The sequence below is a fragment of the Rhodococcus sp. P3_B8 genome (assembly GCF_056402775.1).
Map to the genome: position 1 here is coordinate 1 of NZ_JBFUGT010000006.1, position 54,699 is coordinate 54,699.

A 54,699-nucleotide genomic window follows, 5' to 3' on the forward strand; every position below is an offset into this window, starting at 1 on the left:
GTAGACCGGCGAATCATCTCTGGTGACGGCGACGGGGCGACCGGGCGAGGTCACGCTGACAAGACTGCGGTGCGGTGCGAGCCATCTTCGCTCGCACCGCACCGTTGTCACCTGAGGGCTACTGGCAGCCGCATCCGTCGCCGGCCGTCGCCGTCGGACCGCAGCACGTCGACTTCTCGCTGAGGTCGCAGCAGGTGGCTTGTCGTTCGGTGCTGCAACACGTGGGTGCCGCAGTCCGTGGGTTTGCGTCCGTCCGATCCGTCGTCGGGTTTTCGAACTTGTCGGCGTTGGTCATGGTGACTCCTTGATCCGTGGGGATGGGTACCAGATCAGACGGAGGAGACCGAAAATGGACGCACTGGCCCGTCGCGAAGGATGAGGTGCGCCCGTGCCTGGCCGCGCCCCCACGGAGATACGTGGCGTGTCGAAACTTGTGTGCGAAACCGTCGGCGACCAGCACGGATGAATCCTGCGGAGGACAATGGGACGATGCGATCCGAGCCGAACCTTGACGACGCCGGAACGGCGGGCGCGGGTGAGGAGCCCTGGTATGAGCTGGTGGCCGCTCTGCTGGGCCAGTTCGCTGGATCGCAGACCGGGCACCGGGTGTCCTTGGCCCAACGGTGGGGTATTGGGTGGCGTGGGCGATACCGCCGCCGCTCACGGTGTTGCTGGGCTTCACCGGTCTCTGCCTGATGTTCGCACCGCTGTGGATCTCGATCGATGTCGGCGGGTTCTCCCCGAGCTAGATCGCTCTCGTCGGCACGCCGCCTGCAATAACTTCAAGCTGAGAGTCGAAGGGGCCTTGCACATACAACCAATCGGTTGTATGTTTCGGGTGTGTCAGAAACAGATGAGGACCGGGCCGATGCCCTGTTCCACGCGCTGTCCGACCGAACGAGGCGCGACATCATGCGTCGCGTGCTGGCCGGCGAGCATTCCGTCTCGGCACTGGCAGCGAAGTACGACATGAGTTTCGCTGCGGTACAGAAGCACGTCGCCGTTCTCCAGAAGTCCGGCCTACTCGTCAAACGACGCAGCGGCCGTGAACAACTCGCCACGGGCGATGTGGACGCAGTTCGCGCGGTGTCGTCCATGCTCGCGGAGCTGGAACACGTCTGGCGTGGGCGAATCGCGCGCATCGACGAACTGATCGCGACAGAACCCCAACGGAAGGAATGAACGATGCCTGTCACCAATGTCAGCCACGACATCGACGCACTGACCCTGACCATCACCGCCGAGTTCGCCGCGCCCCGCGCGCGGATCTGGCAGATCTATGCCGATCCTCGCCAGCTCGAGAAGATCTGGGGTCCGCCGACGTACCCGGCGACGGTGGTCGACCACGAGTTCACTCCCGGCGGTCGGGTCACCTACTACATGACCGGACCCGAGGGTGACAAGCATGCGGGCTACTGGAACATCGTCTCCGTCGATGAGCCGACCGGCTTCACCTTCACCGACGGATTCGCCGATGCGGATTTCACCCCGATCGAATCGATGCCGGTGTCCACCAACGAGTTCTCCTTCGAGGAGAAGGACGGCAGCACCATCGCGACCTACGTCAGTACCTACGCAACCGCCGAAGGTCTCCAGCAGGTGCTCGACATGGGTGTGGTCGAGGGTGCCTCGCAGGCGATCGGCCAGATCGACGACCTCATCAAGGGCTGAGCCTGACGGTTCACCGCACAGACCGATCTCGCCGCCTCGCCCGCCACGTGCGAGGCGGCGAGCCGGAACGAAGGACGCGACACTCTTGTTGCGACCACAGTCGCCCACTCCGACGGCGATGAGTTTCGCAGTGGTTCCCAGTCTGTACCTACACCGATCACAACCACACTCGAGGAGAACGACATGACCGCGACCTACACCTTCGACGTCTTTTCCAGCCTCGACGGCTTCGGCGGAATCAGCGGCGGCGACTGGGGCGGCTACTGGGGCAAGCAAGGCCCCGAGTTGCTCGACCACCGCCTTGCCTTGTACGGCGCGGAGCAGCGGATGATATTCGGGGCCAACACGTATCGGGCGTTCGCGCAGATGCTGGCCTCGAGCACCGAGGAGTCCGAAGTGCGTGACCCATGGGTCACCCGGATGAGGAGCCTGCCGGCGACGGTGGTGTCGACGACGCTGGAAGGGCCTCTCGACTGGCCGGACGCGACCGTCGTGAGCGGTGACGCCGTCGACGTCGTCGCCCGGCTCAAGGAGGAGTCCGAGGTGCCGTTGCGCTCGCACGGCAGCCTGTCGATGAATCGGGCGCTGATGGCCGCCGGCCTCGTCGACCGCCTGCAGGTGACGCTCTTCCCTGTGATCACCGGTCAGACCGGTGATGACCCGATCTTCCAGGGTGGGGCCGACTTCGACCTGGAACTGCTCGAGAACCGGACGCTGGACGGTCACATCCAAGAGCTCATCTACCGACCCACACTCCATTGACCTGTAGGAATACCAGGCGCGGCCCATCGGCGATCGGCCCTCGCGTACAGGAAATAGGTTGGACGGGATTCGGTTCAGGTTGATAGCGTGCGCGAGACCGTGACATCACGCGAGGAGGTGAGACCCATGAACGCAGTAACCATGTGGGTGCTCCCGCTCGTGTTCACGGTTCGGCGATTGACATAGGTGTCGCCGGGAGCGCCTCGACAACAAGGCAATCCCGAAAGGCAACACCATGCATTTCACGTCTGAGACATCGTCGAACGGTGTCATCGAACGTACATTCACTCTGGATGAGATCACCGGCGTGCTCTGGTCGCCCACATCCGGAACCGTCGGCGCACCGCTGCTGCTGTCGGGGCACTCCGGCGGCATGCACAAGAAGGCGCCGGGGCTGGTCGCCGGTGCACTCCACTGCGTGACCACCTATGGGTACACCGTCGCCGCCATCGACGCGCCCGGACACGGCGACCGGCCGCGAAACCTTCAGGATCAACGGTGGGCCGAGGCGATCCATCGGGCCCGGGCGGCGGGCGAGCCGATCGCCCCGATCGTGATCGATTACAACATGTCGCTGGCGGAGCGTGCGGTGCCGGAATGGCAAGCGACTCTGGACGCCCTGCAGGCGCTGCCCGAGATCGGCGTCGAAGCGCCGATCGGCTACGGCGGCATGACGTTGGGTGTCGTGACCGGGCTGATGTTGACGGCGGTCGAATCCCGGATCGCTGCCGTGAGCTTCGGTGGGGTTTTCGTGTGCGACGCTCTGATCGAGGCGGCAAGAAAGATCACCGTCCCGGTCGAGTACCGGATTCCGTGGGACGACGAGGAATTCGACCGCACCTCCGGGGTCGCGTTGTTCGACGCCTTCGCCGCGAAGGAGAAGACATTGCACGCCTACTCGGGCAGGCACTACCCGGTACCCGAATACGAACGCGACAGCTCGGCCCGGTTCTTCGCCCGCCACCTCGGCCGGGCCGCCGACACGGCTTCGGACTGACGTGAACGGTATCGGCGTCCGGCCCCGCGCCGGACGCCGATACCGCCAGTGCCGCGCTCCCGCCGGCCTGGATCAGGGCAGGTATTCGGCGCCGGTGTCGTCGGGAGCGGTGTCCTCGCAGGGGTGCGGGCCGGCATCGAACCTCATCGCTTTTCTGGCGTCGTCGTAGGTGGGCCAGCCGGGATCTCCGTGGGTGGCGAAGTCGAGCCAGGCTTGGTGCATCGCCTGGGTGAGGGCGCCGGGTGCGTCGTCGCCGATGAGGCCGCGGCATGCCTGTGTGGTGTCGAAGACGAAGGGGACGTCGAGGCCGTGTGCGGCGCCGTGCAGTGGTGATCGCCATGCGAATTCGCAGACGTAGGTGGGGCCTGGGTGGCGGCGGGCGGTGCGGCGGCTCGGTGATCGGAACATCAGGTCGGTGTAGGCGGCTGTGAGGGCATGTGCGGGGGTGACGGCCGGGTCGTGGAGACCGTGTCGTTCGAGGAGCGCTTCGGCATCGGGGTAGGTGGCGGCCAGCTCGGCTACGGCGTCATGCGCGTCGAAGGCGGCGAACTGGTCGGCACCGAAACCGAGGTTGGCCTCCTCGAGTGTTGTGCCGATCAGCAGGTCGACGCCGCGCGAATGGGTGCTCGGGACTCCGACCGGGTCGGGGAGGACGTCGTCACCCGTGGTGGGGAGGAACAGTGCGCGACGGTGGCCGGGGTCGACACCGTTGCCGTCGCGCAGGTCTGGGTGGGGTTCGTTTCTGAGCAGAGCTGCCTGCGCGCGCACCAGGTCGGGGGCAGAGAATGCGCGGAATGCGTCTGTGGTCGGGGAGGTTCCGAGCCGGGCGGCGAGTGCCTTCGTGAGTTCTTCGGTGACCTCGAGCGGGCGGGCCATCTCGTCGTGTCCGCTCTGGACGATCGCGCGCCGGAACAGTCCGGCGGCCAGCGGGGAGTGCAGCAGGAACGCGACCGAGGAGCCGCCGGCCGATTCGCCGAAGACGGTGACGTTGTCCGGGTTTCCACCGAACCCGGCGATGTTGTCGCGAACCCAGCGCAGGGCGGCGATCTGATCGCGCAATCCGATGTTCGTGTTCGCGACCGCACCGGACGGTGCGAGGAAGCCCTCCGCCCCGAGTCGGTAGTTGACGGTGACCAGGACGACGCCGTCGCGCGCGAACGAGGTGCCGTCGAAGGCGGGGGCGGCGCCCGAGCCGATCATGAACCCGCCGCCGTGGACGTAGACCATCACTGGAAGCCCACCCGTGCCGGGGTCGGGTGTCCAGACGTTGAGATTGAGGTAGTCGCCGTCTCCGGCGACCCATCCGGGCCCGATCAGCGGCGTTAGATTCGCGTGAGCGGGGTGCAATGCCGGCTGGGGTGCGGTAGCGCCGTAACCGGTGGCGTTCCTGGTCCCTGCCCATCGTTCGGCAGGACCAGGGGGTGCGAATCGGCGTTCGCCCGCTGGAGCTGCTGCGTAGGGGATTCCCAGGAATCGGGCGACCCCGTCGGTGTGGTCACCGGAGAGTCGCCCTGCCTCAGTGTTCACGGTACGGACGGTCATCGGCGACGTCCCCTTTCATCTGTGCGCCTCACCTCGGATGGTCGGGCCGAGGGTGGCCGTGTGAATCAGCACCCCACCTCGTCCAAGCCTGCCATGGGCTCGGTGTCCGGCCTGAGATAGTCGCCGCCAGGTCGTAGTGGGTCGTGGTAGACCTCACCGACGACGGTCCGGCTCCGTTCCAGGAAGACCAGTGGCCGCGAGGGGCCGCGCGACGAAGTAGGAGAACCAGCATGACGATTCAACGGAGGGAGCAGCTCAACTGACAGAGTCGATCGAAACATCGCGGGCGCGCCGGTAGCGCCGTCCGGCTACACCCCCCGGTGCTGCGCGCCATGGGGATGAAGAACAAGCTCTCACTCGGATCCTGGATCAACCCCGGATTCCGGACCCTGCACCGCATGCGCAAGATCCGCGGCACCAAGCTCGATGTGTTCGGCTACCACCACATCCGGAAGATGGAACGCGAGCTGATCACCGAATACCGCGAAACCATCGAGCAACTCCTCCACCCACTCAACCCGCACAGCCTGACCGCCGCGGTGGAGATCGCCGAACTGCCCGACCTCATCCGTGGGTACGAACAGATCAAGGTCGCCAACGTGGAGTCGTACCACCAGGAACTGGACAATCTCGTCGAGGCGTACCCGCTGACCGCCCGAGCCGAGAAGCAGGTCGTGTAGGGCCCGGCTCGAGTCGCAGCCGACCTGATCAGCGGGATCCTTCGACGTACGATGCCAGGTTCGCCAGCGAGGAGGTGATCCCGGCCTCGTGTGCCGCTTGGTCTATGCCGGGTGGCACGTCCGTGGCGGTGACGGTCACCTCGGTCCCGTCACCGGCGGCAGCGAGGTGCCAGGTCATCGTCATGGTGCCCGCGTACGACGGGTCGTCAGCTTCGAACACCGCCAGCTGCACCACGCGTTCCGGTGGCACCAGGTCTGCGAATCCGACATCGACGACATCCGTCGTATCCGAAGTCTTGCCGGGACTGTCGGCAGGGTCGAGGTAGGTGAGGACCATCCGAAATCCACCACCGGGCCGAGGATCCCACCGTTCGACCCGCCCGCGCATGCCGTGCGGCGGCAACCAGGCCTCGAGAGACTCCCGGTCGAGGAGGGCACCGTAGACAGTCGCCGGTGATGCCGCGATCACCCGGCTGGCGCGGTCGGTTCTGTCCATCGCTCGATTCTAGGGCCGAGGAGCACCAGGAGATCTCTGTTCGCCGAGTGCCACTCGTTCGTTCTCACACGCCACTCGACTTGTGTGCGGCGGTTCACGACATCTGCATCCGATGAAATGCGGAGCACGCTACCGGTAGCCGCTGTACTACCACAGCGGTAGTCGGACCACCGGGGGAGTGCCTGGCGGGCGGGCCGGCGGGGCAGGCCGAATCGTTCAGGCCGCACTCCCACCTGACGCGGCTGTAGTTCACATCCGTGTAGTCGCCGTCACACAGAGGTCGAGGGTTCCGCGCTCGGATCGGCGGGTCATCCGCGTGCCTCGACCAAGTTAAGTATCTTGAGCTAGGTCACTATATTTACACGAAGGGACAGGCCCACATGACCCGCACCATCGCAGTGGTCAACCATAAAGGTGGTTCCACCAAAACCACGAGCGCGGTCAACCTCGCCCAAGCCCTCGTCGAAGCCGGCTACACCGTCCGCGTCGTCGACCTCGACCCACAATGCAACGCCACCACCTGGCTCGGCGCCACGCCCGAAGCCGTCGACAACGATGTCCTGTCGGTACTCATGCTGGTGGCGAGCATCGAAGATGCCACCACCATCACCGCGTCCGGGATCCACCTCGTTCCCGCCACCAAGGAACTCGATTCCGTCGGGCCCTATTTCCTCAAGAAGCCCGGTGCACACGGCGTCCTGCGCAAAGCCCTCGCCGGCGCCCCCGACGTCGACTTCAACCTCCTCGACTGCCCCGGAGACTTCGACCACCTGACCATCAGCGCACTCGTCGCCTGCACCGAAGTGCTTGCCGCTGTCATGACGGGAGCCATGGAACTCGAAGCGCTCATGCGGATCGAGAACTACATCACCGAGCAGGTCGAGTTGCTCAATCCCACTGCACGGCTCAATCACATTCTGTGCGGCCGCGTCGAACTCGGCCAGGTCATCGACCAGCAGGTCCTCGCCGCGCTCCGCGAAACCTACCCCGATCAGACGATGCACACCATCATCCCGAAGTCCGTCCGCGTCAGCGAAAGTTACAGCGCCGAAGAACCCGTCGTCAGGTGGGCACCGTCCTCCTCCGCAGCGCGCGCCTACCGCGACGCCGCCCAAGAACTCGTCGAAAGGGACCCCCGATGAGCGTGACACGTAAGCCGGGACTCGCTAACAACCCCCTCGCACGCCGCCCCCAGCCCCGCACAGGCGCCCACCAGGACGGGACGTACTCGACAACCGGTCACAAGGACCTCCTGACGAGCGTGACACGTAAACCCGGACTCGCCAACAACCCCCTCGAACGCCGCAAGCCACGACTGCCGAACCTCGTCGAACAGGGCGTGGACGTCGCAGGACTTGCAAGCAACCCCTTCGAACGCCGCAAGCGACGACTGCCGAACCTCGTCGAACAGGGCGTGGACGTCGCACAAGAAGCAGCCACCATCGCCGAACCGGTGGCCCTCGGCGAGGAAAAGAAGACCACCAGACGGGTCCCCGCAGACAAGAAGCAGGAATCCGTCCTCATCAACCGCGCCAAGGTCGAAAACGGCAAGAATGCCGTCGCCGCCATCGGCCACATCGCCGGCGCCCCCAACAGCTGGTCCAGCCTCGTCGACGAAGCCCTCGCCCACTACCTCACCGTCCTCGAACGCGAATACAACAATGGCGAACCCTTCCCGCCGCGCAACGCCGAACGCGTCCGGAGGCCACGCATCAACTAGCCGGCTCGTCGGCGGATCGTGGCGGGCTGTCGGTAGGTGCGGTCGCTACGCATCGACGACACCTCTGACGTTCTGTGCGCGTGCGGGTCTCGCGGCTGCCTCGATCCGGACTTGATCGTCGTCGACGCCGGGTCTCCAGACGCGCTCGGCGGTGTTGTTGCAGAGGCATGGACGCGGCACGCACGGTTGCAGTCGCAGAGGACGCTGGTGCACGCGTTGTTTCCCGCCCCGAAGCTGGTGCGACGCCATCGCTGACGCCGGTGCAATGACGGTCCCGGCTAACGACGGAAACCGCCGTCGTACTGGCTATTGAGGTCCGTCCGGAGGCGGTTTACCGTGGAGGGTGCGGGCCGTATCCCGTCGGGTCGAGATCAGGCAGTCCGGGATACGACTCGCCGGGGGGTTTTCAGCCAGAATGCGTGGGCCTTCCCCACACCGTCGGAGGTTCGGGATCGGTGGTGGGCGCGCTCAGTGTCGCAACAACTTTCCAGCACGTCCGATGTCCGCGTCGACCCTCAATCGCGATACGTGGCCGGGGGTGGGCCCGCGATCGGCCCGAGTGGTGTGGCCAGCCACCGGTCGTACACGCGCATCCAGGTTCCGTCGGCGCGTATGCGTTCGAGGGTGCCGTTGACGAACCGCACCAGGTCCTCCTTGTACTTGTTGACACCGATCGCCCAGTGCTCTTCTGTCTCCAGCCGGGGCCCCACGATCTGAAAATTCGGGTCCTGGGAGGCGAGCCCGGCGAGGAGCGAGTCGGAGGTGCTGGTCGCGTCGGCCTGCCGTTTCTGCATGGTGACGAGGCAGTCGTCCCAGTTGGGGACCGCGATGATCGTGGCGTCCGGCGCGACTCGTTGGACGGTGCCGAGCGAGGTGGTGTCGAGAAAGGTGCAGACCCGTTTTCCGGCCAGGTCCGCCGGTCCGGCGATGTCGGAACCGCGAGGGACCAGAATACGCTGGAAGGCGCGGACGTACTCGGTGGAGAAACCGACGCGTTGGGCGCGTTCGCACGTGATCGAGAATCCATGTGCGACGACGTCGACGTCGTTGTTCTCGAGTGCGGAGAACCGGCCGGCGGTGGTGAGTAGCCGGAACTCGACTTTCGTCGGATCGCCGAAGATGTCGCGGGCGATCTCCTTCGCCACATCGATCTCGAACCCCTGCAGGGTGCCGGTGGTCGGATCTCGGAAGCTGAACAGATTGGTGTTCTGGTCGACGCCGACGATCAACCGGCCCCGCCCTGCGATCTCGGCAAGTGATCCACCGGGCGGCATCTGCCCGGGCGGGGGTTGCGGGCCGGGGCGCAGGCTCGCGAGCGCCCCACACGACTCGGGGAGCGGTGGCTCCGGCGGCGGACTGTCCGTGGGCGGGATGATCTGCGCACCGTCCGTCATCGGTCGTGCGGTGTACGTGGCCGCGACGGTCGGGGTGAGAGGGTCGGGTGCGGCGCAGCCGGCGAGCACGGCGACGGCGAGTACGCCGACGAGGTGCCGGGCACGCGGTCTCGCCCCCGGTCTCGGAAGCCTCACCTGTGTCATCAGTGGTACTCGTTCAGTCGCGGCCAGATCCCCCCGCCGACGGCGAATCCGCAGGACACGCCAATAATCATGCTACCGACTGCCAGTGCCGACATCGACCGGTAGACGTCCGTCACCGCGTTGGCCTCGTCGTCGCGGAGTCGGTCGATCGCGTTCCGGAGGGACTCGTCCAGGGCGGCGAACTGCGTCGACGACGTGCCCGAGCCGGATCCGGCGGCGATCGCCGCGGCGGTCGGGTAGTCACCGCGCTCGAGGGCGATCTCGATGTCCCGGTGCGCGGCCAGCCAGCCGTCGCGGGCCGTCACGGCGTCGCGAAGGTGTTGCTCGGCGGCGCGACCATGCGAGCTCTCCAGCTGCCGGGTGAGTTCGTCGGACAAGGCCTGGGAGTGCCGCGCGTAGTCGACTTCCGACTGGGTGTCGGAACCGCGTTGCAGGATGGCGAGGGTTTCGTCGGCGCGGGCCTGCTGCGCCAGGATGCGAGCGCGGGCAACCGCGTTGATCGGTTGTGTTCCTTCGGTTCTCGCGTGTTCGCTCGCCGACGTCGACACCAGGCTTCCGCCGATCAGCCACAGCAGAAGCCCGGCCATGAGCAGGGTGGCGACAGCGAGGCCGGGGTTGAACCGGCGCTTGCTCTTCCGGACGAGGTACAGCTGGGCGAGGACGAGGGCGACGAGGGCGGCCGCGGTCACCGTGAAGGCGGTCGCGGGCAGCTGGGCGGTGTGCGTCTGGATCTCGGCGACCGCCTCGGCCTGATGGACGTAGAGTCGCTCCGCCAACGGGAGGATGGTGGCCTGCATAAGCGCGGACGCATCGGCCAGATACGCCACCCCGACCGGGTTACCGGCCCGGTCGTTCGCCTGAGCCGTGGCGACGAGGTTGAAGTACTCGGCGAGGTCGCGCACCACGTCCGACAGCAGTGCCAGCGATTCGGCGTCCTGCGACGACACCCCATTGGTCGCCGTGACCAGCGCGTTCGACGCGTCCCCGATCGCCTGGGTGAACTGCTCCGCGCCAGCAGTCGACTCGGCACCACCGCCACCGGAGACGAAGGACGTGGTTGCGGCGGCGTCGGCGATCGACAGCGAGCTGTAGAGCGCCTGGGCCGCGTTTGCGAGGGGCTCGGTGTGGGTGCGCAGTGTCTCGACTCGCTGTTGGCGCGCGCCGACCGCCGCCGAGGTGATGGCGCCCGCGGCGATGACCGCGGCGATGAGTGCGATCCCCAGCACGGTCAGCCGCCCGGGCGTCGACGTGAAGAATTCGACCCACGGGCGGCGGCGGACCACGGGCTCGACGAGCAGGTCCTCGTCGAGCGTGTGGGCTTCGGTGACGGCGTGCTCGCCGCGGTGGAACATCCGGTCCTCCTGCACCGCCACCGCGGTTCCGGTAAGAGCACCGATCCGGGCCGCGGGGCTGAGTTCAGTGTGCACCGACGGTGCCGAGCGGCGCACCGACTCGGGAAACAGGCACCGCAGGAACCAGATTTCCGGTGATCGGGCGGCTGAGCCCGGGTGGAACCGGGTACTCGCACGTTATGAAGAGGTGGGCGTGCCGCGCCGCGCTGTCGCTGTTGGTGGCCGGGCTCGTCGCGTCCGCGTCCGGAGTGACGGCCCATTCGGCTCCGGCGCCCGACAGGATCGACGAGGTGCCGGGGCGGACGGCGCTGTCGTTCATGCACACCCCGAGCGGAACCCGCGTCGGGACGGCGAATCAGGGGGAAGCCCGGCCGGGTTTGTCGATCGTGAAGCTGTATATAGCCGACTACATGCTCCGGCACGGCGACGGCTCTCCCGAGGACCTCGCGCTCGGACAGCAAATGATCCGCGACAGCGACGACTCCGCCGCCTCGCAGGCGTACGCCAAGTACCCGCAGTCGATCGATGCGATCGCCGCCGAGTATGGGCTGACCAGTACCCGTGACTCCGGATTCTGGGGCGATGCGGTTACCAGCACCGCCGACACCGTGACGTTCCTCGAGGCGAAGAAGACCACCGATCCGGACAGCCGCATTCTGGAGTGGATGGCCACCGCGGCCCCCGTCGCCGCCGACGGAACCCATCAGAACTGGGGTACCGGGCGGCTGCCGTCGGTGACCGGAACCAAGTGGGGGTGGTCGGACCTGGGGCCCAGTGTTGTCGCTTCCGCGTCGTTCGGGCCCGATTTCTCGGTAGCGGCCAACACGTACGGCACTGCCGACCAGCACACCGGTGACGTTCTCGGTGCCTTCGCGGAGGATCCGGCGTCACCACCACCGCCGGTGGCGCAGGATCCCATCCAGGATTTGATCGACCGGTTCGTGCCCCTGTTGAGCACGCCACGATGATCGACATCCCGACGTGCCGGAGGGAACAGCCCTGACCCGGTTGGTGGGGTGACGGCCTGGGTAATCGGGTCCCATGTTGCCCCCAACGGACGAAACACCGAACGCCGGACCGCACCTGCCGGCAGGACAGACGCCGGGCGGCGGGGTGCCTCCTTCCGACCCGCACGCCCATGACGCGGGTTCCGGGATACCGCCGGATGTGGCGAGAGGTAAGGGGATCAAGCACACGCGTACCGGGGCGACGTGGACTGGTCTGGTCATCGGCATTCTCGTTCTGGTCCTGCTTCTCGTGTTCATCCTGCAGAACCTCGACAGCGTCGTCCTGGAACTGTTCGTCTGGGAGTTCACGGTCCCGCTCGGGGTCACTCTGCTGTTCGCGGCCATCGCGGGCGCGGTGGTCATGGCGCTCGTCGGCGGTGTCCGGATCCTTCAGGTCCGGCGGGCAGCGAACCGGCAACGGAAACTGACCACCTGACCGTTGCTCATTTTCCGTGTTCGCATCGATCGATGCGTCGACCGGTCAGGCCCTCGGCCGAGAGATTCGAGTAGTCGACTACTCGGTTCAACTGGCGAGGGTCCTCGTACGGTCGGTCCTGTATCGCATTCGTGATTCGACGAAAGGACACCGAAATGGCTTGGTCGACAACTCCTCAGGGGCTTTTTCTCGCCGCTGGGCAGGCGAATCAATTCTCCTTCTCGTTTGGAGACATCTGGAAGGGCCCGCAGTTGGCGACTGCGAGACTCGACGCCAGCCAGGGCGGTGGTGGCACGAAGATCCTGATGACGCAGTGGCAGGGCACCGCGAACGCACCGGTGTTCGGCGGCCCCAGCAAGCAGTACTACGTGCTCGGCATTCACAACAGCTCCACTTCGGGCGTGTGGTTCCATCTGGAAGGAGGCGTCCTCGCATGACGACACAGGAATCGCCAAGGGTTTCCCAGATGCAGGTCCTGACGGACGAACAGGGCAGCATTCTCGCCGCTGTCCTGCGAACTGCGGACGTGGCGTCGGGCCCGGCATCGGGTGAGGACGTTCCGCCTCAGGTTTCGCTTGTTCCTTCGGAAGGCCAAGCGTTGCATGAACTCTCTGTGCCTGGTGGACCGTCGGGGGACGAGATGTTCGAGCCGCTGGATCAGTGGATGGTTCGGGTCGACGCCGGTGTACCGGCGTTGGTGCGACGCGCGGGCGCGTAGTCGCTGGTGGAGGTGCGCCGGGTCGGCACCTGCTGCGGAAGGGGAACGCTGGTCCGCGCGATCAGCGGTCCCTCCGCGCGATGGCGGTGCGAGGCCCGGAAAAGCCATCAAAATCACCTCGAGAGCCACTTTGTCAGAACAAATGATTGACTTCGCTCGTGGCGCGCAGCACTGTCGTAGAGACACACGCCGCACCGATCAGTCCCGGAGTCGATCTTGACCAACGTCAACCCCACCGAAATCGCAGTAGCCGTCGCCGGATTCGGCTGGATGGGCCGCGTGCACACGAACGCGTATCTGCGTCAGCGCCAACACTTTCCGGAAGCGCCGTCCATCCGTCTGGGGGCCGTCGCCGACGAGGTACCCGGCCGCGCCGAGGAAGCTGCCGCCCAGTTCGGGTTCGGCGCAGCGCTGACCGACTGGCGCGACATCGCCGCCGACGAGAACATCGACGCGGTCAGCATCACCGCACCCAACTTCCTGCACCGTGAGATCGGCGTCGCGATGGCGGAGGCGGGCAAGCACATCTGGATCGAGAAGCCGGTTGGGCTGTCGTCCGAGGACGCGAAGGCAGTCGCCGCCGCTGTGGAGAAGGCAGGCGTCCAGTCGACCGTCGGATTCAACTACCGAAACGCACCGGCCGTTGCGATGGCGCACGATCTCATCGCGGCGGGCGAGCTGGGCACCATCACGCACTCACGCTTCCGCTTCCTCAGCGACTACGCCGCGCATCCGGACGGTGCGCTGAGCTGGCGCTACGAGAACGCGCGCGGTGGGTCGGGCGTTCTGGGCGACCTTGCCTCGCACGGTGTCGACCTGGTCCGGTACCTGCTCGGCGACATCGACGCAGTCGTGGCCGACACCGCGATCTTCATCCCCCAGCGCGCCATCCCGACGGGTGCCACCAGCGGGCATGCGCGCGCGACGGGCGGCAAGTTGGGGCCGGTGGAGAACGACGACTTCGTCAGCGCGCTGGTTCGCCTGTCGTCCGGCGGACGGGTCACGCTGGACGCGAGTCGCGTGGCCGTCGGCGAGCAGAACAACTACGGGTTCGAAATCCACGGCACCAGGGGTGCGGTGTACTGGGACTTCCGCCGGATGAACGAACTCGGAACGAGCCTCGGGAGCAAATACCAGGACCAGTCGATCACCACGGTGTGGGTGGGCCCCGACGCCGGAGCGTATGCCCGTTTCCAGCCGGGTTCCGCGTCCTCGATGAGCTACGACGACCTCAAGGTCATCGAGGGGAACAACTTCATCGCCTCGATCCTCGACGGAAAGGCCCGGGGCGCAACGATCGCCGACGCCGTGGCCGCGGCCGAAACTCTCGACGCCATCACGGCATCGGTCGCATCTCGTGCGTGGGTCGACGTGCGCTGATCCGATCCGCAGAGCCAGGCCCCGGAGTTACGCTTTATCGGTTAGCGGGTCAATTCCGGTAGGCGCCTTTCTCCGCGGAGGTTGGTATGAATACCACACCGTTCGGCTCGGGCTTCGCGATTCTCGCGTTGGCGATTTCGGCGGTCGCCTGTTCCTCGGGCAGATCCTCTGACTCCGAAGACAATTGCGTGCGCGCGACAGACAGTGAACTGGATGCGCTCCTCACGAGTTGGAATGACGCACTGGAAAGCGGTGACGCGAGCAGGGTCGCCGCGTTGTACCGGCCGGATGCGGTGCTGCTGCCGACCCTGTCGGTGCCTATGGCCGACACTCCGGAGGAAATAACGGAGTATTTCGTCAACCTGATCAAGGCCGATCCCATTGCCCGCATGGAAGAAAGTGTCAAATATTCGGATTGCAACCTCGCCTACAACGTGGGCCGCTGGGTCATCAACGCCTACGGTCAAGATGTGGCGGCCAGGGTGACGTGGGTCTATCGGTACGAAGACGGAAAGTGGCTGATCGCCAACCACCATTCGTCGGTGAACCCCTAGCCGTGACCGCCGGTCGACCGTGAGGTCGTCCGGCGGTCACGGGAAACCACCCGTCTAGGACGCCTTGGCTTTCCGGCCTGCGACGTAGACCTCGGAGATGGACGTGTCGCGTATCCCCATCAGCAACGCGAACAGGGTCTGATCGCGGGCCAGATCGGGATCGGCGGCGCGAACGGCGTTGCGCAGCAGGCCGTCGAGCGCAGGCGTGCCGGACGGGTCGACGACGACGAAGTCGGCTTCCTTCCCGACGTCGAAATTGCCGAACCGGCCCTCCATGTCCAGTGCCCGGGCACCGCCGAGGGTGCCGACGAACAGCATCTCGGCCGGATGCATCGACACCCCGTCGTCACCGGCCTCGGTGATGTGCACCTTGAACGCGTCGCCGAGCACCCGGGGAATCAGCCATTCGTCGCCGCCGCCGAAATCGGTTCCCACCGAGATGTTGACGCCCGACGCGACGGTGCGCTTCCACGGCATCGTTCCGGATCCCAGGAACAGCTGCGAGATCGGGCAGTGCGAGACGGACGTGCCGGTCTCGGCCATCCGTTCGAGCTCGACATCCTGACAGTGCACGCAGTGCGCGAGGATGGTGCGTCGGCCCAGCAGGCTCTTCCCGCCCACTTCCGAACCGGGCAGGAACTTCCCGTCGTAGGTGTCCAGGTATGAATTCACCTGATAGGTCTCTTTGGTCGAGTCGACCTCGCCGGTGCCGGGACGATTGTTCTCGTTGAGGTGCGAGTGCACGTACACCCCGCGGTCGCGGACCTCTTCGTAGAGTTCTCCGAGATTTTTCAGGGTCTCGGGGGTCACCGACAGCGAGAACCGCGGGATGATTGCCACGTGCAGCAACGCCGTGGCGACATCGCCGGTGTCGGCGCCGTGCCATTTCTCGATCTCCTCGCGGGTGAGCCGGATCGCGTCCTCTTCGGAGGTCATCAGCGGCTGAGCGGTTTCGCCGCCGACGGTCTGAATTCCGCGGCCGCTGACGATCCGCAGACCGGCCTTCTGCGTCTCGGTGAACAACGCGTCCTGCGCATGTGGGAACGCCGACCCGAACACCATGGCGGCCGTGGTGCCCGCGGAGATGCGCCGGTTGGTGAACTCGACGGCCGCCTGCTGCGCGAACTCCGGGTCGGCGAACTTCGTCTCCGACGGGAACATGCACAGGGTCAGCCATTCCAGCAGCTGACCACCGCCGTAGGAGTCGCCGGCGTAGGTCTGCGGGAAGTGGATGTGGGTGTCGACGAACCCCGGCAGCAGAAAGCCGGGCCTGTGGTCGTGCACGGTGCCGGACTCGTAATCCGACGGGATCTCGGCTCGGTCACCGCAGAACACGATTCGCCCGCCGTCGTCCAGCACCAGGGCGCCGTCGGGAATCGATACCAGGGCGGCCGCGGCTTCGGTTACTTTCGGTGTGCCGGCGATGTGGAAGATGTGTCCGAGATGGGTGTGCGTGGCCATGCGATGAACTCCCGTCGAGTGGTAACGGATCATGCCTTCTGCAATGAACTTCGGCGGCTGGACGAAGCCCAGCCGAGTAGCACCTGTGCGGCCGCGTGCCGCACCACGATGAGATAACAGCCCGTACTAACAATGCCACCGATCCGACCCGGGTCGCGGCCGAACAGGCCAAGCGCCCGCGGCAATCACTGCCGGCTCGGTGCTACTGCGGGGGTGTGCGGTCGTCGACGAATCGACGGATGACCTTGTCCCAGCCCAATGACTCGAGAAGTTCCGCGGCGGTGGCCCGCGACGTGAGCGGCCGGAGCACGTCGATGTCGAGGTCGCCGCTGGTGCCCAGGACGTCGTCGAGGCGCAGGCAATCGACGTACCCGTAATCCGTCCAGGGTTCGACGTGGCCGTCCCAGTCCGCGGTGTCGGCGTACGGCCCGCCGAGACGCAGCTTTCCGCTGCGGTGGATCATCACGTACCGCGGAACCACCTGCATCGTCTCGTTGGCAGTCGCCAGGGTCAGCTCGGGGTCGGCGGCGGGATCTGCGCCCGCGAGCCTGCGGTCGTAGGACGCCGTCTTGACCGTTGCGACCTCGACCAGCGCCCGCACGTAGACCCACCGCGCCCGCTCGATCGAGCCCGCCCACGCCGATTCCTCGTCCGCGCAGGAGAAGACGTTCTCGGCCGGTGTTCGTATCAGCAGCCGCGTCCCGACCCGTTCGTGATCGACAACCAGGTCTCCGTCGACGACGAGTTCGCCGTCGTGCTCGCGGACCCCGGTGATCGTCGCCACCGCGAGCACCTCGTCGTCCGGCGCGGTGACGAACAGTTCACGCTCGGACTGGACGCTGTCGGCATCACCGGGAAACGGGCCACGACCTCTGGCGAACGCTTCGGGCTGGGTCAGGTCGGCGCGAAACCCGGTCTCGGTCATCCCCAACGGATGATCGCGCACCTCTCGCAGGTTGCCGAGCCGAACCCTCGACGCCACAGGTCGATCCTCCCCGTTTCATCTCCGGCGCACCGCCGGGTGATCCTATGATCATAGCTGTTGACCTGCGGTGATGCCTCATCAGCGTAACCATGGCTTCCCCAGTAGGGTCGCAGTATCGATACGACCGACCGAGGGGGACCGGTGACGGGTTCTGCGTCCGAAAAAATCATCTCGCCCGCATCACGGGCGTTCTGGGACCGCAGTTTCGCGGGTCGTCGCGCGATGTTCGAGGAGCTTCGTCAGCGATCGCCGATCGAGTTCCACACGGAAACAGCCGGTCCGGGCTTCTGGTCGGTCGTCGGATACGACGACGTGGTGGCGGTCAGCCGGAACCCGGAGGTCTTCTCCTCGGCCAAGGGCTTCACCATCGACGACGTCCCGGTCGAGATCCTCGAGTTCGCCATGTCGATGATCGCCATGGACGATCCCCGTCACCGGCGTCTGCGGGGCATCGTGCAATCGGCGTTCACCGCGGCGTCGGTGCGGGGCATCGCCGAGCGGGTGCGCGGCTACGCTGCGCAGATCGCCGCGGACCTTCCCCGAGATGCCGAGTTCGACTTCGTCCCCGACGTAGCGACCCGGTTGCCGGTGCAGGTGATCTGCGAGTTGATCGGGATCCCGGAGAGCGACCGGCCGATGATCCTGGCCGCGGCGGCCGACGTCGTTGCCGGAGGTGGTGATCAGGAGTTCGTCACCGCACCCGGCGGCGCGGCCGGCCTGGGCCAGATCTACGGGTATGCCCTCGAGCTGGGTGAGAGACGCAAGACGGATCCCGGTGAGGATCTGACGTCCCGGCTGGTGTCGACGATGGTCGACGGCGAGGCCCTCACACCGACCGAGTTCGGTTCGTTCGTCATCCTGCTGATCACGGCGGGTTTCGAGACCACCCGGCAAGCGTTGGCCTGGGCGCTGCATCTGCTCACCGAGCACCCCGATCAGAGAGAATTGCTGCTCGCCGATTTCGCCGGCCACATCGACAACACGATCGACGAGGTGATCCGCTTCGCCTCCCCGGTGCCCTACATGCGGCGCACCGCGACCGTCGACACCGAGCTCGGCGGCGCCCACATCGCGGCGGGGGACAAGGTCGTCATGTGGTACGTGTCCGCGAACCACGACGAACGCATCTTCGACGGTCCGGGCCGGTTCGACATCACCCGGGCGAACGCCGGTAAGCACCTCGGTTTCGGTGCGAAAGACATCCACCACTGCCTGGGTATGAACCTCGCACGGCTGGAGCTGCGCGTCATGCTCGAAGAACTTTTCATCGCCCACCCCGCACTCCACGCGGTGGGCGAACCGGAACTGCTGCTCTCCGCGTTCATCAGCGGCATCGCCGCACTGCCGGCCCGGAACACGTGACGGACGGTGAGGTTCACGCGGGCCGACGACCGGAAATCATGACGAGTGGCATCTCGGTGATGCGGGAGACGTGCTCGTCGACGAGATCGAGTCGGCTCGCGAGGTCACGCGCCTCGTCGAGGCTGATGGAGCGACCGGCGATCCAGGTGTGGAAGATCGCGAGATTGATGCTGCCGAGGACGCGCGGCGCCTTGTAGTTCTCCACGAACTTTTCGGCGTCCTCGAAACTCGTACTGCGGTCCGCATCGGTGATCAGCAGGGGGCCACCCGGTTTGAGGACGCGCACGCACTCGGCGAGTCCGGCCTCGCGCGACGACCAGTGCTTGATGGAGCCGTAGCTGATCACACCGTCGAAGGTCTGGTCGGGGAAGTCGAGCCGCGTGGCGTCGCCGACGTCGAACCGGACCCGGTCGCCGTAGTGACGCATGCGTTTGGTGGCGCGCTTGATCTGGGCTTCCGACAGATCGAGGCCGAGAATGTGCACGTCGGGGCGCTGGTCGGCGATGTAGTTCGTGAACAGTGCCCCGCCCGATCCGACATCCAGAATGCGGGCGTTCGATGCGAGATGCGGCAGAAAGTACTCGTCGATGACGTGGCGTGAGCGGTAGACGGCCGGGGCCACGATGGTCTCGTACATCCAGGCGTGCGCCGGCGTGTAGATCGCGGTGATGGGGTCGAACGGTGCCATCGGCATGGTCGCGCTCCTCGTTGATATCCCGGTTCCCACGGCCTCGAACCCGCGCAGGTCGACTTCCCGTTGTCGATTCGAGATTAACGGGTGTGCGGTCGGTTTTTGCACGATCACCGGGTGCGTGAGGAGGCTGATCAGTGGTGATCACGGGGTCGGTCCCGGTGCAGTCCTCTCCTGCGAGCGTGAATCCGGAAAACGCGTCACTATTTCGGACCTCAAAAAGCCAAACATAGACACAGCGTCCATTTATGGATACTGTCGCCAGCATTGGCTCCTGTGATGCGGACCACAYGCATCGCAGGGTGACTCGTCGAGAGGACGCAGATGGCACTGGACGTTTCCACCTCGCGCACGCTGACGGCCGGCCGGCGGACCCGGGGGAAGAACCTGAGTCTGCTCACGGCCTCGACCGCGATGGACAACGCCGAGAACAGCATCACCACGGTGTTGTTCCCACTGATGCGAGAGGCGTTGGGGCTCTCGTCGTCGGCGCTCGGCGTCATCGTGGCGGTGTCCAAGGCGGTGGGCATCTTCGCCGCGGTTCCGTGGGTGTTCCTGGCCAAACGGTTCTCGCGCCGGGCCGTGCTTGCGACGTGCTCGGGCTTCTGGGGGGTGTGGGTGATCCTGGCGGGCCTGTCGAGCAGTTTCACCCAGTTCGTCATCCTGTACGGCATCGCGGCTGCGGGCTTCGCGGGCGCCGGGCCCATCGCTCTCGAGATCATGGGCGATCTCTACGACGACAGACGGCGCGGCCGGGCCACCGGGATGCTGTACGGCGGCGTCGCCATCATCACCGGCGTGAGCGCCCCGCTGTTCGGTCAGCTGTCGGGGTTCGACGACGGCTGGCGGTACGGCTACGTCCTCTCCGGCTGCATGTGCATTCTGATCGGTGTTCTCGTCGTCGTGTTTCTCGACGACACACGCCCCGGCGGGGGCGAGAACAGGGCCGGCGACGCGGCGGTGAAAGCGGAGGAGAAGGCTCAGAACGTCGTCGCCGGTGTGCGGGAGCTGCTGCGCATCAAAACCTTCCGTTACATCCTGGTGCAACGGCTGTTCTCGGGGCAGAACGTGATCATGAGTTTCGGCGTCGTGTTCCTGGTGGAGGAGCGGGGATTCTCGACGGCCACCGCAGCGATCGTCGCTACGCCGTTCGCGATCGGGTACCTGCTCGGAACCGTGGTCGGCGGCCGCCTCAACGACGCCGTGCACCGCCGGTGGCCCGCGAGTGGGCGGGTGATGATGCTGCAGGCCAGTCAGTTGGCCTTCGCGGCAGCGGTATTCGTCGAGCTGCAGATGCCGACGTCGTCGATCGGATTCTTCGTCGCGATCTTCGCGGTGGTCGGGTTCCTGCAAGGGCAGGTACCGGTGGTCAACCGTCCACTGATCATGGCGGTGGTGCGCCCGGAACAACGGGCCCTGGCCTTCGCGGTGTCACTGTCGACGGTGGAGGCGCTCGCGTACGCGGGATATGCGCTGCTGGTCGGCTATCTGGGCGATGCGATCGGGTTGCAGGGAGCGCTCCTGCTCGTGACCGTGGCGCTCACCGTCGTCAACGGGCTGTGTTCCGGTCTGCTGTACCGGCCGTACGCACGGGACAGCGCCGCGGTGCGCGACTCTCAGGTGGTGTCGTCGTCCGACGAGGGTGAGCCGTCGAAGCCGGATGCCCAGTAGCGCCCGCGCAGCGACAGCTCCAGCAACATTTCGGTGACGGCTTCCGGGGTGAGCGGTGGTGGATCGGATTCGAGCCACCACTGCAGCACGGCCACCTGCTCGCCCACCCACGCCCGCGACAGCACTTCCATGTCGATGCGGGGTGTGACCCCGTTGGCGGCGGATCGGGCCGAGAAGATCTGGGCGGCAAGGGCGGTGCGTTCGTCGACGAATCGGCGCAGTGCGCGCCCGTCGCCCTCGCCGCGCAGTACGACGCGGTAGGCGTCGCGTTCCTCGGCGGCGTGCCGGAACATTTCGAGCACCGGTTTGCCGGTGAACCCCACCGAGGAGTCGGACACGAGGGGCCGCAACCGCTCCTTCAGGTCCTCGCCGAGGTCGGCGACGATCTGGCCGAGCAGTTCGTCCTTGTCCGTGTAGTGCGTGTAGAACGTCGCGCGGCCGACGTCGGCACGTTCGGTGACGTCTTCCACGGTGACTGCGGAATATCCCCGTTCGAGCGCGAGCGAGACGAGTGCGTCGCGCAGCAGTCGCTTGGTGCGGCGCACACGCCGGTCTTCGGTGGCCACGGTGACTTCCGCCCTTCGTCTCACGCCTGCAGTTCCGTCAGCATAGTGCACCCTTGACATCGCGCCCGATGCTGGACACTATGTCCAATAACGATCAACACGTCGATCTTGGAGACTGCATGAATCTCGGTACCTACCTCACCCGGAGTGCGAAATTCCGGCCGGACAGCGAGGCCGTGGTGTGCGGCGACAGTCGCCTGACCTACCGGGAACTCGACGACTCGACCAACCGTCTCGCCTCCGCGCTGATGCGCACCGGCCTCGGAATCGGCGACGCGGTGGCCACTTTCGCCGGCAACTGCGGAGAACTCGTCGTGACCGAGATGGCCGTGTGCAAGGCCGGATTCGTGCGCGTGCCCGTCAACGCGCGCCTGGGAGCGGACGAACTCGGCCACGTCCTGCGCGACGCGAACGTCACGACGCTGTTCGTCGACGCCGCGCACGCCGACGTCGCGTTGAAGGTCGTCGCAGATCTGGGCCTCGACATCGCCGTCTACGACTACGGGAACAGCGCACCCGGCGCGGACCGATACGCCGATCTCCTCGCCGACGGACTCGGCGATCCCGTCGCCGCCGACCTCCCCGAAGACGCGCCCGCCGTCCTCAACTACACCTCCGGATCCACCGGAAAACTCAAGGCCGCCGTGCAGACCTACGGAAACCGACTCGCCAACATGCGCAAACGCTTGATGAGCCCGACGGGCGCGCCCACCGAGACGGACCGGTACCTGGCCCCGGGACCGATCACCCACGCCTCCGGGATGATGATGCTCGGCGTGCTCGCCCGCGGCGGCGCGGTCGTCGTCCTGCCTGCCTTCGACACCGAGTTGTTCCTCCGCACCATCGAGAAGGAACGCATCACCACCACCTTCGTCGTTCCGACGATGCTCAACATGCTGATGGACCATCCCGCCGCGAACGACGTCGACCTGTCGAGCCTGCGGTGCGTCGGCGTGGGCGGCGCCCCGGTCTCACCGCAACGGCTACGCGACGCCGTCGCGATGTTCGGCCCCGTCATCATGCAGGGATACGGTCTCGGGGAAACCACGAGTGGTATCACCGTGCTCACCTGCGACGACGTCGTGCGAGGGGTCGAATCCGATCCGGAACTGCTGATGTCCTGCGGGCGACCGGTATTCGACACCGAGGTTCGCGTGGAGGACGACGCAGGCAACGAACTGCCGGCCGGCGGGATCGGCGAGATCGTCGCGCGCGGCCCCGACTGTGTGCGCGAGTACTGGCACGAACCGGATCTCAGCGCCGAGACGTTCGTCGACGGCTGGGTGCACACCGGGGATGTCGGGTACTTCCGCCACGACGGATACCTGTTCATCGTCGACCGCAAGAAGGACATGATCATCTCGGGCGGCTTCAACATCTACTGCAGCGAGGTGGAAGCCGCGCTGTACGAGCACCCGGCCGTCTCCGGTGCGTGCGTCGTCGGTGTCCCCGACGAGAAGTGGGGCGAGGCAGTCAAAGCCGTCGTCGTCACGCGGACCCCGGTCACCGAGGACGAGCTGATCGAGCACTGCGCCGAACGCCTCGCGCGCATGAAGAAACCCCGCTCGATCGACTTCGTCGACAGCCTCCCCGTCAACCGCAACGGCAAGATCGACCGCAAGTCGGTGCGCGAATCCTACTGGGCGCAGGCCGCCCGCCACGTCAACTGAGAGCGGAGCCGTCGATGACCTTCACCCTGAACCCCACCCACGACCACAACCCTCGCCTGCACGACCTCGTCGCCCGGCTGCGTGACTACCTGGACGGCGAACTCGCCGACTACGAACGCGAACTCGGCCTCACCTCCGAGAGCGTGTACACCCGCGAGACGCTCGAACCGGTGTGGCGACGCAGCCGCGAACTCGGCTTCTACGGTGTCAGCCTGCCCGCGGACCTCGGCGGCGCGGGACTGTCGTTCACCGAACTCGCAGCCCTGAAGGAAGAAGTGGGCGCCTCACCGCGGGTGCTGTCGACCTCGGTACTCGGCGACATGGGCGGACCGCTGCGGGTGGGCAGCATCTTCCAGTACGCCACCGAGTACCAGATCGAGAAGTACCTGCTCCCCGTCACGCGCGGCGAACGCGCGTGCTGCTTCTCGCTCACGGAGAACGACGCCGGCTCCGACGTGCGCGGCATGCTCACCACCGCCACCCCGGACGGTGACGGGTGGCGCCTGACCGGTCACAAGGTGTTCTCCACCGCCGGGCCGTTCGCGGACTTCTCCATCCTCATCGCCAAGATGACAGACGACGGCGACGACGGCCCGCGCTACTCCGCGTTCCTCGTCGACCTGGACACCCCGGGATGCACGGTGCAGCAGGGCGAGACCCCGATGTCGGGCCAGCACATCGAGGCCGACATCGTTCTCGACGACTGCTACGTCGGACCGGAACAGTTGCTCGGAGAAGTGGGGCAGGGGCTGAAGATCGGGCTCGGACGGGTCACGGTCAACCGGCTCCTGCACTGCCCGACGGCGCTGGGCGGTGCACGCCGAGCCCTGGAGTTGTCCCTCGACTACGCCCGCACCAGGCAGGTGCAGGGCGCGCCGCTCGGCATGCTGCAGAGCATCCAGCACCGCCTCGCGGACATGGCCACCGACTTCTACGCGGCCCGGTCGATGACCTACGACGCACTCGCCGCGCTCGACCGGGGCGAGCGGCCGCGGACCGAGGCCTTCATGTGCAAGCTGTTCGTGGCGGAGAAGGCGTTCGCGATCGCCGACGCCGCCGTGCAGATCCACGGCAAGTCGGGCGTCGTCCGCGGCAGCGAGGTGGAATCGCTGTTCCAGCGTCTGCGGATGTTCCGGATCCTCACCGGGTCCTCCGAGATCCAGAAGAACGGCATCGCCCGATTCCTCCTGCTCCCGTGAGCGCCGACACGGAGACGGAGCCCGACTACCGGTTCACGCTCGCCAACGAGCGGACCTTCCTGGCCTGGATCCGTACCGCGCTCGCTCTGCTCGCGGGCGGGGTCGCGGTCAGCCAGTTCCCCCTCCCGCGTGGCGGGTCCGCGCTCCACGACACCCTGGGTGCGGTCTGCATCCTGCTGGCCGCCCTCGTCGCGGTCGGTGCGCTGCTGCGATGGCGGTCGGTGCAGTCCGCGATGCGCCGCGGCGTCCCGCTGCCGGCATCACGTCTGGCTCCGGCCGTGGTCGGCGGCGTGTGTCTCGCCGCCGCGCTCGGCGTCGTCTGGGCGGCGACGTGACCGCGCCGGCACCGGCGCTGCAGGCCGAACGCACGGTGCTGGCGTGGCGCCGCACGCTACCGGCGGTCTGCCTGTGCCTCGCCGCACTCGTGCGCGCCGCGCTCGTGCACCCGCACATCGCCCACGTCGGTGCGGTGGCCGGAGTATGCGTCGCTGCCGCGTCGGTGGTCGCAGGCGCGGTGACGCGGCACCGCCGATACCGTCGGCGCCCCGAGGACCCCCGCCCGCTCGGTCTTCTGATACCCGCCGCCGTCAGCCTCGGCGTTCTCGCGACGGCCGGCGCCGCCCTCGCCGCACTGGCCTGAAACTCGATGTTCCCCGGCCCGTATCCCGATCCGACAGAGGAGATCCCCTGTGCCGCAATTGCCACTCGCAGAACTGAAATGGACGCTCGGGTTCACCGACCCGGCGCAGGTCCGGCGGCAGGCGACGGCCGTCGGCGAGACCGGCCCCACGCGTCGAGTCTGGCGCGGCGACGGTCCGCGCCGGGAACTGCCGGAGCGATTGCAGGACCTCTCACGGCTCGCCGTGGAGACCGGAGGCGGAGGAGCGAGCACCCTGTACCAGCTCCTCGTCGACTCGCATTCGGACGGGATGATCGTGCTGCACCGCGGCGCGGTCGTCTACGAGCAGTACCTGCACGGCCTCCGCCGTCAGGACCTGCACCTGACCGCGTCGATGGCCAAGGCGTTCATCGGCCTGCTCGCCGGGATGCTCGAGGACCGGGGACTGTTCACGCGGGACGATCAGGTCTCCACATACGTTCCAGAGTTGGCGGGAACGGCGTTCGGTGACGCCACCATTCGTCATCTGCTCGACATGACGACACAGGTGGCCTACGGGGGACGAAAGTTCCATCGTGAGGTCGAGGCACACCGGTGGTGGGCAGTCGTGGCCCCCGGGATGCGGCCCGACGGATACGACGGGCCGACGACCCTGCTCGACCGATTGAAAACGGCCCGCGCGACCGGCCCGTACGGCGAGGTCTTCCACTACGAGAACGGCAGCTGCGAGGCGATGGGCGCCCTGATCAGCCGCGTCACCGGCGCGACCGTCTCGGACCTGATGAGCGAGTTGATCTGGTCGAAGATCGGAGCCGACGAGGACGCCCGGTACATCCTCGACGCCGCCGGCGTCGAAACCGCCTGCGGAGGCTACGCGGCCACCCTCCGGGACATCGCCAAGGTGGGGGAGATGCTTCGCTGCGGCGGCGCTCTCGGCGACCGGCAGATCGTGCCGGAGTCGGTGGTGCGTGCGATCAGCACCGTCAACGAGGGAGCCACCGCTTCGGTGCGGTTGCCGCGAGCATCGGCGAATTCGCCTGCCACGATGAGCTACCGGGACTACTGGTGGATCCTCAACGACCCGTTCGACTCCTTCATGGCGAGTGGAATCCACGGCCAGCGGTTGTTCGTCTCCCGCGAACTCGACCTCGTCGTCGCACATTTCGGATCGCAGATCATCTCACCGTGCGTGGCGACACCACCGTTCCCGGCGGTGTTCACCCGGATCGGGTCGGAGGTGTCGATGGTGGGTGTCTGATGTCGCGTCGAGCGCCTGCGAGGACGTCCTCCACAACTCCCGCTGACGGATCGCTCACCTGACGGACGCGCAGCGGGGCAATTTACCGCGCGGTGAGTCGGATGACGGGGTATTCCCGGTCGGATTTGCTCTGGTACTTCGCGATACGGGGCTGGGCGGCGGCGATGCGCTGCCAGGCCTGCTCACGCTCGGCTCCGTCGAGCTGCTGCGGAATCACCGGCGTGGCGTCGTGGCCGGGCAATTCGATCGACGCCTTGTCGGGGTGCGCCATCAGATTGGCGTGCCAGTCCGGGTTCTGACTGCCGCCACCCGACGCGACCACCAGCCGGGCATCGTCACCGTCGTCGAACCACGCCACCGGCGATTGCCGCGGCTGTCCGCTGCGACGACCCACGGTGTTCAGGATCAGCACGTCCATGCCCATGAACTGGCCGTGGCCGCGTCGGATCTTGCGGTTCATGCGGGCGTTCATCTTTCGCTGCATCCACCGCGAGAACGCGCCGGGGGTTCCGGGTTTGCGCTTGCCTGGGTTGTTCGTCATCTGCTCTCTCCCATCGGTCACTTCGCCTCGCGACATCCACCACTGAGCCGCCGGCTACGGCTCTCGGCAATGACGCTAGTGCGGCCAGGTGGTCGGCGCTTCTCGATTCCTGATCGGTTCGGTCACCGGTGACGATGATCAAACCGGGATCGCGACTGCCGCCACTCGACGTCAGCCGACTGTGCTGTGTCCGAGTGCGTCGATGGCCGCGGTCACCTCGGGCACGGCGGCAATCGTGACGTCTTCGAGGTCCGGCACGGATCGGTAGCTCGCGCGCACGGCCTCTCCGGTGCAGTCGTACTCGACGATGCCGAGTTGGTGGAGCGGCCCGGGCAGGGATTCGCCCTCGCCGGCCACGAACCCGGTTGACGGCGCCCAGACCTCGCGCACCCCGTCGCGGACGGTCTGCCGGTAGCAGTGCAGGTGCCCACTGCCGACGGCGGCGAGTGACATCTTCCCGAGAGCTGTGAGCAACCGGGTACGGGATTCCCCGATGTCGACGGCGTGCCCGACCGGCTCGTCCAGCGCAGTCCAGATCGGCTTGTGCAGGAATACGATCACCCGCTGCGAGTCGGGGACGTCCGCGGCCACGTCTTCGATCCAGGCCCACTGCGCGGTTTCCCGGTCGAGACCTGAACCGAAGAGCTCGCTGTTCAGTCCGAGCACCGTCCAGTCGTCGACGTCGTGGCGCCAGTGATCGGGACCCCACACCTCCTCGAAGGCGGCGATCCGCTCATCGGTCACGCCGATTCCCTTCCACGGCGCAGAGCCCGGCTCACCGATGTCGTGGTTGCCGGGCACGGCGAGCACCGGAGCGGCGAACCGCTGCATCAGTTCGTGGGCGTGCGCACGGTCGTCCGCATCATCGGGGTGGATGATCACGATGTCGCCGGAGTGCACGATCAGATCTGGACGGACCTGATGGTTCACGTAGTCGACGACGCGTTCGAAGTTCTGCTGTGTGCGCCCGCCGCGGGCGGACAGGTGCGTGTCGCTGATCTGGACGATCTTCATCGACGTTCCTTCGGGTTGTGTTCGGCTGACGGTCATTTGAGGCCAGAGCGGACGAATGCGTCGCGCACGTAGCGCTGGAGGAACAGGTAGATCAGGAAGATGGGGAGGCAGGCGAGGCCGGACGCGGCCATCACAGCGCCCCAGTTGTTGCCTTCCGCGCCGAGGAAACCGCGAATTCCGATCTGGACGACCGCATTCGACTGGCGCATGATCAGTGACGGCCACAGGTACTCGTTCCATGCCGAGATGAACAACATGATACCCAGTGCAGCGAGTGCCGGTCTCATGTTGGGCAGCAACACCTTCCACAGGGTGGCCCACGAGTTCTGGCCATCGATCTGGGAGGCATCGAGCAACTCTCGCGGAAACGCCTCCATGTGCTGGCGCATCAGCAGAACACCGAACGCCGAACACAGATTCGGGATCACGATCCCGGCAACGGTATTCAGCAGACCCATCTGTGAGATGAGAAGGTAGTTCGGAATCATGGTGACCTGGAACGGCACCAGCCACGATCCCACGAACAGCAGAAACAACACCTGCTTCCCGAAGAAGGACCACCGCGCGAACGCGTAGGCGGCCAGGATCGCAACCAGAAGCTGGCTGACGGACATCGCCAACGCCATGACGAACGTGTTGACGAGCATCGACGCCATCGGAATGGTCTCCCACACGTAGCGGAAGTTGTCCAGACTGAACGGAGACGGCACGGGGCTGACGGACAGGGAGTCCTCGGGACGGCGGAACGCGGTGGCGAACATCCAGTACACCGGGAAGATACTGAACACAGTGACGGCAGCGAGAACCACGTGCCCGGTCGCCACCCGGCTGCGGGAACGAATGGCGCCCGGGGCGTCGCCGGGATCGCGGGTCGGGGCAGCGGCGGTGGACGATCGGGCCGGCGCATCGACGAGTGCAAATGCCATGGGGTGTCCTAGTTGTCGTAGAAGCTCAGCCGGTCCGACACACGAACGAACACGACTGCGATCAATCCGAAGCCCAGGAAGAACAGGGTTCCCGCAGCAGCCGACAGTCCTGCGTCGAAATTCTGGAATCCGAACTGGTAGAGCAGGTAGTAGATGTTGGTGGAGGCACCGCTCGGACCTCCCTGCGTGACGATGTCGATGATCGGGTACGCCCACTGCGCCCCCAGAAGAATCGTCATGAGGCCGAGGAACACGAGCGTCGGGGACAGCAGCGGCAGGGTGATCTTGCGGGTGATGGTCGCTTGCGACGCGCCGTCGAGGGCCGCCGCCGACGCGTAGTCGGGATTGATTCCGGCCAGTCCGGCGGAGATGACGAGCACACCGAAGCCGAGCATCTGCCACCCGACGATCAGCACGACACCGAGCATCGCGAGGCCGGGTTCTCGAAAGACGTTGCCCAACTCGAACCCCAGGGTTGCGGCCACCCGGGGAATCGTGCCGCCTTCGGGATTGAACAGCCACCGCCAGATCGCGCTGCCGGCCACCGGGGTGATGAGGAACGGGACGAAGATCAGGGCCTGGTAGAGCGTCTTCCACCGTCCGGCGACCCGGTTCGACAGCAGCGCGACGACCATCGGCAGCAGCAACGAGAACACCATGAACGCGAGGACGTACACAATCGTGTTCCGCAGTGCCTGATGGAGCTCGGGCAGCGACAGTACGCGAACGTAGTTGTCCATTCCCACCGGAACCTTCGGGCTGGTGGGCACCATGTTCCACTTGTAGAACGACAGGCCGATGGTCTCCCCGAGCGGTTTGTAGATCCACACGATCAGCAGAACGACGGCGGGCAGGAGATACAGGTACGGCGCGAGACCCCGCCGCACCCGGCCGGCCCGCGACGGAACCGTCGGTGTCTCGGCGTGGCCGGCGGGAGTAGCGGCTGGAACTTCGACGAACATCAGACGCCGGGCGCCGTGAGCTGCTCGATCGACTGCCGAATATCGTCCGCAGTCATTTCGTACACGGCGGGGGACACGTCGAGGGGGACGACCGTGTGCAGGACACGGTCGCGGTAGACGTGCACCATGTTGAAACCCTGCGCGCCGTCCTGACCGCGGATGCTGCCCTCGTCGACGAGCAGATCCTGGGTGTAGCAGGTGGCCGATGCCACCGACACCGGGATGCCCGCGAACGTGCACGTCGTGGAGTAGTGCAGGTGTCCGGCGAGGATTCCGCGGACGTCGGTGCCCGCGAGCACCGTCTCGAGCCGGTGCTGTTCCTTCAGCTCCACCGACTCGATGGCGTCGAGAAGGCCCGGCACCGGCGGATGGTGCAGGGCGAGCAGGGTGCCGTGCGGTGCCGGTTCGGCCAGGACGTCCGTCAGCCAGGCCAGCTGTTCGTCGCTGATCAGACCGTGGTGGAAACCCGGAACGGTGCTGTCCAGCACGATGATCCGCAATCCGTTGACATCGACGACCGCGTCGACCGAGTCCTGGGTGGGTTCGGTGTCGAGCAGGCCGCTCCGGAAGGCGGGCCGGGCGTCGTGGTTGCCCATCACCCAGATCACCTTCGCGCCGAGGCGCTCCGCGGCGGGCTCGACGATCCGGCGCAGGCGCACGTACGCCTCGGGCTCGCCCCTGTCGGCGAGGTCGCCGGTGAACACGATGGCCTCGGGTCGTCTGCCGGCCTTCTCGAGCCGCTCGAACAGCCGGGAGAGGTTGGCGTCGCTGTCGACCGAATCGTGGAGCAGGGCGCCATCGGTCACGAAGTGGGTGTCGCTCACATGCAGGATGTAATGGTCGGGTTCCCCGTACTGGGACATGAGGTCTCTCCTGTGGAAGTGGGTGTCAGGCGACGAGTGCGCCGCGCAGGTCGTCGAGTTCACGCTCGGTCATGCCGTGGCCGAGGAGGTAGTCGCGGACGCCGCCGTGCGCGGCTGCGATGGAGTCGAGGGTCGTGCGCATCAGCACGGCCGGGCTGGCGCCGACCAGGTGATCGACGTCCACGCCGTCGGGAAGGCTGCGGCCGCGCATCTTCTCGGCCATGCCGAGCGCCCAGTCGCCGGCCAGCAGGACCTCGGACATCGCGTAGTCGGCGACGATGTCCCGTTGATCGACACCCACCGCCGCGAGGGTGAGAGCGACGACCAGCCCGGTGCGATCCTTTCCCGCGGTGCAGTGCACGACGGTCGGGTCATCGCCCGAGGCGGCGATGGCGCGGACGGCGCGGGTCAAACGATGTCCGTAGTTCTCGACCATGTCGCGGTAGACGACCGCGAGGTCGAAGTTCGCACCGTCGAGGTCGATCTCGCCCTCGTACACCGGCAGGTGTTCCACCCGGTGTCCGACGCCGTCGAGTGCGCTCGGACTGTCGTCGAGCTCCTGCTGTTCGCGGAGGTCGATGACGAGAGCGAGTCTCCGCTTCCGGAGCAGGTCGCGGGCCGGCTGGTCGAGCTGGTGAAGCGCGTCCGACCGGAACAGTTTGTTCCACTTGGTGGTCCCCGTATCAGTCGGGAAACCGCCCAGGTCGCGGAAGTTATAGGTGCCGGTCAGATTCAGGCGTCGATGATTCGTCGACGCAGGCAGGGTGCTGGTCATGGTGTCGGTGTCTCGTTCTGTCGGAAGTGGTTACTGAATGAGTTCCTGCACGCGCTGCTGAGCCGCCTGCATGGTGGCGGCCGGATCCTTGCCGTAGTAGACCGCGTCCTCCACCGCCTGGCCGAGGATGTCGTCGGCCTGCACATAACTGTTGCCGGGGTAGGATTTCCAGGCCTCGAGCGTGTCGAGCTGACCGAGATTGGGTGCCAGGAGGGGGTTGTTGTCGGCCCATTCCTTCAGCGATGCCGGATCCTCGGTGAGGGACGGGCGCAGGGGAAGGTAGCCGATCTTGCTGGAGATCTCGGTGTACGCATGGTCGCTCGTCATGAACTTGATGAACTCCCACGACGCGCGCTGCTTCGCCGGATCCTGGGAGAACGTGAACAGAGCGGATCCCGAGTTGGTGGGCACCGCGGCGTGACCCTCGAAGGCGGGCATCGGCGCGGCACGCAGGTCCCAGCCGCCAGTCGCCGCCGACTTCATGAACATCCCCTGCAGAGCCGACGTCTGCAGCTGAATCGCCACGTCGCCCTTCGCGAAACTCTCGTACTGGGTGGTCGAGTCGAGGTTGGCGAGGACGCCGTCGTCGTACATCTGCCGCAACGCGGTCACCGCCGACACCGCACCGGGCTCGCCGAATTCGATGGTCTTGCGGTCTTGTGACAGCACATCGCCGCCTGCCGAGCGGAACAGCGCCTGCATGCACCAGTTGCCGCCCTTGACCGAGCACGACACGGACAGCGCCGGCTTGCCCGTCGCCGCGGTCACGGCTTTGGCGGCAGCCACCACCTTCGGCCACGTCGACAGGTCGGCGTCGGCGGGCAGCCCGGCCTTCGTGAGCGCGGTCGCGTTGTAGAAGAGGGTGGGTGTGGAGAACACGTACGGGATGCCGTACGTTTCGCCGTCCCAGTCGCCGAGGGTTGCGGCCCGCGGGTGGAACGGATGCTCTCCACTGAACGTCGCGTCCACGGCCTCGGCTCCGAACAGTCCGTCGAGCGACTGGGCGCCGAGTTCGTTGACGGCGAAATCGAGAGTGTCGAAGGTCAATTGGGCCACATCGGGGGGCGAGCCGGCGAGCATCTGCGTCTGCACACTACTCGCGGTTCCGGCGCCGGCCGTGCCGCTGCCCTGCGGCGGCTGGGCCTTCACGTGGATGTTCGGGTGCTGCGCCTCGAAGTCGGCGACGAGGCCGTTGATCGTGTCCGACCAGAGCCCGGCCTGCTGGAGGTTGTACGACTCGAAGACGATGTCGACCTGCTGGTCGGGAGACAGTTCCGGGACCGGTGCGCCGGTGCCCGAGGCGCCCGGCGCGGCTCCGCCGGTGGCACAGCCGGTCAGAGCGGCGGCCACGGCCGCCACTACGACGACAGTAAATGTCGGTCTACGCATCACGCTGCTCCTGTTGCGGAAAGTGTTTCGGGAGAGTGGTCCACAGCCGTGGGGGCCGCGGAGTCGGAGTCGGTGAGTTCCGGGACGTCGACCCATTCCAGGCGGCGTCCGGTCGCGCGGTCGAAGAGGTGAACGTGGGCGGGATCCGCGGTCAGGGCGGCGGATCGATGGGCGCGCAGTGCAATCGGTCGCGGTGCGCGCACGCAGACCGTGGCACCCCCGACCTCGCAGTACGCGACCTGCTCGCTGCCGAGATTCTCGACGGACGTGACGTCGACCGACAGCCGTACCCCGGGATGATCCACAGGGTCGGCGACGCGGAGATGCTCCGGCCGGATGCCCAGGACGACGTCGCGGCCGTCGGTCTGTCCACGCCACAGCGGTGCGGTCACGCCCTCGGCGGACGCGACAACAGTGCCGTCGACGGTGCGGACGCGTGCGTCGAGCAGGTTCATCGCGGGACTGCCGAGGAACCCTGCGACGAACACGGACGCCGGCCGGTCGTAGACGTCCTCGGGTGTTCCGACCTGTTCGAGTGCGCCGTTGTTCAGCAGCGCGATCCGCGTCGCCATCGTCATCGCCTCGACCTGATCGTGGGTGACGTACACGAATGTGGCGCGGAGGCGACGATGGAGGTCGGTGAGCTCGCGCCTCGTCGCGGTCCTGAGCTTCGCATCGAGGTTGGACAGCGGCTCGTCCATCAGGAACGCCTTCGGATCACGCACGATCGCGCGCCCGACTGCAACGCGCTGCCGCTGGCCACCGGACAGTTCCTTCGGCTTTCGGTCGAGCAGGTGCGCGATGTCGAGTTGCCGGGCGACGGCATCGACGCGCTCCGCTGCCTCCGACTTGCGCATCTTTTTGACACGCAACGGAAACGCGAGGTTCTTCGCGACGCTGAGGTGCGGGTAGAGCGCGTAGCTCTGGAAAACCATCGCGACGTCCCGGCGGCGGGAGGGCGCCGCGGTGATGTCGTCGTCGTCGAGCAGGATCCGTCCGCTGGTCGGCGCGAGCAGCCCCGCGAGCATCCTCAGCAGCGTGGTCTTTCCGCATCCGCTGGGCCCGAGGAGGACCAGGAAGTCGCCGTCCCGGATGTCGAGGTCGATGTTGTCGACGGCGGTGAAATCTGCGAACTTTCGACTCAGATTCTCGATCCGAATCCTGCCCATTGGCCTCTCCCGATGAAATGACGTTACCCAATCTCGACGAGACGGGGAATTTCGTTACATCGGTAGTTAGCCAGGGTCAGGTTAATGGCGGGCAAATGGCGATCCAATCAGCGGTGATGCTTCGCGCAACGGCTGTAGCACGATGCCATCACGGATAGATCAGCGGCACAATCTGTTTGAACGCCTCTGCCGCTGCCTCGGCCGAGTCCCCCCGCGCCCGGCAGACAGCGATCTGCAGGCTGATGAGGAACGCGAGCTGCACTACCGTGGCCGATGCGCCCAGTCCACCCCACGGTCCCGTACCGCCGCCGATGACCAGTCCGATGTCGGATTTCTCCACGAGAGTCGAACGGGCGTAGCTGGTGACGCCGATGACCGTGGCCCCCGCTGCCCGCGCGGCCTCGACCGGACGCAGGGTGACCGAGTTCAACCCGCTGTCGCTCACCGCGAGGCACACGTCACGGGAGGTCAGGCGCCCGGCAGTCAATTGCTGGATCACGGCGTCGGTCGGCGCCTCGGCGTGGCGGCCGTTGAGAATGAACCGCACGGCCACGGCAGCCGCCGACGGTCCCGACGCTCCGTTGCCGACAACGAGCACCCGCTCCGCCTCCGCGAGCGCCGTCACCGCCCGCTCGAACGAGTCTTCGTCGAGCGGTGCCAGGGCGCCGGCGAGATCCGTCGCCAGCTCGGCGAACACAGCCCGCACCAGTCCGGTGCCGTTCTCTTCGTGGGCGGGTGTTCCCCCCGATCCGGTATCGGCCGACCCCAGATCCCGTAGCAGCAACATCCGTAAGTGCTGGAACCCCTTGAAACCCAGATTCTGGCACGCACGAATCACGGTGGCAGTCGATGTCTCTGCGTGTTCCGCGACATCGGCCGCCGACCACCACGCAACATCCTGCGGACGCTCCACGCACACGTCCGCCACCCGACGCTCGCTCGGAGCCAGCTTGGGTGCGACGGCCCGGATGGCTGAGAGGGTGGCTCCTACGGGCGGATCGATCGACGACGCAGTCATGAGCCTTGAATAACACACAGCGGTGAACGAAGGGCGACAGCAGCCCCGCCGATTGCCGACCGGCGGAGGTGCCGAGCCGAGGGTGTGGCGAAAGATGCTGCCCCTCAGTTGGTATGCAAACTCAGTTGATTGGGACGTTCCAGATGATCGCGACCTGATCGGTGGGCATGTTCTCGGCCCGGCGTTCCTGCCGCTGGTCGCGCTGCCGATCGCGGGTCCGATCGTCGTTGCCGCCGGGGATGTCGCGGCCGGTGTCAGGGGCGGCCACTGCGGCGACCGGGTGTTCCGCGGCCGGCACGTCCGCGCCCGCGACGCCGACGGGAAGGACGCCGAATGCGGCTGCAGCCACCACCACGGTCACGATCCGCTTCCGCAGCGAGCCGCGGTGAGTGCGTCGGTCGTCTTGGTGCGAATGTGTGGCGTTCATGGTCTGAATTCCTGTCCGAGTGCCGCGAACCCAACGTTCACGGCTACTCGAACGGTGTCTGCGAGGGCGCGAAACGTTACACCCTGCCGGACATTATTTTTGAAGCGAGTTTCCCGCCGTCAACGCCACTTGCGGAACGCGGCGAGCAGGCGGTCCCGCAACGCCGGATCGAGCTCGTCCGGGGGCAGCGCGCCGAGGGTGTGCACCGTCTGCTCGATCTGCTCGAGATAGGTGGCGCATCCCGGGCATTCGCCCAGATGGGTTTCGAATCGGACCCGGGCATCGGGATCCATGTCATTCTCGAGGTAGGCCGTGACGAGTTCGACGAGGTCCTGGCAGTCCATGTCTTCCATGTCTCACGCTCCCGTTCCAAGATAATCCTCGAGGGCCTGGCGCACGTGCGCGCGACCCCGGTGCAGCAGCACCCGCTGGTTCGCCGGGGTGATCGAGAGCATCGCGGACACTTCCTCGGCGTCGTAGCCGAGGACGTCACGCAGAACGACCACGATCCGCTGGCGGTCGGGTAGGTGCTCGAGTTCGCGGCCGGCGACGTCGAGCACCTCCGCACCGAGGACCGACCCCTCGGGGGTCTCCGGCCAGCTGGTCGGCGGAGTCGCCCAGTGGTGTGGATCGTCCGGGGAGGATGCGGGCAGGAACCGGGACGGGTCCACGGCGGCGCTGCCCGTGTAGGCGGCCAGCGCGGCGTCGACATCGTGCCGGTCCCGCACTCCCCGTTTCTTGGCGATGTTGACGAGTATCCGGAACAACCAGGTACGGAGGGTGGAGCGGCCTTCGAATCTGTCGATGCCCTGGAGGACGGCGATCCAGGTTTCCTGGACGACGTCTTCCGCGACCTCGGCGCTGGCCACGTATCCCCGCGCCACGCGCAGCATCATCGGTGTGTGCAGGTCGACCAGTTCGGCGAACGCCGACTCGTCGCGTGCGCGTAGAGAGTCGACGAGGCAGTGCTCGTGCGAGGTATCGATCTCGGTCATCCGCTCCTCCTCGGTGATCGAGGCGCTCCGGAAGCGTGGCCGCGTGAGGCGGCCGGACGCCATTCAACATTACTGATCTCGGGGGCAGCCGTCGATGACGCTGCCCGATCTCGTGGTGGTAGGGCCGAACGGCCCTGTCTCGGCTTCGCGGTGCGGGGAAGACTCGGTGCGGAGGGGTGGCGGGCCGCGGCGATGCGGTAACGGTCGCGGCGGCCCGGGTGCCCAGACAACGACTGGACCTGGCAATCCAGGGAGGGCGACGCATGGACTTTCGGCGGACTCCGCTGGGGCGGTCGGAGAATTACTGGGAGCAGCTGGGTTCAGTGGAAGCTCGCCACCTGGACGGTGCCGAGCGGGACCGACTGCCGGCCCCGGACGAACAGGTCTCGCTCGTCGACCACTGCCGAGGCGCAACACCCGACCCGGCGTGAGGAGCGTGAGGGCGGGGCGAGTGACGCTAGGCAACTCCGGTTCGACGTGGCACGATCTCGTTTGTGACGAGCAGTACCGCTGAGAACCAGCGCTTACGCGACCTCGCGCTGCTGCGCCGCGTCCGCGACCGGATCGATCGGGAGCACGCGCAGCCGCTGGACGTCGAGTCGCTCGCCCGTGGCGTGAACATGTCGGCCGGGCACCTCAGCCGTCAGTTCCGGCTCGCGTACGGCGAGTCTCCGTATTCGTACCTGATGACGCGGCGCATCGAGCGGGCGATGACGCTGCTGCGTCGTGGTGACCTCAGCGTGACCGAGGTGTGTTTCGCGGTCGGCTGCTCGTCGCTGGGCACCTTCAGCACGCGGTTCACCGAGCTGACCGGGGTCCCGCCCAGCACCTACCGGCGCCAGGAGGCGGACGCGACGGCGGGCATTCCGTCGTGCGTGGCGAAACAGGTCACCAGACCGATCAGGAATCGAGAAGCGCAGGTCGCTGATTCGTAATTATCGTGATCCCATGGACATCACAATTCACCAGACCTACCTCCCGCAGGACGACCCGGACGCCGCGTTGGCCTTCTATCGCGACACTCTCGGCTTCGAGGTCCGCAACGACGTCGGATACAACGGGATGCGCTGGATCACGGTCGGCCCGGCCGACCAGCCCGGCACGTCCATCGTTCTGCATCCGCCGGCCGCCGACCCCGGTATCACCGACGACGAGCGCCGCACCATCACCGAGATGATGGCCAAGGGCACCTACGCAGCCATCAACCTGGCCACCAGGAACCTCGACGGCGTCTTCGAGAAGCTGCAGGCCAGCGACTCCGCGGAGGTCGTTCAGGAGCCGACCGAGCAGCCGTACGGGGTTCGTGACTGCGCCTTCCGCGATCCCGCGGGCAACATGGTTCGTATCCAGGAACTGCGCTGATCGACGCTGACGGAGACCGCGCAGGCGGCTCCGCCCAAGAGAGGGAGACAGGATGAGCACGGGCACGAAGACGGGCACGACGGGGCGAGCGAAGCGACGGGAAAACTCGGAGTCGCCGGATCTGCACCTTGCTGACAGTCACGATCTCATCCGCGTGCACGGCGCGCGCGAGAACAACCTCAAGGACGTCAGTGTCGAGCTTCCGAAGCGCCGGCTGACTGTGTTCACCGGTGTCTCCGGCTCGGGCAAGAGTTCGCTGGTGTTCGCGACGATCGCCGCGGAGTCACAGCGGATGATCAACGAGACCTACAGCGCCTTCGTGCAGGGTTTCATGCCGTCACTGGCGCGACCCGACGTCGACGTACTCGACGGGTTGACGACGGCGATCATCGTCGACCAGGAGCGGATGGGCTCGAACCCCCGCTCCACCGTCGGCACCGCCACCGACGCCAACGCGATGCTGCGTATCCTGTTCAGCCGGCTCGGGAAGCCGCACATCGGCTCGCCCCAGGCGTTCTCCTTCAACGTCGCGTCGATCTCCGGCGCGGGCGCGGTCACCATCGAGCGCGGCGGTCAGGAGACGAAGGAGCGGCGGAGCTTCAGCATCACCGGCGGCATGTGTCCGCGATGCGAGGGCCGGGGCTCGGTCACCGACTTCGACCTGACGGCGCTCTACGACGACAGCAAGTCGCTCAACGAGGGCGCGCTGACGATCCCCGGCTACAGCATGGAGGGCTGGTACGGCCGCATCTTCCGGGGCTGCGGCTACTTCGATCCGGACAAGCCGATCGCGAAGTTCACGAAAAAGCAACTGCAGGACCTGCTCTACAAGCCGCCGACCAAGATCAAGGTCGAGGGCGTCAACGTGACGTACGAGGGTCTGATCCCGAAGATCCAGAAGTCGTTCCTGGCCAAGGACGTCGACGCCATGCAGCCGCACATCCGCGCGTTCGTGGAACGGGCGATCACGTTCGCCACCTGCCCCGACTGCGACGGCACCCGACTCAGCGAGGGTGCCCGATCGTCGAAGATCAAGGGCAAGAACATCGCCGACGTCTGCTCGATGCAGATCAGCGACCTCGCCGACTGGGTCCGGGGTCTGGACGAACCGCCGGCGACAGGAGGACGACGGAGCATCGCAGCGACGAAGGAGCGAGGAGCGGACGGAGGACGGGTCGCCGTGGAAACGGTGGCCCCGCTGCTCACCGGGCTGCAACATCTCCTCGACTCATTCACGGAGATCGGATTGGGGTACCTCTCCCTCGACCGGCCGTCGGGCACCCTGTCCGGTGGAGAGGCGCAGCGCACGAAGATGATCCGCCACCTCGGTTCGTCGCTCACCGATGTCACCTACGTCTTCGACGAGCCGACCATCGGCCTGCACCCGCACGACATCCAGAGGATGAACGGCCTGCTGCTGCAGTTGCGCGACAAGGGCAACACGGTGCTGGTGGTGGAGCACAAGCCGGAGGCGATCGCGATCGCCGACCACGTCGTCGACCTCGGACCGCGCGCCGGCACCGAGGGTGGTCAGGTGGTGTTCGAGGGCACCGTCGAGGGTCTGCGTTCCAGTGACACGCTCACCGGGCGGCATCTGGACGACCGGGCGTCCCTGAAGCAGTCGGTGCGCACACCGTCGGGGGCACTCGAGGTGCGTGGCGCAGACAGCCACAACCTGTGCGGCGTCGACGTCGACATTCCACTCGGCATGCTGGTGGTCGTGACCGGAGTGGCGGGCTCGGGCAAGAGTTCGCTGATCCACGGTTCGGTGTCCGGGCGGGACGGCGTGGTGTCGATCGACCAGGGCGCGATCAAGGGTTCCCGACGAAGCAACCCGGCGACCTACACCGGGCTGCTCGAGCCGATCCGCAAGGCGTTCGCGAAGGCCAACGGCGTGAAGCCGGCGCTCTTCAGTTCCAACTCCGAGGGCGCGTGCCCCACATGCAACGGCGCCGGTGTCATCTATACCGACCTGGGTGTGATGGCCACCGTCGAATCCCCCTGCGAGGAGTGTGAGGGGAAGCGGTTCCAGGCCGAGGTGCTCGAGTACACGCTGGGCGGCCGGAATATCGCCGAAGTGCTCGCCATGCCGGTGGCCGAGGCCGAGCAGTTCTTCGGTTCCGGCGAGGCACGGATCCCGGCGGCGCACAAGATTCTGCAGAGGCTCGCCGACGTCGGGCTCGGCTACCTCAGCCTCGGACAGCCGCTCACCACGCTGTCCGGCGGCGAACGGCAGCGGCTCAAGCTGGCCACCGCCATGGCCGACAAGGGCGACACCTACGTCCTCGACGAACCGACCACCGGCCTGCACCTCGCCGATGTCGAACAGCTGCTCGGACTGCTCGACCGGCTCGTCGACTCCGGTAAGTCGGTCATCGTCATCGAGCATCACCAGGCGGTCATGGCGCACGCCGACTGGATCATCGACCTCGGCCCGGGCGCCGGCCACGACGGCGGCCGGATCGTGTTCGAGGGCAGGCCGGAGGATCTGGTGTCCGCCCGCTCCACCCTCACCGGCGAGCACCTCGCGGCCTACGTCGGCACCTGACCGTCCCGTTTCCATCCGACGGTCAGACCGTCACGTTCGCCGAATCTGACGAGATGCCTTCCGACGACGTCTTCCAGTCGGGGCAGCTCGTCGGATTCGGCGACGAGGTGCAGGTGAAGTTCACCGTCGCCGGCGGTCACCGTGGCGCGGCCGCCGGCCAGGTCGATCCAGCCGGATCGTGTGTCCGGTGTCCACTCTCCGCCGTTGCGGCGGCCGAGGTGGGACACGAGTTGTTTGCCGTACCGTTCGGGCCGGTCGGTGCGGACACTCGCGTGCGATTCGCCGCCCGTGACGTCGTCGGTCATGTCGGTCCCTTTCGGCGGTGCGTCCCGTGTCTCAGTGGGTGCTCGGAACGGGTGGGGTGCCGTGGGTGTGGAACGTCTCGATGGTCTTCATTCCCCACGCCTGGCCCTTGGAGCGTTCGGCCTCGGTCCATTCGATGACGTCCCAGTCGGGATCGAGGATCAGCCGCGCTCCGGGGTTGCAGAACTCGATGCGGTTGCCGCCCGGCTCGTAGACGTAGAGGAAAAATGTCTGCTGGATGGCGTGCTTGTGGGGTCCGGTCTCGATGTGGACGCCGTTTTCGAGGAAGACGTCGGCGGCGCGGAGGATGTCCTCGCGGGTGTCGGTGGCGAACGCGATGTGGTGCAGACGCCCGTTGCTGCCCGTCCAGTCCTCGGTGTACACCACGTCGTAACTCTTGTTGGTGAAGGTCAGCCACTGTCCGGCGATTTTGCCGGTGTTCAGCCGGATCTGTTCGGTGGGACGGCCGCCGAGGACGTCCCGGACGAAGGTTCCATTGGTCTCGACGTCGGCGGCGAGAAAGTTCACGTGGTCGAGGCGGCGGACCGTGGCGGGCGCCCCCGGGTAGCGTTCGGCCTGATTCTTCAGCGCCGGCGCGAACTCCGCCGGAGGAGCGGTCTTCTCGACCTCCCAGTACAGGTCCATCGGGTGACCGTCGGGGTCGGCGAACGTGTAGGTCTTACCGATTCCGGGATCACCGTCGCGCCACCCGATGCCGCGGCCGGCGGCCTCGATCGCCGCGACACGGCGTTCCAGTGCCGCGGAACTCGACGTCCGGTAACCCAGCCGCCCGATGCCCGACGTGTCGTGGGCGGTGAGCTTGAGGGAGTGGTGCTGGTAGTCGTCCCACGAACGCAGGTACACGCTGTCGCCGCCGGCGGCGACTTCGCGCAGGCCGAGCAGTTCGGTGAAGAACCACCTGCTCTCGTCGAAGGTCGGGGTGAACAGTTCGACGTAGCCGAGGTGGGCGATGTCGAAGCGGGCGTCGTCGGTGCTCATGAGTTGTCCTCGGTGTGGGGGCCGGCGGGCCGGGGGTAGACAGTGCCGTCGAACAGGGTGCGGGCGGTGCGGATCACGGCGGCGCGGCGGATGTCGACGCCGGCGTCACCGGTGTAGGTCAGGTCGATGTCGACGTCGAAGTACCCGGTGGGGTGTTCGATGCGGACGACGCCGTCGTCGCGGTGACGGCTGAGTCGATCGGCGACCGATCCGGGGATCCGGACCGCGGTGCCGACGGTGAGCGCTCCGAGCACGCCGATGGCGGTGTGGCACCGCACGGGGATGAACGTGCGGGTGTCGAGGGTGCCGTCGCCGAGCGGGGCGGCGACCAAGGTCATCTTGGGGACGGTCGTGGTGGACACATCGCCGAGGCCCATCAATTTGCCTGCCTGCGAACGGATGTGGGCGAGCCGGTCGGCCAGGTCGGTGTCGGCCTCGAGGTCCGCGGGGTTTTCGTGTCCGCTCACCCCGAGATCGGCGGCGGCGATCAGGACGGTCGGCATGCCGTTGTCGATGCAGGTGAGGTCCACTCCGTCGATGGTGTCGACGACGCGGCCGGTCGGGAGCAGCGTCCCGCAGGTCGAGCCGGCGGTGCCGGAGAACGCGATGCTGATCGGTGCGGCGGCGCCGGGCACTCCGGCGATCTCGCAGCTGCCGGCGTAATCGACCTGCCCGCCCGGTGTCGGGAACGTTGCCGTGGCGAAGCCGTCCGAATTGACCATCCGGATCCGGACACTCGTGTGCTCGGAATCGGCAGGCACCAGGCCGTGTTCGACGGCGAACGGGCCGACGCCGGCGAGGATGTTGCCGCAGTTCTGCGCCGACGACACGAGGGCCTGATCCACCGCAACCTGCAGGAACAGGTAGTCGACGTCTGCGCGCGGATCATCCGACGGGCTGATCACCGCGACCTTGCTGGTGAGCGGGTGGGCACCGCCGATCCCGTCGATCTGACGGGGATCGGGGGAGCCCATGACGCGCAGCAGGAGATCGTTCCGCTCGCGGAGGTCGGAGGGGAGATCCGCGGCGAGGAAGAACGCCCCCTTGGACGTACCGCCCCGCATCCACGTGCAGGCGATGCCGCCCATTACAGCGTCTCCTGCTGTTCCAGCCGGTACTGCTTCTGCGACAGGTACCGCACGCCGAGGGAGTCGAGGACCGGACGCAGACCGTACCGGTCCAAGCCCAGCTCGCCGGCGCGGAAGGACTGTCGCGCAGCCTCTTCCTTCTCCAGCCGGGCGCGGGAGGCGGCGACCGCGTCGGCGGCGGTGGCGCGGGGCACGATGACCACACCGTCGTCGTCGGCCACCACGACGTCGCCCGCGTCGACGGACACGAGGCCCAGGGTCACGGGGATGTTCACCGCGCCGGCGGTGGCCTTGACCGTGCCCTGCGCGGACACCGCGGTGGACCACACGGGAAAGCCCATCTCGTTCAGTTCGGCGACGTCGCGGACGCCGGCGTCGATGACGAGTCCGCGGACACCCCGCGCCTGCAGGGCGGTGGCGAACAGTTCGCCGAACATGCCGTCCGTCGAGGGGGAGTTGGTGGTGACCACCAGGATGTCGCCGGCGCTGCACTGTTCGATGGCGGCGTGGATCATCAGGTTGTCGCCGGGCCAGGACAGGACGGTGACGGCGGTGCCGGCGATCCGGGCGCCGGACTGGATGGGCCGGAACTGCGGGCCGGCGAGGCCGGTACGCCCCTGCGCCTCGTGCACCGTCGCTGTGCCGAAGTCGGCGAGGGCGTCGACCGTGTCGAGGGGGGTCTTGGCCGGGTCGGTGAGGATCACGGGGTCTTTCACGACAGCACCTCCGCCACCTGCGGGTAGTACCGCACGTACGCCTCACCCATCGTGTCGGTGCTGAAGCCGAGGTTCGGTCCGGCGTTGCGCTTGACCTGGACACCGCGCCGTCGCGCGAGGTCGGTGTAGTAGGTCCACATGTGTTCCTGCGCCACAAGGGATTCCATCGCCTTGCGCTTCTGCGGGAAGACGTCGGTGATGTCGATCAGCACGTTCGGCTTGAAGTCGCACTGCTCGGGCTGGTGCGGCTCGAAGAAGAACACCGGCGGGGCGCCCAGGGGCTCACCCTCGGCGGGGTACCCGATCGCCTGGGCCAGGATGCGGGCGTCGAGCGCCATTCGGGCGGCCGCGGGATGGTCGGCGTTGTACGGGTCGATCAGCGGATGGGTCAGCACGACAGTCGGATTGACGTCGCGATAGACGTGCACCAACCGGTCGACCAACTCCGGCGAGGGCAGCAGCGGGTAGTCGCCGGCGTCGAAGAACTCGATCTCCGCTCCCAGTGCCGACGCGGCCGCTTCCGCTTCTCCCCGCCGGATGTCCTTGATCTCCTCGAGCGACTTGCCGTCCCGCCATGCCCGAGCGGATTCACCGCGCTCGCCGTAGCTCAGGCACACGACTTTCGCGCGTTCGCCGCGAGCAGTGGCGGCGGCAATGGCTCCGCCGGCCCGCCAGACGAAGTCGCCCGCGTGGGCGCTGACGACCAGCAGGGCCGGTTCTACCTGATGTGCCATGAGTGATTCCTTTCCTCGCTGTCCGAGATGTGGACGGGGGCACCTCGCCCGGTAGCAAGTAGCGCATATTGCCGACCAAATTGTCAACAATCACGTACTCATTTTTCACGACGAGAAGGTTGTGGAGATCGTGGCGGATCGTATAGGTTATGTGCCGAGTGACCTGAGTCACGCGATCGGATCATCGCTGTGAGGAGTGCCATGCCGGCTGTTTCGTTCGGCGCCGCGGCGCCGCGCCGATTCGGGCGCGAGCGATGTGGTGCCGTCGGTACTCGTTGGCCCGCAGGGATTCCGGTCAACATGGACACAACGGCCGCACTGCTGACGCATTGTGCAGGATGCCAAGGAGAAAGAAACTATGTCGGATCTGAGTCGACGCGCGTTCCAGGGAAGTACGTCCGCACTACTGGCGGGGACCGGACCTTTCACCAAGACCCCGGGCTGGCTGGATTGGTACCAGAACCCATCCACGCCGCGCTTCGAGGTGCCGGCGGGAGCGGTGGACGCCCACTGCCACGTTTTCGGGCCCGGCGCCCAGTTCCCCTTCGCGACCGAACGCAAGTACACCCCGTGCGATGCGAGCAAGGATCAACTCTTCGCGCTGCGTGATCACCTCGGGATGAGTCGCAACGTCATCGTTCAGGCGACCTGCCACGGAGCGGACAACAGCGCGATGGTCGACGCCGTTCAGGCGGCAGGCGGCCGGGCACGCGGCATCGCCACGGTCCGCCCCGACATCACCGACACCGAGTTGCGCCGACTCGACGAGGCGGGCGTGCGAGGAGTGCGGTTCAACTTTCTTCCGCGACTGGTCGAGGGCACCCCGAAGGACGACCTGACCACCATCGCGCGGAAGATCGCTCCCCTGGGTTGGCATATCGTCATCTATTTCGAGGGCCCCGACCTGGAAGGCCTGGAGGGTTTCCTCGACACGTTGCCCACCCCGCTGGTGGTGGACCACATGGGACGACCGGACGTCACTCGACCTGTCGACGGGCCGGAGTTCAGCCGATTCCTGAGCTTCGTCGCGCGTAACGAGGCGTGGGTGAAGGTCAGCTGCCCGGAACGGCTCACCGTCACCGGCCCGCCGGCGCTGAACGGCGAAGAGAACGCCTACACCGACGTCGTGCCCTTCAGTCGGCGAGTAGTCGAGGAGTTCCCGGATTCGGTGCTCTGGGGCAGCGACTGGCCCCACCCCAATCTCACCGACCACATGCCCGACGACGGGCTCCTCGTCGACCACATTCCCCACGTGGCCACCACGCCGGAACTGCAGCACAAGCTCCTCGTGGCCAATCCGATGCGCCTGTACTGGCCGGGCGAGGACTACTGAGCCCTCCCTCCACTGCAACATTTCCCGAGAAGGATTGTCCCGTGCAGCATTCCAACGCAGCGAATCGGCTGGACCGCCTGCCGATTTCGCGGTTCCACAAGATCACCCTGGTGGCCGTCTCGTTCGCCTACTTCTTCGAGTTCGCGGACATCAACACGTTCGCCACCACCGTCCCCAAACTCGTCAAGCTGTGGGGGGTCACCGTCAACCAGGTCGCCTACGTGACCTCCCTGTCCTTCGTCGGCATGTTCTTCGGCTCCCTCATCGGTGGCTGGATCGCCGACCGCTGGGGCCGTAAGGACGCGTTGGCCATCACCACCCTGTGGTTCGCCGTCTTCTCGTTCGCGTCGGTGTTCTCCTGGGACATCGTGTCCCTCGGCGTACTGCGGGTTCTCACCTCGGCGGGGCTGTCGGCGATGACCGTGGTGGCGGTCATCTACGTCAACGAGATCTACCCCGCCGCCGTTCGCGGGAAGTACCAGGCCTACGCCATCGTCATCGGCATCTGCGGCACGCCGATCACCAACCTCGTTGCCGCCGCGGTCGTTCCGCTCACCGACTGGTCGTGGCGGCTGGTCTACCTGTGGGGCAGTCTCGGCATCCTCTTCCTCCTCTTCACCCGGCACCTGAAGGAATCGCCCCGCTGGTACGAGAGCAAGGGGCAGTACGAGAAGGCCGACGCCGTTCTGAGCCAGATCGAATCCCGCGTCGCCGCGGAGAAGGGCCCGCTGCCCGATCCTGCCGCCCCGATCGCGGTTGCGACCAAGCAGACCAAGGCTCCGCTGCGGCTGCTCCTGCAGAAGAGATACCTGGTTCCCACGGTCCTGCTCTCGGTCATGTGGGTGACCCAGACCGTCGGCTTCTTCGGCTACTCCAGTTGGGCGCCCACCCTGTTGGCGCAGGAGGGCCTCAGCGTGGAGAAGTCGATCTTCTACGTCGCGCTGACGACGGTCGGTGCGCCGCTGGGCTGCTTCCTCGCCGCACAGGTCACCGACCGCGTCGAACGCAAGTGGTGCCTCGTCGCATTCGGTGTGGTGATCGCGATCTGCGGCCTCTTCTACGGGCTGACGTTCAACCCGATCATGATCGTGGTGTTCGGCTTCCTCGTGAACTTCTTCGAGCGCGGGTACACCGCAGTGGCCTACGCCTACTCCCCGGAACTGTTCGACACTCGGACCCGGTCGTTGGGCACTGGCGTTTCCTACGGGCTCGGACGTCTGTCGAACGCCGTCGGTCCGCTCGTCATCGCCGCGCTGTACACCGGCACCGGGTATCAAAGCGTCTTCTACTTCATCGCCGGAAGCTGGCTGGTCGGTGCGCTCGCTCTCGCCGTCTTCGGACCCAGGACCCGGCAGGCCCGGCTCACCGATCCGCCCGTGGAGGTACCGACAGCACCCACCACGGCATGACCAGGGCTGAAGCCCCACAACCATCTGGAGTGCCCATGACCATCGACCACACCGAGTCCGAGCGCGCCCGGACCCGCCTCGCTCTCACGGTGCTGGCCCTGTGTTGGTTCGCCATCCTGTGCGACGGGCTCGACACCTTCGTCTACGGTGCGGTGTTGCCGCGCATGCTCGCCGACCCGGCCCTCGGAATGAGCCCCGGAGCCGCCGGCACCGTGGGCAGCGTCGCGACCCTCGGCATGCTGATCGGCGCGCTGGCTGCCGGACCGATCGCCGACCGGCTCGGCCGGCGCACCGCGATCGTCGCGGGCGTCGCGTTGTTCTCGATCGCGTCACTGGCCTGCGCGGCCGCCCCCTCTGTCGAGGTCTTCGCAGCGGCGCGGGGTGTGGCCGGCCTCGGCCTCGGCGGGCTCATCCCCACCGCCATCTCGATGGTCATGGAGTACGCCCCGTGCGGCAGGGCGAACCTGATGGTCGCGTCGCTGATGACCGCCCATCAGGCCGGTGGCATCCTCGCTCCGGGACTGAGCATGCTTTTCCTGGACAGCCGCGGATGGCGCTTCCTGTTCCTGCTCGGTGGCCTACCGCTGATACTCGCCGTGCCGCTCATGCTGAAGTTCCTCCCCGAATCGATGGGGTACCTGCTCGCTCGCGGCCGCGTCGCCGATGCCGAAGCGCTCGCTCGCAGTCGAGGTGTGGCGGTCGCGGACTTCGTGACGGCCCCGACCGGCAGGGGCGGGGCGTCGTCGACGACTGCGCACCGGATCCGCCTGCTCTTCACCGGATCCCGTGCGATCACCACCCCGGCGTTGTGGACGGCGTCGTTCGCCGGGCTGCTGCTGGTGTACGGGGTGGCCACCTGGCTGCCGGTCATGATGCGGTCGACCGGGTACGAACTCGGCTCGGCGCTGAGCTTCCTGCTGGTGATCAATCTCGGTGGCATCGCGGGCATGCTGATCGCCGGGCAGGTGGCCGACCGGGTCGGACCGATCCCGACCGCGCTCGTGTGGTTCGCGTTGACCGCGATCGGTATCGCGGCGCTGTCGGTGCAGATGCCGCTCGCCGCGACCTACGCCGTGGTCTTCGCGACCGGTGTGTGGTTGTTCAGCGCCCAGACCATGGTCTACGCCGGCGCCGCCGCGCACAGCGAGGCCGACTTCCGGGCCACCGCCGTCGGGCTCACGTCGGGGATCGGCCGGTTCGGCGCTGTCTTCGGCCCCTGGCTGGGCGGCGTGCTCGTCGCTTCCGGGACTCCACGGTGGGGGTTCGGGGCCTTCGCGGTTGCCGCCCTGCTCGCGGTGGCAGCGCTGGTGGTGGTCTTCGTGACGGACCGCGTCGGGTCGCGTGCGACGACGAGTTCAGTGCGCGAACGGGTCTCCTTGTGAATGCCCGCGTGCGGTCATCCCTGCCGGGCTTCGGCGACGTCCTCGAGCGCAGTGGTCACGCTCGCCAGGTGGTGCCGCATGGCTGCCTCCGCCCGCTCCGGGTCGCGCGCGCAGACCGCGTCGATGATCGCGACGTGCTCGGGCAGCGACACCGACATCCGGCCGGGGTGCATCGACAGCTTGAACTGGTGTCGCACCAGCTGGCCACGCAGGCGCTCGAGGATCTCGTCGGCCGAGCGCTGCGCACTGATCTCCCGAACGCGTTTGTGCAACAACTGGTTCGCTCGCGAATACCCGAACACGTCTCCGGCCGAGACCGACGTCGTCAATTCCTCGCGCAGGGCGGTGAGTTCCTCGATCTCCGCGTCGGTGATCTTCTGGGCCGCCTTCGCCGCGCACAGTCCTTCGACGACCATCCGTACCTCGGTGATCTCGACCGCCTCGTCCAGCGACACCGACCGCACGCGGGCGCCGCGGTTCTGGATCCGTTCGACGAGGCCCTGGGCGGTGAGTTCATGCAGGGCCGCCCGGACCGCGCTGCGACTGGCGTCGTACTGCGCACACAGGTCTGCCTCGACCATGCGCTGGTTGGGCGCGAAATCCCCGTCGAGGATCGCTGTGCGAATCAGGTCGGTGACCGCAGCCTGATCCGTGCTGTGCTCGCGAGCTTCCTTCACCGGCATCGGGCTATCTCCGCTCAGATCATCACCAAAATTGTTACCGATATTGTACCGACCCGTCGTCACCTGGATCGCACATGGCACCAGATCCACCCAGGAAAGAGGAACCGATGACCCAGCAGACGACGATCGCCGTCCTCGGACTCGGCGAGGCAGGCGACGCATTCGCGCGCGATCTGATCGCCGCCGACGCTTCAGTTCGCGCCTTCGACCCCGCAGTCGCCGCACCGGACGGAGCCATCGCGTGCCGGTCCGAGGCCGAGGCCGTCGACACCGCCGACCTCGTCCTCAGCGTGAACAACGCGCGCGCCGCAAAGGCCGCACTCGAACGGGGAAGCCCCGCAATGAGTGCCGATGCCGTCTGGGTGGACATGAACACCGCCGCGCCCGACCTCAAACGCACCCTCGATGCCCACGCCGCGCGACGCGGACTCGGTTTCGTCGACGTGGCGATCATGGCTCCGGTCCCCGGCCGCGGACTCCGGACACCTCTGATGGCGAGCGGTCGCGACGCACACCGGGCCGCGGAAATCCTCACCCGTCACGGGGCATCCGTCGACATCCTCGACGCACCGGCGGGTGCGGCCGCGGAACGAAAACTGCTGCGCAGCATCTTCTACAAGGGCATGTCCGCGGCCATCGTCGAAGCCCTCACCGCGGGTCGCGCGCTCGGCCTCGAAGAATGGCTCACCACCAATATCGCCGACGAGTTGACCCGGGCCGACGCCGCCACGATTGCCCGCGTCGTCGACGGAACGCGTCGCCACGCCAGGCGCCGCGCCGACGAAATGGACGCCGCGGCAGCCATGCTCCGCGCCCTCGGTATCGACCCCGACATCGCCCAGGCCACCCACGAACTGCTGACCAAGATCCCGGCGCCATCAGCAGGTGCCGAACCGAGACGTGCCGTGCCGAACTGAGACGTCGCCACCCTCCGCCCGGTCATAACGTCACGTTCCATCAGTGCCACAGACACGACAGGAGAGTGGGATGTCCGATCTCAACGCCGCGCTCGGCAAGGTTCTCGACAGCGTGACCGAGGAAGGTGCGCCGAGGGTGCCCGGAGTGGTGGCGATGGTGACCGATCGCGACCGCACGGTGTTCGAGGGTGCCGCCGGGGTGCGGTCCCTGGCCGACGGCGAGCCGATGACCGCCGACACCGTGTTCGCGATCTTCTCCACCACCAAGGCGATCACCGGGACCACCGTGCTGCAGTGCGTCGAGGAGGGTCTGCTCGACCTCGACGCGCCGGCCCGCGAATACGTTCCGGAACTCGGTGACATTCAGGTCATCGAGGGATTCGACGCCCACGGCGATCCGATGCTGAGAGCACCGAAGCGGGACGTCACCACCCGGATGCTGTTGTTGCACACCGCCGGGTTCGGATACGACTTCTTCGACGAGACCTACAACCGGTTGGGGGTGGAGCACGGTCAACCCGGCGTGATCACCGCGACCCGGGCGTCGTTGACCACGCCGTTGCTCTTCGATCCGGGCGAGAAGTGGCAGTACGGGACGAACATCGACTGGGCCGGCCAGGTGGTCGAGGCGATCCGCGGCAAGCGGCTCGGCGAGGTGATGACAGACCGGGTGTTCGCGCCCCTCGGCATGCACGACACATCCTTCACCCTGACCGGATCTATGGCTGCCCGGCGCGCGACCATCCACCAGCGCGAGGAGGACGGCCGGCTCACTCCCTTGGATCTGGTGCTGCCGCAGACTCCCGAGATCGACATGGGCGGGCACGGCCTCTACTCCACGGTGGGCGACTACCTGAAGTTCCTGCGGATGTGGCTGAACGACGGAGACGCCCCAGGTGGCCGAGTGCTGCGGGCCGACACGGTGCAGGCCGCCGTGTGCAACGGCCTCGAGGGACAAGAGGTCGGGATGCTGCCTGCCGTAATACCCGCCCTCACCAACGACGCCGAATTCTTTCCCGGACAGCGTAAGTCGTGGGCGTACACGTTCATGGTGAACGAAGAGGACGCACCCACCGGCCGGCCCCGGGGGTCGCTCGGGTGGGCCGGGCTCGCCAACTCGTACTACTGGATCGATCGCCGCAACGGAATCGCCGGGTACTGGGCCACCCAGGTCCTGCCGTTCGCCGACCCCGTGTCGTTCGGCGGCTACCTGGACTTCGAGACGACGACGTACCGTCACGCCACTGTCGGCTCACCCGTCTAGGTCGGTCTCGAATCCAGTTTTTCACTGGATGGCCGGCAGCACTGCCCGGTACGATCGCGGGATTGTCTTCACCGCTGGGAGCCCATGAGGTTCGTGTGTGGGCTCCCGGCAATTCCCGGGCTGAGAGCAGGTTTCGTCATGGCATGTCGTATCAGTGAACTCGTGCTCGGTTGCCGCGACCCTGAGCTGCTGACGCGGTTCTGGTGCGAGGTCCTGGACTTCGTCGTGCTCGATCGCGAGGACGACGGCTCGGTGGAGATCGGGCCGCACGAAGGGTTCGGCGGTCCGCAGCCGACGATCATCCTCAGCCGCAGGGATGAGCCGGAGAAGGGGAAATCCCGGCTGCACATCGACGTCAACGCCACCGACCGCGATCAGGACGCCGAGCTCGACCGCCTTCTGAAGCTCGGTGCGCGCCGGGCCGACATCGGCCAGACAGGGCAGGAGCAGTGGCATGTCCTGGCCGACCCCGAAGGCAATGAGTTCTGCCTGCTGAAGGCTCGCCTGGACGCACTCTGATCGCTCACCGGTCGGGGTCAGCGCAGGTCGGCGAGCTTACGTCCCAGCACCGTCCGCTCGCGCTCGTTGCCGCACAACCGCACGGCCGCCTCGAATTCGGTGCGCGCCTCGTCGGTGCGTCCCAGGCGGGTGAGCAGTTCGCCGCGAACGCTCGGCAGCAGGTGCGAGTTCGACAGCGCCCGGGCGGCCATTAGCTCGTCCACGATCGGCAGCGCCGCGGCCGGTCCCTGGGCCATGGAGACCGCCACCGCCCGGTTGAGGTCGACCACCGGTGACGGTGCGAGCCGGCCGAGTGCCTCGTAGATGAGGACGATCCGCTCCCAGTTCGTCGCGTCGACGGACGGCGCGACGGCATGGCATTCGGCGATCGCCGCCTGCAGGCCGTAGGCGCCCAGCCCGCGGCCGACCTGTTCCGCGCGGGCGAGGGCGGCGCGTCCCCGGCGGATCGCGGTGCGGTCCCAGCGGCGACGGTTCTGGTCCTCGAGCAGCACCGGTTCGCCGTCCGCCCCCGTGCGGGCCGGGAACCGTGCCGCGGTCAGTTCGAGCAGCGCCAGCAGACCGTGCACCTCGGGCTCGTCGGGCACCAGCCGGGTCAGCACTCGAGCGAGGCGCTGCGCTTCGCTCGCGAGGTCGAGGCGGATCAGGTCGTCACCGGAGCTGGCCGACGACCCTTCGGTGAAGATCAGGTAGATCACGCTGAGCACCGAGCCGAGTCGCCCGGTCCGCTCGGCGGCGGGCGGCACTTCGAACGGCACCCGGGCCGCCCCGAGGGTCTTCTTCGCCCGGGTGATCCGGGCCTGCACGGTCGCGGTCGGGACGAGGAACACCTTCGCGATCTCGTCGCTCGTCAGACCGCCGACCACCCGCAGGGTGAGCGCGACCCTCGCCTCCCGCGACAGCACGGGGTGGCAGGAGATGAACATCAACGCCAGCATGTCGTCGTCGATCTGGTCCGGATCCCACAGCACGTCCCCGGTGCCCCGGGCCGGATCGGCGGGTCCGCTGCCCGAGACGGCGCCGCCCTCGCCCAGGTCGTGAGCGAGGACGGCGTACCTCTCGTCGAGGGCGGAGCGCCGACGGAACGCGTCGATCGCGCGGCGCCGGCCGACGGTGAGCAACCATCCCGCGGGGTTGTGGGGGATCCCGTCGCGTGGCCAGCTCACGAGTGCCTCGGCCAGCGCCTCCTGGGCGAGGTCCTCGGCCAGCGCGAAATCGCCGGTGTACCGCGCGAGCGCACCGACGATCCGTGCCGACTCGATCCGCCAGACGGCGGCGACGGCCTCACGCCCGGTGTGGCCGTCACCCGTCGATCCGCTCAGAGCTGACCGGTCGCTTCGCGCCACGCCCGCTCCTTCTGGATCCACACGTTGTCCTGCGGGAACTCGTCGATCGTCGCGACCCGGCGGATCTCCGCCTTGGAACCGGGACCAGCCATCGGGGCACGCTTGGCCCACTCGACGRCCTCCTCCTTCGACGCGACGTTGAGCATCCAGAAGCCGCCGAACAACTCCTTCGTCTCGCCATAGGGGCCGTCGGTCACCACAGGTGTCTCCGAGGAGTAGTCGACCACCACACCCGATTCGGGGTCGGGGTCCAGACCCTCGGCCGCGAGCAGCACGCCGGCGCGGATCATCTCGTCGTTGAACTTGCCCATCGCCTCCATGATCTCGGTGAAGTCAACCTCCTGGAACGCCGCGAAGGTCTCGTCGGTGGCGCGCATGATCAGCATGTACTTCATGGTTCCGTCTCCTTGGATGTCGAGGTCCCTCTTGGACCTTCTCATCCTCAGGTCGAACGGGGAGTGACATGAATCGACACACTCGCCGGAATCTTTTTCGAACCTATCGCGCCCGGCCGGCTCGGCGCCGGTCAGTTTCCGTGGTGCCTCCCCAGATTCCGTGGGTCTCGCGGTGTTCGGTTGCGTGTGCGCGGCATTGCCGGGTGACGACGCACCCGTCGCAGATCTGTTTGGCGCGTCGTTCGCGCCTGATCCGGGCGCCGCGTCGTTCGCCGTCCGGTGCGAAGAAGGCGGAGGGTTCGGTGGTGCGGCAGTGGGCGCGGTATCGCCATCCCCAGCGTTCGGCGGCGGTTGGGGGTAGGTCGTCGTGAAGTGTCGTGTGGTCGATCATCGGGTGTCCCGGGGGATTCGGGCGGTGGACGGTGGGTACCGTCCACCGCTGTGGCTGCACCGACTCAGTGCAGGTGGCTGCCGCCGTTGATGTCGACGGTGGTGCCGGTGAGGTACGCGGCGTCCTGCGAGGACAGGAAGGTGATGACGGCGGCGACCTCGGTGGTGGTCGCGACCCGGCCGAGGGGGATGTCGCGGCAGAGTGCGGCTTCCTGTTCGGCGGTGCTGCCCACGCGGATGCTGGTGTCGACCGCACCGGGGGTGACGGCGTTGACGGTGACTCCGCTGTCGCCGAGTTCTCGTGCGAGTGACTTGGTGAAACCGAGGACCGCGGCCTTGGCGGACGAGTAGGGCACCTTCCCGAAGACGCCGCCACCCCGCTGGGCGGAGACGGAGGACATGTTCACCACACGCCCCCAGCCGTTGTCGATCATGGCCGGCAGAAATGCGCGGGTGACGAGGTAGGTGCCGGTGGCGTTGACCGCCATCACCTTGTTCCACAGTTCCAGCGTGGTCTCGAGGAAGGGCACCGGCGAGGTGATGCCGGCGATGTTCGCGAGCGCACCCACGGCGGGGAGGTTGCCGCCGGCGACTTCGGCGGCGACGGCGTCGTGTGCCCGCTGGACCGAGTTCTCGTCGGCGACGTCGATGTCGTGACCGAAGGCCGGGACACCGAACTCGTTCCCGATCTCGGCGGCGACCTTCGCGGACTTCTCTCCGTCGAGGTCGAGAACGACGATCGCCCAGCCCTCTTCGGCGTAGCGGCGGGCGGTGGCGAGACCGATCCCGCGCTCGGAGGTGGCGCCGGTGATGACGGCGGTGCGCTGAATGGACGACATGATCGCTCCTCGTGTTGCTGGAATCGCGCGTCCCGTCCGATGCGGTGGAGAGCAGGGAGGT

At 66.9% G+C, this 54,699-nt stretch carries 58 protein-coding genes and 1 pseudogene; 29 read left to right on the forward strand and 30 right to left on the reverse strand.

What is annotated here, in order from left to right; translation table 11 throughout:
* The first annotated feature begins 840 nt into the window (after nt 1-840).
* The 4 genes from AC1D1G_RS04375 (at nt 841) to AC1D1G_RS04390 (ending at nt 3,430) form a co-directional block, all read left to right on the forward strand.
* On the forward strand, nt 841-1,182 hold the full coding sequence (locus AC1D1G_RS04375; protein ID WP_280782828.1) for an ArsR/SmtB family transcription factor: 342 nt from the start codon (nt 841-843) through the stop codon (nt 1,180-1,182).
* Nucleotides 1,183-1,185: 3 nt separating this feature from the next.
* Nucleotides 1,186-1,671, forward strand: a complete 486-nt coding sequence (locus tag AC1D1G_RS04380; protein WP_283335774.1) for an SRPBCC family protein — start codon at nt 1,186-1,188, stop codon at nt 1,669-1,671.
* 183 nt (nt 1,672-1,854) lie between these two features.
* Nucleotides 1,855-2,433, forward strand: a complete 579-nt coding sequence (locus AC1D1G_RS04385) for a dihydrofolate reductase family protein (protein WP_477951338.1) — start codon at nt 1,855-1,857, stop codon at nt 2,431-2,433.
* 235 nt (nt 2,434-2,668) lie between these two features.
* Nucleotides 2,669-3,430, forward strand: coding sequence for a dienelactone hydrolase family protein (locus tag AC1D1G_RS04390; protein ID WP_477951339.1), 762 nt, complete (start codon nt 2,669-2,671; stop codon nt 3,428-3,430).
* A 72-nt stretch (nt 3,431-3,502) separates the two neighbouring features.
* Here the strand turns inward: AC1D1G_RS04390 and AC1D1G_RS04395 are convergent, their stop codons facing one another.
* Nucleotides 3,503-4,972, reverse strand: a complete 1,470-nt coding sequence (locus tag AC1D1G_RS04395) for a carboxylesterase/lipase family protein (protein ID WP_477951340.1) — start codon at nt 4,970-4,972, stop codon at nt 3,503-3,505.
* A 308-nt stretch (nt 4,973-5,280) separates the two neighbouring features.
* On the opposite strand from AC1D1G_RS04395, the pseudogene AC1D1G_RS04400 reads away from it, so the two are divergent.
* Nucleotides 5,281-5,652 (forward strand): annotated as a pseudogene (locus AC1D1G_RS04400) (DUF6537 domain-containing protein); the annotation flags it as partial.
* Nucleotides 5,653-5,680: 28 nt separating this feature from the next.
* On the opposite strand, the gene AC1D1G_RS04405 reads toward AC1D1G_RS04400, so the two are convergent.
* Nucleotides 5,681-6,148, reverse strand: a complete 468-nt coding sequence (locus AC1D1G_RS04405; protein WP_477951341.1) for an SRPBCC family protein — start codon at nt 6,146-6,148, stop codon at nt 5,681-5,683.
* Nucleotides 6,149-6,528: 380 nt separating this feature from the next.
* Between AC1D1G_RS04405 and AC1D1G_RS04410 the strand changes: the two genes are divergently transcribed.
* Both AC1D1G_RS04410 and AC1D1G_RS04415 read left to right on the forward strand, forming a co-directional pair.
* A complete protein-coding gene (locus AC1D1G_RS04410; protein WP_280782816.1) occupies nt 6,529-7,290 on the forward strand; it encodes a ParA family protein in 762 nt (253 codons plus the stop codon).
* Nucleotides 7,287-7,868, forward strand: coding sequence for a hypothetical protein (locus tag AC1D1G_RS04415; protein ID WP_477951342.1), 582 nt, complete (start codon nt 7,287-7,289; stop codon nt 7,866-7,868). Before AC1D1G_RS04410 ends, AC1D1G_RS04415 begins: the two co-directional genes overlap by 4 nt.
* Nucleotides 7,869-8,383: 515 nt before the next feature.
* Here the strand turns inward: AC1D1G_RS04415 and AC1D1G_RS04420 are convergent.
* Entirely contained in the window at nt 8,384-9,406 is a 1,023-nt protein-coding gene (locus AC1D1G_RS04420) for a glutamate ABC transporter substrate-binding protein (RefSeq protein WP_280782814.1), read from the reverse strand.
* Nucleotides 9,406-10,854 carry a hypothetical protein gene (locus AC1D1G_RS04425; protein ID WP_283335768.1) on the reverse strand — a complete coding sequence of 483 codons (1,449 nt, stop codon included), beginning with the start codon at nt 10,852-10,854 and terminating at the stop codon, nt 9,406-9,408. The genes AC1D1G_RS04420 and AC1D1G_RS04425 overlap by 1 nt, the downstream gene beginning before the upstream one ends.
* 83 nt (nt 10,855-10,937) lie before the next feature.
* Here AC1D1G_RS04425 and AC1D1G_RS04430 point away from each other — a divergent pair, with 83 nt between their 5' ends.
* The 5 genes from AC1D1G_RS04430 to AC1D1G_RS04450 all read left to right on the forward strand — a co-directional run bounded on the left by AC1D1G_RS04430 (nt 10,938) and on the right by AC1D1G_RS04450 (nt 14,853).
* The gene (locus AC1D1G_RS04430; RefSeq protein ID WP_477951402.1) at nt 10,938-11,726 is read left to right on the forward strand and encodes a hypothetical protein; all 789 of its coding nucleotides are present in this window, start codon (nt 10,938-10,940) and stop codon (nt 11,724-11,726) included.
* 73 nt (nt 11,727-11,799) lie between these two features.
* The gene (locus tag AC1D1G_RS04435; protein WP_477951343.1) at nt 11,800-12,201 is read left to right on the forward strand and encodes a LapA family protein; all 402 of its coding nucleotides are present in this window, start codon (nt 11,800-11,802) and stop codon (nt 12,199-12,201) included.
* A gap of 155 nt (nt 12,202-12,356) precedes the next feature.
* Nucleotides 12,357-12,638, forward strand: a complete 282-nt coding sequence (locus AC1D1G_RS04440; RefSeq protein ID WP_009476898.1) for a hypothetical protein — start codon at nt 12,357-12,359, stop codon at nt 12,636-12,638.
* Between the two features lie 497 nt (nt 12,639-13,135).
* Nucleotides 13,136-14,299, forward strand: a complete 1,164-nt coding sequence (locus AC1D1G_RS04445; protein WP_477951344.1) for a Gfo/Idh/MocA family protein — start codon at nt 13,136-13,138, stop codon at nt 14,297-14,299.
* An 86-nt stretch (nt 14,300-14,385) separates the two neighbouring features.
* Complete coding sequence (locus AC1D1G_RS04450) at nt 14,386-14,853, forward strand: SgcJ/EcaC family oxidoreductase (protein ID WP_477951345.1); 468 nt, start codon at nt 14,386-14,388, stop codon at nt 14,851-14,853.
* A 54-nt stretch (nt 14,854-14,907) separates the two neighbouring features.
* Here AC1D1G_RS04450 and AC1D1G_RS04455 read toward each other — a convergent pair whose 3' ends face one another.
* Together AC1D1G_RS04455 and AC1D1G_RS04460 are read right to left on the reverse strand one after the other, a co-directional pair.
* Entirely contained in the window at nt 14,908-16,314 is a 1,407-nt protein-coding gene (locus tag AC1D1G_RS04455) for a guanine deaminase (protein WP_477951346.1), read from the reverse strand.
* Between the two features lie 202 nt (nt 16,315-16,516).
* A complete protein-coding gene (locus tag AC1D1G_RS04460) occupies nt 16,517-17,296 on the reverse strand; it encodes a hypothetical protein (protein WP_477951347.1) in 780 nt (259 codons plus the stop codon).
* 144 nt (nt 17,297-17,440) lie between these two features.
* On the opposite strand from AC1D1G_RS04460, the gene AC1D1G_RS04465 reads away from it, so the two are divergent.
* Nucleotides 17,441-18,661 (forward strand): cytochrome P450, encoded by a 1,221-nt coding sequence (locus tag AC1D1G_RS04465; protein WP_283335760.1) that lies wholly within the window; start codon nt 17,441-17,443, stop codon nt 18,659-18,661.
* A gap of 13 nt (nt 18,662-18,674) precedes the next feature.
* On the opposite strand, the gene AC1D1G_RS04470 is transcribed toward AC1D1G_RS04465, so the two are convergent.
* The gene (locus AC1D1G_RS04470) at nt 18,675-19,355 is read right to left on the reverse strand and encodes a class I SAM-dependent methyltransferase (protein ID WP_283353058.1); all 681 of its coding nucleotides are present in this window, start codon (nt 19,353-19,355) and stop codon (nt 18,675-18,677) included.
* Nucleotides 19,356-19,676: 321 nt separating this feature from the next.
* Here AC1D1G_RS04470 and AC1D1G_RS04475 point away from each other — a divergent pair, with 321 nt between their 5' ends.
* Nucleotides 19,677-21,023, forward strand: a complete 1,347-nt coding sequence (locus tag AC1D1G_RS04475) for an MFS transporter (RefSeq protein ID WP_477951348.1) — start codon at nt 19,677-19,679, stop codon at nt 21,021-21,023.
* Here AC1D1G_RS04475 and AC1D1G_RS04480 read toward each other — a convergent pair.
* On the reverse strand, nt 20,969-21,589 hold the full coding sequence (locus AC1D1G_RS04480; protein WP_283335757.1) for a TetR/AcrR family transcriptional regulator: 621 nt from the start codon (nt 21,587-21,589) through the stop codon (nt 20,969-20,971). The two genes, AC1D1G_RS04475 and AC1D1G_RS04480, sit on opposite strands and share 55 nt — an antisense overlap.
* A 119-nt stretch (nt 21,590-21,708) precedes the next feature.
* Here AC1D1G_RS04480 and AC1D1G_RS04485 point away from each other — a divergent pair, with 119 nt between their 5' ends.
* Genes AC1D1G_RS04485 through AC1D1G_RS04505 form a run of 5 tightly spaced genes read left to right on the forward strand, consistent with a single transcriptional unit; the run spans nt 21,709 to nt 26,335 of the window.
* Nucleotides 21,709-23,259, forward strand: coding sequence for an acyl-CoA synthetase (locus AC1D1G_RS04485; RefSeq protein WP_477951349.1), 1,551 nt, complete (start codon nt 21,709-21,711; stop codon nt 23,257-23,259).
* A 14-nt stretch (nt 23,260-23,273) separates the two neighbouring features.
* Nucleotides 23,274-24,458 (forward strand): acyl-CoA dehydrogenase family protein, encoded by a 1,185-nt coding sequence (locus AC1D1G_RS04490; RefSeq protein WP_477951350.1) that lies wholly within the window; start codon nt 23,274-23,276, stop codon nt 24,456-24,458.
* Nucleotides 24,455-24,793 carry a YidH family protein gene (locus tag AC1D1G_RS04495; protein ID WP_283353053.1) on the forward strand — a complete coding sequence of 113 codons (339 nt, stop codon included), beginning with the start codon at nt 24,455-24,457 and terminating at the stop codon, nt 24,791-24,793. The genes AC1D1G_RS04490 and AC1D1G_RS04495 overlap by 4 nt, the downstream gene beginning before the upstream one ends.
* A complete protein-coding gene (locus tag AC1D1G_RS04500) occupies nt 24,790-25,098 on the forward strand; it encodes a DUF202 domain-containing protein (RefSeq protein WP_283353052.1) in 309 nt (102 codons plus the stop codon). Before AC1D1G_RS04495 ends, AC1D1G_RS04500 begins: the two co-directional genes overlap by 4 nt.
* Before the next feature lie 49 nt (nt 25,099-25,147).
* On the forward strand, nt 25,148-26,335 hold the full coding sequence (locus AC1D1G_RS04505; protein WP_283335752.1) for a serine hydrolase domain-containing protein: 1,188 nt from the start codon (nt 25,148-25,150) through the stop codon (nt 26,333-26,335).
* 82 nt (nt 26,336-26,417) lie between these two features.
* On the opposite strand, the gene AC1D1G_RS04510 is transcribed toward AC1D1G_RS04505, so the two are convergent.
* The 12 genes from AC1D1G_RS04510 to AC1D1G_RS04565 form a co-directional block, all read right to left on the reverse strand.
* Complete coding sequence (locus tag AC1D1G_RS04510; protein WP_477951351.1) at nt 26,418-26,876, reverse strand: nitroreductase family deazaflavin-dependent oxidoreductase; 459 nt, start codon at nt 26,874-26,876, stop codon at nt 26,418-26,420.
* 171 nt (nt 26,877-27,047) lie between these two features.
* Nucleotides 27,048-27,890, reverse strand: coding sequence for a metallophosphoesterase family protein (locus AC1D1G_RS04515; RefSeq protein ID WP_477951352.1), 843 nt, complete (start codon nt 27,888-27,890; stop codon nt 27,048-27,050).
* Nucleotides 27,891-27,922: 32 nt separating this feature from the next.
* A complete protein-coding gene (locus AC1D1G_RS04520) occupies nt 27,923-28,816 on the reverse strand; it encodes a carbohydrate ABC transporter permease (RefSeq protein ID WP_418340509.1) in 894 nt (297 codons plus the stop codon).
* 8 nt (nt 28,817-28,824) lie between these two features.
* On the reverse strand, nt 28,825-29,778 hold the full coding sequence (locus tag AC1D1G_RS04525; RefSeq protein ID WP_283335747.1) for a carbohydrate ABC transporter permease: 954 nt from the start codon (nt 29,776-29,778) through the stop codon (nt 28,825-28,827).
* A complete protein-coding gene (locus tag AC1D1G_RS04530; protein ID WP_477951353.1) occupies nt 29,778-30,641 on the reverse strand; it encodes a phosphodiesterase in 864 nt (287 codons plus the stop codon). The genes AC1D1G_RS04525 and AC1D1G_RS04530 overlap by 1 nt, the downstream gene beginning before the upstream one ends.
* A 25-nt stretch (nt 30,642-30,666) precedes the next feature.
* A complete protein-coding gene (locus tag AC1D1G_RS04535) occupies nt 30,667-31,416 on the reverse strand; it encodes a tyrosine-protein phosphatase (RefSeq protein ID WP_477951354.1) in 750 nt (249 codons plus the stop codon).
* A gap of 30 nt (nt 31,417-31,446) precedes the next feature.
* The gene (locus AC1D1G_RS04540; protein ID WP_477951355.1) at nt 31,447-32,805 is read right to left on the reverse strand and encodes an ABC transporter substrate-binding protein; all 1,359 of its coding nucleotides are present in this window, start codon (nt 32,803-32,805) and stop codon (nt 31,447-31,449) included.
* Entirely contained in the window at nt 32,805-33,974 is a 1,170-nt protein-coding gene (locus AC1D1G_RS04545) for an ABC transporter ATP-binding protein (RefSeq protein ID WP_283335743.1), read from the reverse strand. The genes AC1D1G_RS04540 and AC1D1G_RS04545 overlap by 1 nt, the downstream gene beginning before the upstream one ends.
* Nucleotides 33,975-34,122: 148 nt before the next feature.
* A complete protein-coding gene (locus AC1D1G_RS04550) occupies nt 34,123-34,992 on the reverse strand; it encodes a MurR/RpiR family transcriptional regulator (protein ID WP_317570893.1) in 870 nt (289 codons plus the stop codon).
* 121 nt (nt 34,993-35,113) lie between these two features.
* Nucleotides 35,114-35,419 carry a hypothetical protein gene (locus AC1D1G_RS04555; RefSeq protein ID WP_477951356.1) on the reverse strand — a complete coding sequence of 102 codons (306 nt, stop codon included), beginning with the start codon at nt 35,417-35,419 and terminating at the stop codon, nt 35,114-35,116.
* A 119-nt stretch (nt 35,420-35,538) separates the two neighbouring features.
* Nucleotides 35,539-35,763, reverse strand: coding sequence for an anti-sigma factor family protein (locus AC1D1G_RS04560; RefSeq protein WP_280782878.1), 225 nt, complete (start codon nt 35,761-35,763; stop codon nt 35,539-35,541).
* 12 nt (nt 35,764-35,775) lie between these two features.
* Entirely contained in the window at nt 35,776-36,477 is a 702-nt protein-coding gene (locus tag AC1D1G_RS04565) for an RNA polymerase sigma factor (protein ID WP_477951357.1), read from the reverse strand.
* A 200-nt stretch (nt 36,478-36,677) separates the two neighbouring features.
* On the opposite strand from AC1D1G_RS04565, the gene AC1D1G_RS04570 reads away from it, so the two are divergent.
* The 4 genes from AC1D1G_RS04570 (at nt 36,678) to AC1D1G_RS04585 (ending at nt 40,324) form a co-directional block, all read left to right on the forward strand.
* Nucleotides 36,678-36,845, forward strand: coding sequence for a hypothetical protein (locus AC1D1G_RS04570; protein ID WP_477951358.1), 168 nt, complete (start codon nt 36,678-36,680; stop codon nt 36,843-36,845).
* Nucleotides 36,846-36,908: 63 nt separating this feature from the next.
* Complete coding sequence (locus AC1D1G_RS04575; protein WP_477951359.1) at nt 36,909-37,349, forward strand: helix-turn-helix transcriptional regulator; 441 nt, start codon at nt 36,909-36,911, stop codon at nt 37,347-37,349.
* 13 nt (nt 37,350-37,362) lie between these two features.
* Nucleotides 37,363-37,776, forward strand: a complete 414-nt coding sequence (locus AC1D1G_RS04580) for a VOC family protein (protein ID WP_005260756.1) — start codon at nt 37,363-37,365, stop codon at nt 37,774-37,776.
* Nucleotides 37,777-37,828: 52 nt separating this feature from the next.
* Nucleotides 37,829-40,324: an ATP-binding cassette domain-containing protein gene (locus AC1D1G_RS04585; RefSeq protein ID WP_477951360.1), complete on the forward strand. Its 2,496-nt coding sequence runs from the start codon at nt 37,829-37,831 to the stop codon at nt 40,322-40,324.
* Here the strand turns inward: AC1D1G_RS04585 and AC1D1G_RS04590 are convergent.
* Genes AC1D1G_RS04590 through AC1D1G_RS04610 form a run of 5 tightly spaced genes read right to left on the reverse strand, consistent with a single transcriptional unit; the run spans nt 40,309 to nt 44,164 of the window.
* Nucleotides 40,309-40,629 (reverse strand): DUF2218 domain-containing protein, encoded by a 321-nt coding sequence (locus AC1D1G_RS04590; protein ID WP_477951361.1) that lies wholly within the window; start codon nt 40,627-40,629, stop codon nt 40,309-40,311. The genes AC1D1G_RS04585 and AC1D1G_RS04590 overlap by 16 nt on opposite strands.
* Nucleotides 40,630-40,660: 31 nt before the next feature.
* A complete protein-coding gene (locus AC1D1G_RS04595) occupies nt 40,661-41,626 on the reverse strand; it encodes a VOC family protein (protein WP_477951362.1) in 966 nt (321 codons plus the stop codon).
* A complete protein-coding gene (locus AC1D1G_RS04600; RefSeq protein ID WP_477951363.1) occupies nt 41,623-42,714 on the reverse strand; it encodes a 4-oxalomesaconate tautomerase in 1,092 nt (363 codons plus the stop codon). The genes AC1D1G_RS04595 and AC1D1G_RS04600 overlap by 4 nt, the downstream gene beginning before the upstream one ends.
* Complete coding sequence (locus tag AC1D1G_RS04605) at nt 42,714-43,430, reverse strand: 4-carboxy-4-hydroxy-2-oxoadipate aldolase/oxaloacetate decarboxylase (RefSeq protein WP_477951364.1); 717 nt, start codon at nt 43,428-43,430, stop codon at nt 42,714-42,716. Before AC1D1G_RS04605 ends, AC1D1G_RS04600 begins: the two co-directional genes overlap by 1 nt.
* Nucleotides 43,427-44,164 carry a PIG-L deacetylase family protein gene (locus AC1D1G_RS04610; RefSeq protein WP_280782785.1) on the reverse strand — a complete coding sequence of 246 codons (738 nt, stop codon included), beginning with the start codon at nt 44,162-44,164 and terminating at the stop codon, nt 43,427-43,429. Before AC1D1G_RS04610 ends, AC1D1G_RS04605 begins: the two co-directional genes overlap by 4 nt.
* A 358-nt stretch (nt 44,165-44,522) precedes the next feature.
* Here AC1D1G_RS04610 and AC1D1G_RS04615 point away from each other — a divergent pair, with 358 nt between their 5' ends.
* From AC1D1G_RS04615 to AC1D1G_RS04625, 3 genes are read left to right on the forward strand one after another with little or no spacing between them, the layout of a single operon-like run.
* On the forward strand, nt 44,523-45,497 hold the full coding sequence (locus AC1D1G_RS04615) for an amidohydrolase family protein (RefSeq protein WP_477951365.1): 975 nt from the start codon (nt 44,523-44,525) through the stop codon (nt 45,495-45,497).
* Nucleotides 45,498-45,538: 41 nt separating this feature from the next.
* Entirely contained in the window at nt 45,539-46,906 is a 1,368-nt protein-coding gene (locus AC1D1G_RS04620) for an MFS transporter (protein ID WP_477951366.1), read from the forward strand.
* Between the two features lie 35 nt (nt 46,907-46,941).
* On the forward strand, nt 46,942-48,288 hold the full coding sequence (locus AC1D1G_RS04625; protein WP_477951367.1) for an MFS transporter: 1,347 nt from the start codon (nt 46,942-46,944) through the stop codon (nt 48,286-48,288).
* A 14-nt stretch (nt 48,289-48,302) separates the two neighbouring features.
* Here AC1D1G_RS04625 and AC1D1G_RS04630 read toward each other — a convergent pair whose 3' ends face one another.
* Complete coding sequence (locus AC1D1G_RS04630; protein WP_317570882.1) at nt 48,303-48,971, reverse strand: GntR family transcriptional regulator; 669 nt, start codon at nt 48,969-48,971, stop codon at nt 48,303-48,305.
* A 107-nt stretch (nt 48,972-49,078) separates the two neighbouring features.
* Here AC1D1G_RS04630 and AC1D1G_RS04635 point away from each other — a divergent pair, with 107 nt between their 5' ends.
* From AC1D1G_RS04635 to AC1D1G_RS04645, 3 genes are all read left to right on the forward strand, one after another.
* A complete protein-coding gene (locus AC1D1G_RS04635) occupies nt 49,079-49,888 on the forward strand; it encodes a DUF1932 domain-containing protein (RefSeq protein WP_477951368.1) in 810 nt (269 codons plus the stop codon).
* A gap of 70 nt (nt 49,889-49,958) precedes the next feature.
* Nucleotides 49,959-51,152, forward strand: coding sequence for a methyl acetate hydrolase AcmB (gene acmB, locus AC1D1G_RS04640; protein WP_283335728.1), 1,194 nt, complete (start codon nt 49,959-49,961; stop codon nt 51,150-51,152).
* A 138-nt stretch (nt 51,153-51,290) separates the two neighbouring features.
* The gene (locus AC1D1G_RS04645; RefSeq protein ID WP_477951369.1) at nt 51,291-51,671 is read left to right on the forward strand and encodes a VOC family protein; all 381 of its coding nucleotides are present in this window, start codon (nt 51,291-51,293) and stop codon (nt 51,669-51,671) included.
* Nucleotides 51,672-51,688: 17 nt separating this feature from the next.
* On the opposite strand, the gene AC1D1G_RS04650 is transcribed toward AC1D1G_RS04645, so the two are convergent.
* The 4 genes from AC1D1G_RS04650 to AC1D1G_RS04665 all read right to left on the reverse strand — a co-directional run bounded on the left by AC1D1G_RS04650 (nt 51,689) and on the right by AC1D1G_RS04665 (nt 54,638).
* Nucleotides 51,689-53,014 (reverse strand): RNA polymerase sigma factor, encoded by a 1,326-nt coding sequence (locus tag AC1D1G_RS04650; protein ID WP_477951370.1) that lies wholly within the window; start codon nt 53,012-53,014, stop codon nt 51,689-51,691.
* Complete coding sequence (locus AC1D1G_RS04655; RefSeq protein WP_477951371.1) at nt 52,987-53,409, reverse strand: YciI family protein; 423 nt, start codon at nt 53,407-53,409, stop codon at nt 52,987-52,989. Before AC1D1G_RS04655 ends, AC1D1G_RS04650 begins: the two co-directional genes overlap by 28 nt.
* Nucleotides 53,410-53,512: 103 nt before the next feature.
* Nucleotides 53,513-53,800 carry a WhiB family transcriptional regulator gene (locus AC1D1G_RS04660; RefSeq protein WP_280782776.1) on the reverse strand — a complete coding sequence of 96 codons (288 nt, stop codon included), beginning with the start codon at nt 53,798-53,800 and terminating at the stop codon, nt 53,513-53,515.
* Nucleotides 53,801-53,864: 64 nt separating this feature from the next.
* Nucleotides 53,865-54,638, reverse strand: a complete 774-nt coding sequence (locus AC1D1G_RS04665) for an SDR family NAD(P)-dependent oxidoreductase (protein WP_280782775.1) — start codon at nt 54,636-54,638, stop codon at nt 53,865-53,867.
* Between the last annotated feature and the right edge of the window lie 61 nt (nt 54,639-54,699).

Excerpts from the sequence above, each read along its gene's own strand:
- AC1D1G_RS04380 (WP_283335774.1), top strand. The coding sequence starts at position 1,186 with ATGCCTGTCACCAATGTCAGCCACGACATCGACGCACTGACCCTGACC.
- AC1D1G_RS04385 (WP_477951338.1), top strand. The coding sequence starts at position 1,855 with ATGACCGCGACCTACACCTTCGACGTCTTTTCCAGCCTCGACGGCTTC.
- AC1D1G_RS04390 (WP_477951339.1), top strand. The coding sequence starts at position 2,669 with ATGCATTTCACGTCTGAGACATCGTCGAACGGTGTCATCGAACGTACA.
- AC1D1G_RS04395 (WP_477951340.1), bottom strand. The coding sequence starts at position 4,972 with ATGACCGTCCGTACCGTGAACACTGAGGCAGGGCGACTCTCCGGTGAC.
- AC1D1G_RS04405 (WP_477951341.1), bottom strand. The coding sequence starts at position 6,148 with ATGGACAGAACCGACCGCGCCAGCCGGGTGATCGCGGCATCACCGGCG.
- AC1D1G_RS04410 (WP_280782816.1), top strand. The coding sequence starts at position 6,529 with ATGACCCGCACCATCGCAGTGGTCAACCATAAAGGTGGTTCCACCAAA.
- AC1D1G_RS04415 (WP_477951342.1), top strand. The coding sequence starts at position 7,287 with ATGAGCGTGACACGTAAGCCGGGACTCGCTAACAACCCCCTCGCACGC.
- AC1D1G_RS04420 (WP_280782814.1), bottom strand. The coding sequence starts at position 9,406 with ATGACACAGGTGAGGCTTCCGAGACCGGGGGCGAGACCGCGTGCCCGG.
- AC1D1G_RS04430 (WP_477951402.1), top strand. The coding sequence starts at position 10,938 with ATGAAGAGGTGGGCGTGCCGCGCCGCGCTGTCGCTGTTGGTGGCCGGG.
- AC1D1G_RS04435 (WP_477951343.1), top strand. The coding sequence starts at position 11,800 with ATGTTGCCCCCAACGGACGAAACACCGAACGCCGGACCGCACCTGCCG.
- AC1D1G_RS04440 (WP_009476898.1), top strand. The coding sequence starts at position 12,357 with ATGGCTTGGTCGACAACTCCTCAGGGGCTTTTTCTCGCCGCTGGGCAG.
- AC1D1G_RS04450 (WP_477951345.1), top strand. The coding sequence starts at position 14,386 with ATGAATACCACACCGTTCGGCTCGGGCTTCGCGATTCTCGCGTTGGCG.
- AC1D1G_RS04455 (WP_477951346.1), bottom strand. The coding sequence starts at position 16,314 with ATGGCCACGCACACCCATCTCGGACACATCTTCCACATCGCCGGCACA.
- AC1D1G_RS04470 (WP_283353058.1), bottom strand. The coding sequence starts at position 19,355 with ATGCCGATGGCACCGTTCGACCCCATCACCGCGATCTACACGCCGGCG.
- AC1D1G_RS04475 (WP_477951348.1), top strand. The coding sequence starts at position 19,677 with ATGGCACTGGACGTTTCCACCTCGCGCACGCTGACGGCCGGCCGGCGG.
- AC1D1G_RS04485 (WP_477951349.1), top strand. The coding sequence starts at position 21,709 with ATGAATCTCGGTACCTACCTCACCCGGAGTGCGAAATTCCGGCCGGAC.
- AC1D1G_RS04490 (WP_477951350.1), top strand. The coding sequence starts at position 23,274 with ATGACCTTCACCCTGAACCCCACCCACGACCACAACCCTCGCCTGCAC.
- AC1D1G_RS04510 (WP_477951351.1), bottom strand. The coding sequence starts at position 26,876 with ATGACGAACAACCCAGGCAAGCGCAAACCCGGAACCCCCGGCGCGTTC.
- AC1D1G_RS04515 (WP_477951352.1), bottom strand. The coding sequence starts at position 27,890 with ATGAAGATCGTCCAGATCAGCGACACGCACCTGTCCGCCCGCGGCGGG.
- AC1D1G_RS04520 (WP_418340509.1), bottom strand. The coding sequence starts at position 28,816 with ATGGCATTTGCACTCGTCGATGCGCCGGCCCGATCGTCCACCGCCGCT.
- AC1D1G_RS04525 (WP_283335747.1), bottom strand. The coding sequence starts at position 29,778 with ATGTTCGTCGAAGTTCCAGCCGCTACTCCCGCCGGCCACGCCGAGACA.
- AC1D1G_RS04530 (WP_477951353.1), bottom strand. The coding sequence starts at position 30,641 with ATGTCCCAGTACGGGGAACCCGACCATTACATCCTGCATGTGAGCGAC.
- AC1D1G_RS04535 (WP_477951354.1), bottom strand. The coding sequence starts at position 31,416 with ATGACCAGCACCCTGCCTGCGTCGACGAATCATCGACGCCTGAATCTG.
- AC1D1G_RS04540 (WP_477951355.1), bottom strand. The coding sequence starts at position 32,805 with ATGCGTAGACCGACATTTACTGTCGTCGTAGTGGCGGCCGTGGCCGCC.
- AC1D1G_RS04545 (WP_283335743.1), bottom strand. The coding sequence starts at position 33,974 with ATGGGCAGGATTCGGATCGAGAATCTGAGTCGAAAGTTCGCAGATTTC.
- AC1D1G_RS04550 (WP_317570893.1), bottom strand. The coding sequence starts at position 34,992 with ATGACTGCGTCGTCGATCGATCCGCCCGTAGGAGCCACCCTCTCAGCC.
- AC1D1G_RS04555 (WP_477951356.1), bottom strand. The coding sequence starts at position 35,419 with ATGAACGCCACACATTCGCACCAAGACGACCGACGCACTCACCGCGGC.
- AC1D1G_RS04560 (WP_280782878.1), bottom strand. The coding sequence starts at position 35,763 with ATGGACTGCCAGGACCTCGTCGAACTCGTCACGGCCTACCTCGAGAAT.
- AC1D1G_RS04565 (WP_477951357.1), bottom strand. The coding sequence starts at position 36,477 with ATGGCGTCCGGCCGCCTCACGCGGCCACGCTTCCGGAGCGCCTCGATC.
- AC1D1G_RS04570 (WP_477951358.1), top strand. The coding sequence starts at position 36,678 with ATGGACTTTCGGCGGACTCCGCTGGGGCGGTCGGAGAATTACTGGGAG.
- AC1D1G_RS04580 (WP_005260756.1), top strand. The coding sequence starts at position 37,363 with ATGGACATCACAATTCACCAGACCTACCTCCCGCAGGACGACCCGGAC.
- AC1D1G_RS04585 (WP_477951360.1), top strand. The coding sequence starts at position 37,829 with ATGAGCACGGGCACGAAGACGGGCACGACGGGGCGAGCGAAGCGACGG.
- AC1D1G_RS04590 (WP_477951361.1), bottom strand. The coding sequence starts at position 40,629 with ATGACCGACGACGTCACGGGCGGCGAATCGCACGCGAGTGTCCGCACC.
- AC1D1G_RS04595 (WP_477951362.1), bottom strand. The coding sequence starts at position 41,626 with ATGAGCACCGACGACGCCCGCTTCGACATCGCCCACCTCGGCTACGTC.
- AC1D1G_RS04600 (WP_477951363.1), bottom strand. The coding sequence starts at position 42,714 with ATGGGCGGCATCGCCTGCACGTGGATGCGGGGCGGTACGTCCAAGGGG.
- AC1D1G_RS04610 (WP_280782785.1), bottom strand. The coding sequence starts at position 44,164 with ATGGCACATCAGGTAGAACCGGCCCTGCTGGTCGTCAGCGCCCACGCG.
- AC1D1G_RS04615 (WP_477951365.1), top strand. The coding sequence starts at position 44,523 with ATGTCGGATCTGAGTCGACGCGCGTTCCAGGGAAGTACGTCCGCACTA.
- AC1D1G_RS04625 (WP_477951367.1), top strand. The coding sequence starts at position 46,942 with ATGACCATCGACCACACCGAGTCCGAGCGCGCCCGGACCCGCCTCGCT.
- AC1D1G_RS04630 (WP_317570882.1), bottom strand. The coding sequence starts at position 48,971 with ATGCCGGTGAAGGAAGCTCGCGAGCACAGCACGGATCAGGCTGCGGTC.
- AC1D1G_RS04635 (WP_477951368.1), top strand. The coding sequence starts at position 49,079 with ATGACCCAGCAGACGACGATCGCCGTCCTCGGACTCGGCGAGGCAGGC.
- acmB (WP_283335728.1), top strand. The coding sequence starts at position 49,959 with ATGTCCGATCTCAACGCCGCGCTCGGCAAGGTTCTCGACAGCGTGACC.
- AC1D1G_RS04645 (WP_477951369.1), top strand. The coding sequence starts at position 51,291 with ATGGCATGTCGTATCAGTGAACTCGTGCTCGGTTGCCGCGACCCTGAG.
- AC1D1G_RS04660 (WP_280782776.1), bottom strand. The coding sequence starts at position 53,800 with ATGATCGACCACACGACACTTCACGACGACCTACCCCCAACCGCCGCC.
- AC1D1G_RS04665 (WP_280782775.1), bottom strand. The coding sequence starts at position 54,638 with ATGTCGTCCATTCAGCGCACCGCCGTCATCACCGGCGCCACCTCCGAG.